Source organism: Pseudomonas koreensis, assembly GCF_025447595.1.
Taxonomy (GTDB): domain Bacteria; phylum Pseudomonadota; class Gammaproteobacteria; order Pseudomonadales; family Pseudomonadaceae; genus Aquipseudomonas; species Aquipseudomonas koreensis_H.
Map to the genome: position 1 here is coordinate 1 of NZ_JAOEJU010000005.1, position 57671 is coordinate 57671.

Below are 57671 nucleotides of genomic sequence, written 5' to 3' on the forward strand. Positions count from 1 at the left end.
AGATGTGTATAAGAGACAGCATTCAACATTTGCGTTGACTGGCAGACCGCCTTCGCGAGCAAGCTCGCTCCCACAGGGTTTATTACTGGGCCGGACACCTGAGTAGGCGTCCGGCTGATCGGGGTTAGCCGATAGTCATCAGGCTGGCGTTACCGCCCGCCGCTGCGGTGTTGACGCTCAACGCGCGCTCGATCACCAGACGCTCCAGCGCAATGTTGGTCTCGCCCTGGGACAGGCCTTGAACCCCAACGATGGCGCCGGCACGCTTGGCGATCTGCTGGCAGACCGCACGCAACTGGTCGGAATGGCCGTGATGCAGAACCGCATCGAACACCACGTCGTCCTTGTTCCAGTCGGAAACCAGTTTGATCCGCGCCTGAATTTCCTTCGGCAGGCGTGCGAACAATGCCTTGCTGGTGTCGGATTCCGGCCAGACCGCCGAACCGCCCACCGCCAGTACCGCAGCGAGTTGAGTCAGCAGATCACCTTCGATGTCCGCCAGGCACAGCACGTGCTCGCGCGGCAGGATCGCGTAGCTGTTCTTCTCGCCGGTCGGGCCGGCCAGTACGCGGGTGATACCGCTTTGCGACTGCGCTGCGTACTGCACGCACAGGGTGCTCAGGTCGGCGAACTTGTTGCTGTCGGCCCAGGCTTTCAGGGCAACCAGCGGTTTGCTCAGGGCATCGCGCAGACGAACGTCCGGTGCCACGGCAGCATCACCGCGAGCGAAGGATTGTTCGATGGCATCGGTAGGACGCGTCGACAGCAGACGGTACAGGTACAGCGGGCCACCGGCTTTTGGACCCGTACCCGACAGGCCTTCACCACCGAACGGCTGAACGCCAACTACGGCACCCACGATGTTGCGGTTGACGTAGACGTTACCGGCGTTGACGTTGTCGATCACCTTGGCGATGGTCTCGTCGATGCGGGTGTGCACGCCGAGGGTCAGGCCGTAACCGGAGGCATTGATCTGGGCGATCAACTGGTCGATCTCTTTACGCTTGTAGCGCACCACGTGCAGCACCGGGCCAAAGATCTCGCGTTGCAGCTCGTCGAAGCTTTCCAGCTCGATCAGGGTCGGCATGACGAAGGTGCCGCGTTTGACTTCCTCGGCATCGGCGATGGCCACCTGGTACACGTTGCGACCTTTGTCGCGCATGCCCTGGATGTGCTTCTCGATACCGGCCTTGGCTTCGGCGTCGATCACCGGGCCAATGTCCACGGACAGGCGCTCCGGGTTGCCGAGACGGCTTTCAGCCATCGCGCCTTTGAGCATTTCGATGACGCGATCAGCGGAATCTTCCTGCAAGCACAGGACACGCAGGGCCGAGCAACGCTGGCCGGCGCTGTCGAAAGCCGACGACACCACGTCGATCACTACCTGTTCGGTCAGGGCCGAAGAGTCGACGATCATCGCGTTCTGGCCGCCGGTTTCGGCGATCAGCGGAATCGGACGGCCCTGGTTGTCGAGGCGACCGGCGATGTTGCGTTGCAACAGGCGCGCGACTTCGGTGGAACCGGTGAACATCACGCCTTTGACGCGCTCATCGCCCACCAGACCGGCGCCGACAGTTTCACCGCGCCCCGGCAGCAGTTGCAGCACGCCTTCCGGAATCCCGGCTTCGAGCAGCAGACGCACGGCTTGTGCGGCGACCAGCGGAGTCTGTTCGGCCGGTTTGGCCAGCACCGGGTTACCGGCGGCCAGTGCGGCGGCGACTTGACCGCTGAAGATCGCCAGCGGGAAGTTCCACGGGCTGATGCAGACCACCGGGCCCAGTGGGCGGTGGGCGTCGTTGCTGAAATCGTTGCGTGCCTGCACCGCGTAATAACGCAGGAAGTCGACGGCTTCGCGGACTTCGGCGATGGCGTTGGCGAAGGTCTTGCCGGCTTCACGGGCCAGCAGGCCCATCAGCGGCTGGATCTCGCCTTCCATCAGGTCAGCGGCACGCTCCAGAATCGCAGCGCGCTCGGCGGGCGGGGTGGCCTGCCAGATCGGTGCGGCGTTCAGGGCGCATTGAATGGCGTTGTCGACGTCTTCGACGGTGGCTTCCTGCACGTGGCCGACCACGTCACGCAGATCGGACGGGTTCAGCACCGGTGCCGGCGCTTCGTTGCTGGAGGCGCAACCGAGCATCGGCGCGGCTTTCCAGTTGTTGTGTGCGGTGGCCAGCAGGGCGCAGGACAGCGAGGCCAGACGATGTTCGTTGGCCATGTCGATGCCGCTGGAGTTGGCGCGCTCGGAACCATACAGATCACGCGGCAGCGGAATGCGCGGGTGCGGCAGGCCGAAACCACCTTCCACGGTTGCCATCTGCTCGATCTGAGCAACCGGATCGGCCACCAGTTCCTGGATCGAAATCGACTGGTCGGCGATGCGGTTGACGAACGAAGTGTTGGCGCCGTTTTCCAGCAGACGACGTACGAGGTACGCCAGCAGGGTTTCGTGGGTGCCGACCGGAGCGTACACACGGCACGGACGGTTCAGCTTGCCTTCGGAAACCTTGCCTACAACCTGCTCGTACAACGGTTCGCCCATGCCGTGCAGGCACTGGAATTCGTACTGGCCCGGGTAATAGTTCTGACCGGCAATGTGATAAATCGCCGACAGAGTGTGGGCGTTGTGCGTGGCGAACTGCGGGTAGATGACTTCCGGCACCGACAGCAGTTTGCGGGCGCAGGCGATGTAGGAAACGTCGGTGTACACCTTGCGGGTGTAGACCGGATAGCCTTCCAGGCCTTCGACCTGGGCGCGCTTGATTTCGCTGTCCCAGTACGCGCCTTTCACCAGACGGATCATCAGGCGATGACGGCTGCGGCGAGCCAGGTCGATCACGTAGTCGATCACGTACGGGCAACGCTTCTGGTAGGCCTGGATCACGAAACCGATGCCGTTCCAGCCAGTCAGTTGCGGCTCGAAGCACAGGCGCTCGAGCAGATCCAGCGACAGCTCCAGGCGGTCGGCTTCTTCGGCGTCGATGTTCAGGCCGATGTCGTATTGCTTGGCCAGCAGGGTCAGCGACAGCAGGCGCGGGTACAGCTCGTCCATCACGCGCTCGTACTGGGCGCGGCTGTAGCGCGGGTGCAGGGCGGACAGTTTGATCGAGATGCCCGGGCCTTCATAAATCCCACGGCCGTGGGACGCTTTGCCGATCGAGTGAATGGCTTGTTCGTACGAGGCCAGGTACTTCTGGGCGTCGTGTTCGGTCAGCGCCGCTTCACCGAGCATGTCGTAGGAATAACGGAAGCCCTTGGCTTCGAACTTGCTCGCGTTGGCCAGGGCTTCGGCGATGGTTTCGCCGGTCACGAACTGCTCGCCCATCAGGCGCATGGCCATGTCGACGCCCTTGCGGATCATCGGCTCGCCGCTCTTGCCGATGATGCGGCTCAGGGATGAAGTCAGGCCGGCTTCGTTGTGGGTGGAGACCAGTTTGCCGGTCAGCAGCAGGCCCCAGGTCGCCGCGTTGACGAACAGCGACGGGCTGTTGCCCAGGTGCGGCTGCCAGTTGCCGGTGCTGATCTTGTCGCGGATCAGTGCATCGCGAGTGCCCTTGTCCGGGATGCGCAGCAGCGCTTCGGCCAGGCACATCAGTGCCACGCCTTCCTGGGACGACAGGGAAAATTCCTGCAGCAGACCCTGAACAATGCCTGCACGACCGCCGGCACTCTTCTGGTTACGCAGTTTTTCCGCGATGGTTGCGGCGAGTTTGTTGGTGGCTTCGGCCATCGGTGCCGGCAGGCGAGCCTGCTCGATCAACATCGGCACGACTTCCGGCTCAGGGCGACGGTAAGCGGCGGTGATCGAGGCACGCAGCACCGATTGCGGCAGGATGCTTTCGGCGAATTCAAGGAAGCATTGGTGAGCGTGATCGGTATGGACTTCGCCCGCGTCGTCGGCGTCCTTGGCGGTCAAACCGTTCAGCTCGGTCAGGGTTGCACCACCCTCGAGTTTTTCCAGGTAATTGAAAATTGCCTGCTTGATCAGCCAGTGCGGCGTGCGATCAATCGAGGTTGCGGCGGCCTTCAGGCGCTCGCGGGTCGGGTCATCGAGTTTGACCCCAAGGGTGGTGGTAGCCATATTTTTATCCTCATAGGTGCCGCAGTTGCGCGACAACAGCTGGCGGCAAGATTAGCCGCGAGCTCAAAGAGGTGCAACCGGGTGCAACCCTTTTTTTGTCGGAATATTCGGCAACTTGTCAGGAATAAATTTCAGCTTTGAAACGAATGCTCTAGATGGGTGCTTTCAGGGCAGATGGCGGGATGTTACTGCGCCGGAACGGTGCAGATTCAGCGGTTTCCAGTAAAAAATCCGACGTAGGTGCAACTAATTCTCAAGAAACTGGTTGCACCTGTTTTGCTTTGTTGCATAGGATTCGCGCCCAAGGTGCAACCGGGACAACCCGGTGTACCGGCCAATGGCTTTCCTGGGGAAACATTGGTCATAAATGCGTGGCTGTGCGAATCGTCTGTCAGACGTCAGTCTGCAAACGGTGCAACCGCCGCCGCTACATAAAAACAAAGCCAGGGCACGTACGTAATGAGCGCAAGCAATCCAACCCTGATCACGTTCGTGATCTACATCGCAGCAATGGTGCTGATCGGCTTCATGGCCTATCGCTCCACCAACAACCTTTCCGACTACATTCTGGGCGGCCGCAGCCTGGGCAGCGTGGTGACCGCATTGTCCGCCGGCGCTTCCGACATGAGCGGCTGGTTGCTGATGGGCCTGCCGGGCGCCATCTACATGTCCGGCCTGTCCGAAAGCTGGATCGCCATCGGCCTGATCGTCGGTGCCTACCTGAACTGGCTGTTCGTCGCCGGCCGTCTGCGTGTTCAAACCGAACACAATGGTGATGCGCTGACGCTGCCGGACTACTTCGCCAGCCGTTTCGAAGACAAAAGCGGTCTGCTGCGCATCATTTCGGCAGTCGTGATTCTGGTGTTCTTCACCATCTACTGCGCTTCCGGCATCGTTGCCGGTGCCCGTCTGTTCGAAAGCACCTTCGGCATGTCCTACGAGACAGCGCTGTGGGCCGGTGCTGCCGCGACAATTGCCTACACCTTCGTCGGTGGTTTCCTCGCGGTCAGCTGGACCGACACCGTACAAGCCACCCTGATGATCTTCGCCCTGCTGCTGACGCCAATCATCGTGCTGCTGGCCACCGGCGGCGTCGACACCACGTTCCTGGCCATCGAAGCGCAAGATCCAAGCAACTTCGACATGCTGAAAAACACCACCTTCATCGGCATCATCTCGCTGATGGGTTGGGGCCTGGGCTACTTCGGCCAGCCGCACATCCTGGCGCGCTTCATGGCCGCTGACTCGGTGAAATCCATCGCCAACGCCCGTCGCATCTCCATGACCTGGATGATTCTGTGCCTGGGTGGCACCGTGGCCGTGGGCTTCTTCGGTATCGCTTACTTCTCGGCGCACCCGGAAGTCGCCGGTCCAGTCACCGAGAACCACGAACGTGTGTTCATCGAACTGGCCAAGCTCCTGTTCAACCCGTGGATTGCCGGTGTGCTGCTGTCGGCCATTCTGGCTGCGGTGATGAGCACCCTGAGCTGCCAGTTGCTGGTGTGCTCGAGCGCCCTGACCGAAGACTTCTACAAGACTTTCCTGCGTAAATCCGCTTCGCAAGTCGAGCTGGTATGGGTCGGTCGCGCCATGGTGTTGCTGGTTGCACTGATCGCCATCGCGATGGCTGCCAACCCGGACAACCGCGTGCTGGGTCTGGTGTCCTACGCCTGGGCCGGTTTCGGTGCAGCCTTCGGTCCAGTCGTGCTGATCTCGGTGATCTGGAAGAAAATGACCCGTGACGGCGCACTGGCCGGCATCCTGGTCGGCGCGATCACCGTGATCGTGTGGAAGCACTTCGAGCTGCTGGGTCTGTACGAAATCATCCCGGGCTTCATCTTCGCCAGCCTGGCCATCTACTTCGTCAGCCTGATGGGCCAGCCGAGCGCCGGCATGGTTCAGCGCTTTGAAGCGGCCGAGAAAGATTTCCATCTGAACAAGTGATGGACATGAGCTGAGGCTCACAAGAAAACGGCCCGTTTCCTATAGGAAGCGGGCCGTTTTTTATTGCCTGCAAGTTCTTTGAAAGTACCCAGAAGCCCTGTGGGAGCGAGCTTGCTCGCGAAAGCGTCCTGTCAGTTCACATTTGTTTTTCTGACACACTGCATTCGCGAGCAGGCTCGCTCCCACAGGAACTGGTGATGTTTCTGAAAGAAGTGTCTGTAGTCGAATGCTCCGATTTTTGAAGGGGAGTTCGAAGTTTCAAGTAGGGGAAATCTGATTTTTCAGTCTCCCAACCTGCCCCCCTTGCCCCTCATGCAGAATCGCCCGCCTTCATACTGCAGAGAGACATCGGATGTTCGCGCCTGCCAATCAACCGCGTTTCACGTTGACCGTCGAAGGCGCCCGGTTTGACCTCAAAGTCCTTGAGTTCACGGGCAAGGAAGCCATCAGCCAACCCTTCCGCTTCGACCTGGAACTGGTCAGTGAACGGCCGGATCTGGATCTGGAGAGCCTGCTGCACTGTCAGGCGTTTCTGGGTTTTGATGAAGACGGTTCCGGTATCCACGGTCAGATCTATCGAGTCGGGCAGGGGGATTCCGGCAAGCGTCTGACCCGCTATCACGTCAGCCTCGTTCCGCGTCTGGCCTATCTGGGTCACCGGATCAACCAGCGAATTTTCCAGCACCAAAGCGTGCCGCAGATCGTGACGCAGATCCTCAAGGATCACGCGATCCTGCGCGATGCCTTCGAATTTCGCCTCGGCAGCGATTACCCGCCGCGTGAATACTGTGTGCAGTACGCCGAGAGCGATCTGGCGTTCATCCAGCGGCTGTGTGCCGAAGTGGGCATTCATTTCCACTTTCAGCACAGCCCGGACGGGCATTTGTTGGTGTTCGGCGACGATCAAACGGTGTTCCCGCGTCTGGCCGGGCCGACGCTGTACCTGCCGGGCAGCGGCATGGCTGCGGCGGCACCGGCGATCAAGCGCTTCACCGTCCGGGTGGAAACCCGCACCAGCGTGGTCACCCCACGTGATTACGACTTCACCAAACCGCGTCTGCCGCTGCAGAGTCGGGTGGAAAGCGAACAGCGTCCGGTGCTGGAGGATTACCATTTCCCCGGCCAGTTCACCGAGCGCGCCACTGGCAAGCAACTGGCCCAGCGCACCCTTGAACGACATGTCGCCGACTACCGGCAGGCCGAGGGGCGCAGCGATCAATCTGCCTTGGTCAGCGGACATTTCCTGCAACTGAGCGAGCATCCGCGTCAGGATTTGAATGACCTCTGGCTGCTGACCGCTATCGAACACCATGGCCGACAGCCGCAAGTGCTGGAGGAATCGGTGACCAGCGATGGCGACGAATTCCAGGGTTACCGTAATACCTTTCTCGCCACGCCGTGGGACGTGTTCTTCCGCCCGCCGATGGGCCCGGAAAAACCTCGGATGCTCGGTTATCAACCGGCCGTGGTCACCGGCCCGCAAGACAGTGAAATCCATTGCGACGAGTACGGTCGGGTCAAGGTGCAACTGGCCTGGGATCGCGACGGCGAACTCAACGAGCATTCCAGTTGCTGGCTGCGGGTTGCCAGCGGCTGGGCCCATGACCGGTATGGCAGCGTGCTGATTCCGCGGGTCGGCATGGAAGTGCTGGTGGGGTTCATCGATTCCGATGCCGACAAACCGCTGGTCATGGGTTGCCTGCCGAACGCCGCCACCCCGGTGCCGCTCGATCTGCCGGCCGACAAGACCCGCAGTATTTTCCGCAGCCAGAGTAGTCCGGGCGGCGGCGGTTACAACGAATTGCGCATCGAGGATCGCAAAGGCGCCGAGGAAATCTACCTGCGGGCCCAGCGAAACTGGATACAGCATGTGTTGAATGATCAACAGGTGCAGGTCGACAACCAGCGCAGTGTCGTCGTCACCGGCCTTGCCAAACATGAGCTGAAAGCTGATGAACAGCGCATCACCCACGGTCAGCGGCAGACCGAGGTGAAGCAGGACGACCACCTCACTGTGACCGGCGACCGACACATCCGTGTGAGCAATCAGGCGATCAACGCCAGTGCGCAATTTCATGTCAGCGCTGGCCAGCAGGTGGTGATCGACGGCGGGGCGAGCGCGACGATCCAGGCGGGCGGGCAGTGGATCAACATCGGCCCCGGCGGGATTTTCAGCAGTGTGCCGATTGTTGTGGGTGGTGCGCCGATGGCGGCGATGAGTGCTGCGCCGACAGTGCCGGGTTTGCCTGAGAAACTGGTGGCCGCACCGGCAGCGATTCTGACTGCCGCGCAAATCATGAGCCTTAAAGGAGACGCACCGTTCTGCGAAGAATGCGAGCGCTGCAAGGAGGGTGTCTGTGCAGCCTGATCAATGGTTGAAGAATGAGCCGCTGAAGCCGTCGGAGCAGTTGTTCGCGATTTTCAGTAGCGCCAGTGCGGCAGAGCCACTGAAGGCCTGGCCGATGAAGGCGCAGATGCCGAAACCGGTCTGGGCGGAAACGATCTATGCCGAGTGGGATGCGGTGATGCCCTACGTGGGAATCGTCGACTCGGGCAGTGAGTTTCTGGATTGGGTCGCGACCACCGAATCCCGCGACTGGGGTTGGCTGGCGGTTTCTTCGGCGGGGCTTGAGGCGGTGGTCGAGCACTTTCGCAGTTTGACCCAGGCGCTGATGCCTGACGGGAAGGCGGTGTTCTTCCGGTTTTGGGATGGGCGGTATTTGTTGCCGATCCTTGAGTCGTCCGACGTGGATACCGGGCAATTGCTGCCGGTCCTCACGCGAGGATTGGTCAACGGTCAGACCGTCGAAATCGGGGGCAGGGCGCGGGTCTCGGGGCGGGAGTTTCCTTGGTGGTCGGTGCCGGAAAAGTTGCTGGAGCAGTTCGACGATGATGCCCGGATCAACAACGCCTTGCAGTGGTTGAGCGAGGAGCAGCCGGCGTTGTTCGAGGCATTTCCCGCCGATGTTTTGCGTTGCAAGGTTGTCAGGTTTTTTGCGGTTTCGACTTCGGATGAATCGTCGGCTTCGGCATTGCTGGACTACTTGCGGGACGAGTCAGAGTGAAATTTCCGGGCAAAGGCTTCGGACGTTTCCTGCGAGTTGCGGCGGTTTGCGTGAACTGGTGGGCGCGGTGGTGCGGGGATAGTCTTTGGTTGTCTCCGCAAGTGTGGAGGCAGGGCGTAGGAGCCCTGATTTCAGAGCAGTGCATAAGCGTCGTTGCCCGATTTGCGGCAGTCTTCGCTCGACCGTAAGATCCTTTGCGGCGGTTATGCGCGGGCACGCTTTGGCGTGGCTGAGTGCTCTGGTCTCAGTCCTCCTACCCCGCGCATGGCTGCCACCCAATCCTGTAGGAGGGAAACGGTGTGCGCCTCTTTCACTACCAGAGGATTAAACAATGAGCACGCTTCATCCAGATCCACCCTACGAACCATTCATCCCTCACCCCAACAACCGCCTCATGGCGCTGACCAGCAACTGCAACGACATGCCCACCCTGTTCATCGACACCCACGCCCCGCTCGACATCCTGATGGACGCCGCCAACTACCGCATCCGCGCCGTCATTCAGGTCCTGGAAAACATGTGCATGCGCGGCTCGGTCGAGTGCGACTCGGTCATCCTCAGCGACTTCGCCCAGCTCTGCGTGATACCGCTGCGTGACGGCTGTGATGTGCTGGATGTGATTGGCAAACGCCTACACGCCATACCGTCCTGACTCGATCGTTCCCAAGCTCCGCGTGGGAATGCAGCCTTTGACGCTCCGCGTCACATGGGGTGTCAGCCACGATTGCGGTGGACGCCTGGAACGCGGAGCGTCCCTGGAGGCATTCCCACGCAGAGCGTGGGAACGATCATCAGTGCAGCGGGACGCCGCTCAGCTGCGAGCCCCTGACTTGCCGCTCGGTAAAAGGTAAACTTCACGGCCCTCGCAGGAGCAGCCATGAATTATCGTCACGCCTTCCATGCCGGCAATCACGCCGATGTGTTCAAACACCTGACCTTGACCCGCCTCATCGCCCTGATGTCGCGCAAGGAGCAGCCGTTTGCCTATCTCGACAGCCACGCCGGTATCGGTCTGTATGACCTGCAGGGTGATCAGGCCAATCGTACCGGCGAGTATCTGGAAGGCATCGCGCGGTTGTGGGATCAGCCGGATCTGCCGGCGCTGACCGCCGATTACATGAAAGTGCTGCACGAGATGAACCCGGATGGCCAGTTGCGCTATTACCCGGGTTCGCCTGAGCTGGCGCGGCGTCTGACCCGTTCCCAGGATCGCGTGCTGCTCAACGAGAAGCACCCGGAAGACGGCGTACTGCTCAAGGACAACATGAAGGGCGACCGCCGTGTGGCCGTGCATCTGGGTGAAGGCTGGCATGTGGCGCGGGCGTTGCTGCCGGTGGCCGAGAAACGTGCGGTGATGCTGATCGATCCGCCGTTCGAGAAACTCGACGAGATGCAACGTTGCGCGGCGTCCTTGAAAGAGGCGATCTCGCGCATGCGCCAGACCGTGGCCGCGATCTGGTACCCGGTGAAAGACCAGCGCGCATTGCGTCGTTTCTATCAGGATCTGGCCGGCACCGGTGCGCCGAAGTTGCTGCGGGTCGAGCTGCTGGTGCATCCGCTGGACACGCCGAACAGCCTGAATGGCTCTGGCCTGGCAATTGCCAATCCGCCGTGGGGGCTGGAGGAAGAATTGCGTGAGCTGCTGCCGTGGCTGTCCAAGAAACTGGGCCAGACCCAGGGTGGGTGGCAGATGGACTGGTTGATCGCCGAGAGCTGATCAACCGTCAATCGCTCCCGCACATAGCGCGGGAGCGATCAGGGCGGGCTCAGTTACCCGCCAGACTCGGTGGCATGCAAACGCCGGTGCCGCCAATCCCGCAGTAGCCTTCCGGATTTTTCGCCAGGTACTGCTGGTGATAGGTCTCGGCGAAGTAAACGGTCGGGGCCTGTTCAATCTCGGTGCTGATTTCACCCAGACCTGCCTTCGACAGCTCAGCCTGATAAACAGCCTTGCTCTTCAGCGCCGCATCCAGTTGCTCCGGGTGGGTCGCGTAGATCACCGAGCGGTACTGGGTGCCGATGTCGTTGCCTTGGCGCATGCCCTGCGTCGGGTTGTGCAATTCCCAGAACATCGCCAGCAGCTCTTCGTAGCTGACCTTGGCCTTGTCATACACCACCAGCACCACTTCAGCGTGGCCGGTCAGGCCCGAACAGACTTCTTCGTAGGTCGGGTTCGGCGTGTAACCGCCGGCGTAACCGACCACGGTGCTGACCACGCCTTCGCGCTGCCAGAAGCGGCGTTCCGCACCCCAGAAGCAGCCCAGGCCGAAGATCGCGAAATCGACGTCTTCGAAAAACGGGCCGAGCAGTGGCGTGTCTTCGAACACAAAGTGCTTTTCAGGCAGGGACATCGCGGTTTCGCGGCCAGGCAGAGCTTGTTCTTTAGTCGGTAGCACGTTTTTGTTCACCAGAATTTCCGAGCGCAGAACCATGATCGTTCCTCTCAGTCAGGATGGGATGTAAAAAGTCAGACCGTCAGTGTGCCCAATGATGCCTGATTTCGCACTATTCAAATGTGGGAGCGAGCTTGCTCGCGAAGGCGGCGATCCATTCAACATTTGCAGTGACTGACCCACCGCTTTCGCGAGCAAGCTCGCTCCCACAGGGTTGGGGGGATTATGGGATTTAGAGGCAGAGCGGGCCGCGCGGGTAGCGCTTGAGCGCCTGGATAAGCTCGCCGCCCGGAATCGGCCGGTCGAACAGGTAGCCCTGGCCGACGTCGCAGCGGTGGCGACGCAGGAACGCCAGCTGCTCGGCGGTCTCGATGCCTTCGGCCACGACCTTGAGTTTCAGGTTGTGGGCCATGGCGATCACGGCGGAGGTGATTTCCATGTCGTCCTGGTTGTCCGGGATTTCATGGATGAAGCTGCGATCGATCTTGATGATGTCGATCGGGAATTTTTTCAGGTAGCTGAGCGACGAGTAACCGGTGCCGAAGTCGTCCATGGCCAGGGTCAGGCCCAGGCGCTTGAGCTGGTCGAGCTGCAAGTGGGTGTCTTCGGTGGCTTCCAGCAGCAGGCCTTCGGTCAACTCCAGCTCCAGCAGATTGGCCGGTAGCGCTTCTTCCTTGAGGATGTTGGCGATCGAGGCCACCAGATCCGGGTCGGAGAACTGTTTGGGCGACAGGTTGATTGCCACCTGCAGATTGCCCATGCCGGCGGCGGTCAGCGCCTTGCTCATGCGGCAGGCCTGGCGGGCGATCCACTTGCCGATCGGAATGATCAGGCCGGTTTCCTCGGCGACGCTGATGAACTGGTCCGGGCGGATCATGCCGCGTTCCGGGTGGTTCCAGCGCAGCAGCGCTTCCATGCCCAGCAATCGACCGCTGCGCAGGCACAGCTTCGGCTGATAGAACACGTCCAGTTCGTTCTGGGTCAGGGCGCGGCGCAGGTTGTTCTCGACGAACAGCTTGTAGCTGGCCTCGGCGTTCAGCGCTTCGGTGAACACCTGCACCTGATGTTTGCCGTTGGCCTTGGCCTTGTGCAGGGCGAGGCCGGCGTTGCGCATCAGGGTCTGCGGGTCGCGGCCGTGCAGCGGTGCGCAGGCCAGGCCCACGGAACCGGTGACACTGATCAACTGGTTGTCGACGAACATCGGTTTGTCGAGGGTCAGCAGCAGCTGGCTGGCGATCTGTTGGCCGGCCTCAAGGTCGGTGTTGTCGAGCAGCACCGCGAATTCGTTACTGGCGAATCGCGCCAGGCTGCCGCTAGGGCTCAGGCTGTTACGCAGGCGCCGCGCCAGGCTGATCAACAGTTTGTCGCCGGTCTGGTGACCGAGGCTGTCGTTGATCCGCTTGAAGTTGTCGATGTCCACCAGCAGCAGGCTGATCGGGGTATCGCTGTCTCGGGCGAAGCGCTCATCCAGGTTGCGGATAAATGCAGGCCGGTTGCCGAGGTTGGTCAGGTTGTCGGTGTAAGCCAGGCGCTCGATGCGCTGCTGCGCCAGTTTGGTCTGGGTGATGTCTTCGTAGATGCCGATGTAATGCGTCAGCTCACGGTTGTCGCCATAGACCTTGGAGATCGACAACTGGCCCCAGTAGGGTTCGAGGTTCTTGCGGCGGCTCTTGAATTCGCCTTGCCAGCTATTGCTCTTGGCCAGCGCGGAGGGCGCGTCGAACAACAGTTCGCTGAGGTTTTCCAGGGCCGGCAGCTCAGACAGGCGCTGGCCGTGGACTTCCTCGGTGGTGTACTGGGTGATGGCGGTAAAGCTCGGGTTGACGTATTCGACCACGCCGTCGCAATTGACCAGCAAAAAGGCGTTGGCACTTTGCTCGACCGCGCGCTGGAACAGGTGCAGGGCGCTAGTGGCGGTGCGGCGGTTGTGATTGTTGATGACCTGGGCGAACTGGTCGGCCAGTTCACCGGCAAAGGCGATTTCGTCGGACTGCCAGGCGCGGGTGACGCCGGTCTGCTCCAGGCACAACACGCCGACCACCTGGCCGTCGACGCGGATGCTGGCGTCGAGCATGGCGTTGACGTCACGCGGGCGCAGGGCTTCGGCCATTTCCCGGGTACGCGGGTCGCGCATCGCGTTGTGCGCGTCGATGGCGCGGCTGCCGTGCAGCGCGTCCATGTAATCGGGGAAGCCGCTGACGTCGATCACCTCCGGCAGGATGTATTCCTGGGTGGCGCGGTGGTACGCCGAGATCGGCACCAGCTTCTGGCCTTCAAGGTTCCACAGGCTGGCGCAGTCGATTTCGTAGATATCGCAGGCGCAGCGAGTAATCAGCTCGGCGGCTTCCTGCAGGGAGTTCTGGCTGCTGTAACGCTGGCGGGCCAGCAACAGGATCAGGTCCTGCTGGGCGCGCACCCGCTCCAGATGTTGCAGCTGTTCCTGCTGGGCCCGCTGGTTGAGCTCCAGGGCAATTTGCAGGCGTGAATTCTGGGTTTCCAGGTCGACGGACGGCAGCGGTGGTGCTTCGTCGAACACGTTGTCGACCGCCAGCAGGTAACCGCGCAGCAAGTGGCGGTTGTGCTGTTTGTAGGCTTCGCCGAGTTCAAGAATGCTCAGCGCGCCGGCGGCGGTGTGCAGGGTGTAGCGCACCAGATAATGCGGGCTGTCGCCGAGTTGTTGCTGGATCGCGTCGTGCAGCTGATAGCGCGCTTCGGGCTCCATCAGGCTGGCGTAGGGCGAGCCGACCAGGGCGCAGAGTTCGACGGCGGGCTGACCGAACTGGCGTTCGCAGTTGGGATCGAGAAACAGCATCGCCCAGCTGGCTTCATTCAGGCGCTCGAAACGCAGCATGCCGAGCCGCGAGGGCACAGGCAACTGCGTCACTACCTCGGCCGCCATACGGCTGGCGGCATCGGGTTGGCTCTTCATGAAGGGAACTCGCTTGGAAATTTGCTGAACGCGCCGGGCTCTCGCCCTCTTTACTGTTGCCTGCGGCAAGGTTGCATCATTGCGGCACCGACTGACAAGAGACATGAAGGCCAAGTGCTATAAGAATATGTCGGCTGCAGTGAACATTTCTCCAGCACTTGCTGGAAACTAATGCTGTCAAGCGCGGAGATGACCGTTCCAGAGCCTTCGGGCATCCGGAACGGTCGTGCCGCTGAATTCATCGCAACGGAATATCGATGGATTGCAGGTGCCTGCCATCGCGGTCGTGATAGTTGACCTGGATCCGTCCGGCCTCGACCACCATGTGCGCAAAGTTGTCCTGGCTGATGACCTGGCTGGTCAGCGCGTGCCGGTATTCGCCTGCCTCGGCCTGCGCTAGCGGCTGGTCGAGCTTGAAGGTCGCGGTGGTGGCGTAGGGCAGCAGTTTGCTGTTGCTCAGCGGCGAGGACACGACGGTATGTACTTCGAAGTCGGGGTCTTCGCTGTGGCTCAGGCGGCTGGTCAGCGAGCCATGGACATCGCCGGAAATGAACACGACGTTCCTGAGCCGATGCCGGCGGATGGTCTCCAGCAGGCGCAGGCGCTGTTCGGGAAAGCCTGCCCAGGCATCATCGCCGTTCATTTTGCGGTCAGGGTAGAACATGACGCTGGTGACCACGAACTTGACCCGCGCCGGGCTCTCGATCAGCCACTTGCACAAGGCCTGTTCCTGTTCTTCATCGAGGATACGGCGGTTGTCGTTCGACAAGTTGCGGCGAGTCCGACTGTCCGTCACAAACCATTCGATATCGCCGTCGCTGAATGGGTACCAGTAGTGCTTAAGTGAACTATGGTCGATTGTTCCGTTAGTTGCTGCTGAATAAGCCGGGCCATGACTGGCTTGATAGAGTTCATAAGCCTTCATCGCATTGCGAAACAGTGTTTCATCGGACTCGTTGGCGTTCATTGGCCAGTTATCTTCTATTTCATGATCATCGAGAATCATGTAAGTCGAAGTCTCCGACATCAGTCGTCGAATATTGGGCAGAGAAAACGCCGCACGGTACTTTGCAATGAATTCGTCATAGTTGCGATCCGGGGCGAACAGGTTCAAATCGTCCGCGTAGATCTGATCGCCACACATCATGATTGCGCTGATCGCTGGCTGCGCGCCTTCGATCAGTTGGCTGATGGACGCGAAGATCCGGTCGCCCAGATGCGGGAGGGCCGGGATGCCGGAGGTCATGCGCAGGTAGCGACAGGAACCAAGGATGTAGGCGCGCGGCTGCAAAGACTGGTCGCTGCGGGTACGCAGGCGATAAGTCTCCTTTGGCCATTGCAGTGGCAACTCCGCCACGCTGTGGATGGTGTGGACGGGACTCATCGGGCTGAACCAGCCGGTCTGGTATTCGTAGTCGGTGTCGGCTTGTAAATGATCGAGCACCAGAACTTCAGTCATGTCGCGGGTTGAATCCAGTTTGACAAACTGGCCCGGTTGCCATTGTTTCGAATCCAATATCCGATAGCGAATGCCGGCAAATACGGCTGTGTTATGTTGCAGTCCGCCGCGAATAAAGATTCGCGCCTGATTAGTTGTCGTGTGGCCAACGATCGGGCCGACAGTAGGTTTAAGCATGTTCGAGTCCATTCGAATAAGTGTTGGTGAGTAATAAAGTTGCCTGGCTCGTTAGCGCAACTTTGATGCGCCAAGGTTAGTTGCCTGTTGCTGAAAAATATCGACAGGAAGTGGACTGAAGTCGTGGCCTATATCAGCGCAAGTTGTGGGAAAAGTACGGGCAACAGTTATTTCAGGCAAAAAAAAGCCCCGCCAGACTGACGGGGTTGAGGTACGAGCGTGTGGCGCTCGAAAACGTGGAACGCGGTCGGCCCTCCGTTGCCGGAGGGCCGAGCGCTTTACAGCAGGATAGTGCGGATGTCCGCCAGCAGGTCGCTCAGACGCTTGGTGAAGCGTGCAGCAGCGGCGCCGTTGATCACACGGTGATCGTAGGACAGCGACAGTGGCAGCATCAGTTTCGGCTGGAACGCTTTGCCGTCCCAGACTGGCTGAATGGTTGCCTTGGAAACACCGAGGATCGCCACTTCCGGCGCGTTGACGATCGGCGTGAAACCGGTGCCGCCAATGTGGCCGAGGCTGGAAATTGTGAAGCAGGCACCTTGCATCTCGTCCGACGAGAGCTTCTTGGTCCGGGCTTTTTCAGCCAGGGAAGCGGCCTCGGCGGCCAGTTGCAGCAGGCTCTTCTGGTCGACGTTCTTGATGACCGGTACCAGCAGGCCATCCGGGGTGTCGACGGCGAAGCCGATGTTCACGTATTTCTTGCGGATGATCGCCTTGCCGCTTGGAGCCAGCGAGCTGTTGAAGTCCGGCAGTTCCTTGAGCAGGTGTGCGCAGGACTTGAGCAGCAGCGGCAGGATGGTCAGCTTGACGCCGGCCTTCTCTGCGACGGCTTTCTGTGCGGTGCGGAACGCTTCCAGCTCGGTGATATCCGCCGAGTCGAATTGCGTTACGTGCGGCACGTTCAGCCAGCTGCGGTGCAGGTTGGCAGCGCCGACCTGCATCAGGCGGGTCATCGGTACTTCTTCGATTTCGCCGAAACGGCTGAAGTCGACGACCGGAATCGGCGGAATGCCCGCGCCACCGGTTGCGCCAGCAGCAGCGGCCGGTGCTTCCTTGGCCTTCTGCATCATGGCTTTGACGTAAACCTGCACGTCTTCTTTCAGGATGCGACCGTGCGGACCGCTGGCGCCGACAGCGCTCAGCTCGACGCCGAACTCGCGAGCCAGTTGACGCACGGCAGGGCCGGCGTGAACTTTCGCACCAGGCTTGGCTGGAGCAGCAACCGGAGCGGCAGCAGCAGGTGCAGCGGCGGCCGGAGCAGCAGCGGCCGGTGCCGGAGCGCTCGGAGCAGCAGCTGGAGCCGGGGCAGCAGCCGGAGCGGCGCCTTTGACTTTCAGCTTGAGGATCAGGTCGCCAGTGCCGACTTCGTCATCCAGCTTGATGGAAATGCTTTCCACCACACCAGCGGCAGGCGACGGGATTTCCATGCTCGCCTTGTCGGATTCCAGAGTGATCAGCGACTGATCGGCTTCAACGCTGTCGCCAGCCTTGACCAGCACTTCGATGATCTTGGCCTTGCCGGCCGAGCCGATGTCCGGAACATGGATGTCCTGAACGCTGTCGGCCACCGGAGCAGCAGGCGCGGCGGCCGGAGCCGGCGCAGCGGCAGCGGCTGGAGCAGCAGCCTGGGCCGGAGCGGCCGCAGCAGGGGCCGCGGCACCCGCCACTTCCAGATCCAGGATCAGGTCGCCAGTGCCGACTTCGTCGTTCAACTTGACGCTGATGGCCTTGACCACGCCAGCGGCAGGCGACGGGATTTCCATGCTCGCCTTGTCGGACTCCAGGGTGATCAGCGACTGATCAGCCTCGACAGTGTCGCCGACCTTGACCTGGATCTCGATGATCTGGGCCTTGCCCGACGAACCGATATCCGGCACGTGCACTTGCTGAACCGAAGCGGCAGCAGGGGCAGCAGCTGGAGCAGCCGGTGCAGGAGCGGCAGCCGGTGCAGCTTCGGCCTTGGCGGCAGGAGCAGCAGCCGGAGCAGGGGCCGCTTGCGCGGCGCCCTCGACTTCCAGTTCCAGCAGTTCGTCGCCTTCTTTCAGGCGATCGCCCAGCTTCACTTTCAGGCTCTTGATGACGCCGGCCTTCGGGGCCGGCACTTCCATGCTGGCCTTGTCCGATTCCAGAGTCAGGATGCTCTGGTCGGCTTCGATACGGTCGCCGACCTTCACAAACAGTTCGATTACTTCACCTTCACCGCTGCCGATGTCAGGTACGCGAATGAGTTCGCTCACAGAGTTTCTCCTCAGCAGTCCAGTGGGTTGCGTTTTTCCGGGTCGATGCCGAACTTGGTAATGGCCTCGGCCACGACTTTAGGTTCGATATCACCACGGTCAGCCAGTGCTTCCAGGGCTGCCAACACCACGAAATGACGGTCGACTTCGAAGAAATGACGCAGTTTCTTGCGGCTGTCGCTGCGGCCGAAACCGTCGGTGCCCAGGACTTTGAATTCCTTGGACGGTACCCACTGACGGATCTGCTCGGCGAACAGTTTCATGTAGTCGGTAGACGCGATGACCGGACCCTTACGGCCGCTCAGGCATTCTTCGACGTAGCTGCGCTGAGGCTTCTGGCCAGGTTTCAGACGGTTGCTGCGCTCTACGGCCAGGCCGTCGCGACGCAGTTCGTTGAAGCTGGTGACGCTCCACACATCGGCGCCGATGTTGAACTCTTCACGCAGGATCTTCGCCGCTTCACGGACTTCACGCAGGATGGTGCCGGAGCCCATCAGCTGTACGTGATGCGCCGCATCGCGGGTGTCTTCTTCCAGCAGGTACATGCCTTTCTTGATGCCTTCTTCGGCACCGGCCGGCATGGCTGGCTGCTGGTAGGACTCGTTCATCACGGTGATGTAATAGAAGATGTCCTGTTGCTCTTCGGTCATCTTCTTCATGCCGTCCTGAATGATCACCGCCAGCTCGTAGCCGTAGGTCGGATCGTAGGTGCGGCAATTCGGGATGGTGGCAGCCAGCAGGTGGCTGTGACCGTCTTCGTGCTGCAGGCCTTCACCGTTCAGGGTGGTACGGCCGGCGGTGCCGCCGATCAGGAAGCCACGGGTGCGGCTGTCGCCAGCGGCCCATGCCAGATCGCCGATACGCTGGAAGCCGAACATCGAGTAGAAGATGTAGAACGGCAGCATTGGCTGGTTGTGGCTGGAGTACGAAGTACCGGCGGCGATGAAGGAGCTCATGGCGCCTGCTTCGTTGATGCCTTCTTCAAGGATCTGACCTTTCTGGTCTTCCTTGTAGAACATCACCTGGTCTTTATCGACTGGCTCGTAGAGCTGGCCGACGGACGAGTAGATGCCCAGCTGGCGGAACATGCCTTCCATACCGAAGGTACGGGCTTCGTCCGGGATGATCGGAACGATGCGCGGACCGATTTCCTTGTCCTTGACCAGTTGCGCGAGGATCCGCACGAAGGCCATGGTGGTGGAAATTTCACGGTCGCCGGAACCGTCGAGGATCGCCTTGAGGGTGTCCAGATCCGGAGTCGGTACGCTGAAGCTTTGTGCGCGACGCTGAGGCACGAAACCGCCCAGTGCAGAGCGACGCTCGGCCAGGTAACGGGCTTCGGCGCTGTTTGGCTCCGGCTTGAAGAACGGCAGGTTTTCCAGCTCTTCGTCTTTCACCGGGATGTCGAAGCGGTCGCGGAACAGCTTCAGGCTGTCGACGTCGACTTTCTTGGTGTTGTGCGCGGTGTTCTTCGCTTCGCCCGCACCGGTACCGTAACCCTTGATGGTCTTGGCCAGGATGACGGTCGGCTGTTCTTTGTGGTTGACCGCTTCGTGGTACGCCGCGTAGACCTTGTACGGGTCGTGGCCGCCACGGTTGAGTTTCCAGATCTCGTCGTCGGACAGATCAGCAACCATCGCCTTGAGTTCAGGCGTGTTGAAGAAGTGTTCACGCACGAACGCGCCGTCTTTGGCTTTGTAGTTCTGGTACTCGCCGTCGATGACTTCGTCCATGCGACGTTGCAGGATGCCGTCGACGTCTTTGGCCAGCAGTGGGTCCCAGAAACGGCCCCAGATGACTTTGGTCACGTTCCACTGAGCACCGCGGAACACGCCTTCGAGTTCCTGGATGATCTTGCCGTTGCCGCGAACCGGGCCGTCGAGGCGCTGCAGGTTGCAGTTGATGACGAAGATCAGGTTGTCCAGCTTCTCGCGGCCGGCCAGGGAGATGGCGCCCAGGGATTCCGGCTCGTCGCACTCGCCGTCGCCCAGGAAGCACCAGACTTTCTGTTTGCCCGGCTGGATGAAACCGCGGTGTTCCAGGTACTTCATGAAGCGAGCCTGGTAGATCGCCTGGATCGGGCCCAGACCCATCGAAACGGTCGGGAACTGCCAGAAGTCAGGCATCAGCCAAGGGTGCGGGTAGGACGACAGGCCCTGACCGTCGACTTCCTGGCGGAAGTTGTTCATCTGGTCTTCGGTGATGCGGCCTTCCATGAATGCACGGGCGTAAACGCCTGGCGAGGTGTGGCCCTGGAAGTAGATCAGGTCGCCGCCGTGTTCGTCGGTCGGGGCCTGGAAGAAGTAGTTGAAGCCGATGTCGTACAGGGTCGCACTGGAAGCGAAGCTGGAGATGTGACCACCCAGGTCAGAATCTTTCAGGTTCGTACGCATTACCATGGCCATCGCGTTCCAGCGTACCAGCGAGCGAATGCGGCGTTCCATGAACAGGTCGCCAGGCATGCGTGCTTCGTGGGTAACGGGGATCGTGTTGCGGTAAGGCGTGGTGATGGCGTAAGGGAGCTGCGAACCGCTGCGGGTCGCCAGTTCACCCATACGGGTCATCAGATAGTGAGCACGGTCTTCGCCTTCTTTGTCGAGAACCGATTCCAGGGCGTCCAGCCATTCCTGGGTTTCGACGGGATCGAGGTCTTGCATGGCTTGCTCCAGGGCGGAAAGGCTTCCAGAATCGGTTGCCTGAGTTTGCGACTGGCCTTGTGGGCAGACGATTTAAAATTCTTGGATTGCCGACAGGTTGTTCCGGCGGCGTGTAGTTTTACTACAAATCATCCGGCATTTCAGCCTTTCGAATGTATAGACGAGTAGTAAAACTACAGATGAAAGGCTTGTGGCCTCCGACTGCGTTGTGAGAATAATCGTTAAGGTTGCTCTTTATCCATCCGAAAAAGGTGAAAGTTTGATGTTGGCTGCCAAAGAAAAAGAAATTTCAGCTATTTCTCACTTTTGTTCGACAGTCCTTCGCGTAGCGGTTTTTCAATCATCACTACAAGCGGCCATTTACACGCCGATCAAGGATAGACCATGACCCTGCCTGCGCTTGCCGAACTGCCTGCCATCCTCCTGCCGTTGGTCAGTCGATCGGAGCAGTCGTTCCGTGCGGCCGTCGCGCAACTGGAAGACGATCACGGCTTCTCCTCCTGGACGCCGGAACGCTGGGCGCAGTTCGCCCGCGTCAGCGCCGCCAGCGATTTCGTCATTGAACAGAGCGTTCGTGACCCTTTGATGTTGTTGTCGCTGGTGCAGTCCGGCGAGCTGGACCGGCCGTTCGCCAAAGGTGAGTTGTGCGCGCAGATCGCCGCCGCCGTCAGCCTCGCCCAGACCGAAGATGAACTGGGCCGGGCCCTGCGCCGTCAGCGCACCCGGCATCAGGTGCGGATCATCTGGCGCGACCTCAACCGCCAGGCCGATCTGGTGCAGACCTGCCGCGATCTCTCTGACATGGCCGACGCCAGCATCGATCAGGCCTATCAATGGTTGTACCGCCGCCATTGCGACCAGTTCGGTACGCCGACCGGCCGACGCAGCGGCGAACCGCAGCAGATGGTCATCCTCGGCATGGGCAAGCTCGGCGCGGTCGAGCTGAACTTGTCCTCGGACATCGACCTGATCTTCGCCTACCCCGAGGGCGGCGAAACCGTCGGCGTGAAGCGCCCGCTGGATAACCAGGAATTCTTCATCCGCCTCGGCCAGCGCCTGATCAAGGCCCTCGACCCGATCACCGTCGACGGTTTCGTGTTCCGCGTCGACATGCGCCTGCGCCCGTACGGTTCGTCCGGCGCGCTGGTGCTGAGCTTCAATGCGCTGGAGCAGTATTACCAGGATCAGGGCCGCGACTGGGAGCGCTACGCGATGATCAAGTCGCGGGTGGTGGCCGGCGATCAGGTGGCAGGCGAGCAGTTGCAGGAAATGCTGCGGCCGTTCGTTTACCGGCGCTATCTGGACTTCTCGGCGATCGAAGCGCTGCGCACCATGAAGCAGCTGATCCAGCAGGAAGTGCGGCGCAAGGGCATGGCTGACAACATTAAGCTCGGCTCCGGTGGTATCCGTGAAGTCGAGTTCATCGCCCAAGCCTTTCAACTGATTCACGGCGGTCGCGACCTGAGTCTGCAACAGCGCCCTCTATTAAATGTGTTGAGCACGCTCGAAGGGCAGGGCTATCTGCCGCCAGCGGTGATCAGCGAACTGCGCGAAGGTTACGAATTCCTGCGTTACACCGAACACGCGATCCAGGCGATTGCCGACCGCCAGACCCAGATGCTGCCGGACAGCGCTCAGGATCAGGCGCGTATCGCGTTCATGCTCGGGTTCGCCGATTGGGAGGCATTCCACGAGAAGCTGATGTTCTGGCGCGGTCGTGTGGCCTGGCACTTTGCGCAAGTGATCGCCGATCCCGATGAGGACGAAGGCGTCGAGAGCGAAGTGGTGGTCGGCGGTGAATGGCTGCCGCTGTGGGAGGAGGCTCAGGACGAAGAAGCCGCCTGTCGCCAGCTGGAAGAGGGTGGTTTCGCTGACGCGACCAAGGCCTTGAAGGCATTGGCGAGTCTGCGTGCCAGCCCACAGTTGCGAGCGATGCAGCGTCTGGGGCGCGAACGTCTCGATGCCTTTATTCCACGCCTGCTCGCTCAGGCGGTGGAGCACGAAAATCCCGATCTGGTGCTGGAGCGGGTGCTGCCGCTGGTCGAAGCGGTGGCCCGGCGCTCGGCTTATCTGGTGCTGCTGACCGAAAATCCTGGCGCGTTGCGGCGTTTGCTGACGTTGTGCGCCGCCAGCCCGTGGATCGCCGAGCAGATCACCCGCTTCCCGCTGCTGCTTGATGAATTGCTCAACGAAGGCCGGTTGTTCAAGCCGCCGCTGGCGCCGGAACTGGCCGCCGAGTTGCGCGAGCGCCTGACCAGGATCCCGGAAGACGACCTCGAACAACAGATGGAAGCCCTGCGCCATTTCAAACTGGCGCACCGCTTGCGCGTCGCCGCCTCGGAAATTGCCGGCAGCCTGCCGTTGATGAAAGTCAGCGATTACCTGACCTGGCTGGCCGAAGCGATTCTTGAGCAAGTGCTGGCCCTGGCCTGGCGCCAGACCGTGGCCAAGTACGGCACGCCGCTGCGCACCGACGGCACGCTGTGCGATCCCGGCTTCATCATTGTCGGTTATGGGAAAGTCGGCGGGATCGAGTTGGGGCATGGTTCGGATCTGGACCTGGTGTTCATCCACGATGGCGACCAGCAAGCCGAAACCGATGGCCCGAAACCGATCGATGGCACGCAGTTTTTCACTCGGCTGGGTCAGCGGATCATTCACTTGCTGACGGCGCAGACCAACTCCGGTCAGCTGTACGAAGTGGATATGCGCCTGCGTCCGTCCGGCGCGTCCGGGCTGTTGGTCAGTTCGCTCGGCGCGTTTGCGCGCTATCAGGAAAATGAAGCCTGGACCTGGGAACATCAGGCCCTAGTGCGGGCGCGGGTGCTGGTGGGCAGCAAGGATGTCGGCCAAGCGTTCGAGGGTGTCCGGGCTCAGGTGCTGGGCAAGGCGCGGGATCTGGCGAAACTGCAACAGGAAGTGAGCGAGATGCGCGCCAAGATGCGCGACAACCTCGGGAGCAAGAGCACCGCCGCCGGCACCGGCGCGAATGCCTTCGAGGCCACGGCGCCGTTCGACCTCAAGCAGGACGCCGGAGGTATCGTCGATATTGAATTTATGGTGCAATACGCGGCTCTGGCGTGGTCGCAAACCCACCCGCCGTTGCTGCGCTGGACGGACAATATCCGCATTCTGGAAGAGCTGGAGCACGAAGGGCTGATGCCTGCCGAAGACGCCAGCCTGTTGCGCGAGGCCTACAAGGCCTATCGTTCCGCCGCCCACCGGCAGGCCTTGCAGAAGGACGCCGGGGTGATACCGGGCGATCAGTTCGCGGACGAACGGCGGCAGGTGATGCGGATCTGGCGTGAGCTGGGGCTAAGCTGATTCTCGAGACGGGGAGGCGTAAAGCCTCCCCGGTTCGTTTATGGAAACCACATGAATATTCTGATCGTTGGGCCCAGTTGGGTCGGTGACATGGTGATGGCGCAGACACTGTTTCAGTGTCTCAAACAGCGCCACCCGCAGTGCGAAATCGACGTGCTGGCCCCCGAGTGGAGCCGGCCGATCCTCGAACGCATGCCCGAAGTGCGCAAGGCCTTGAGCTTCCCGCTCGGCCACGGCGCGCTGGAGCTGGCGACCCGTCGGCGGATCGGTAAATCCCTGGCCGGCCAGTACGACCAGGCGATCCTGCTGCCGAACTCGTTGAAGTCGGCGCTGGTGCCGTTCTTCGCCGGCATCCCGAAACGCACCGGCTGGCGCGGCGAATTCCGCTACGGCCTGCTCAATGACGTGCGCACGCTGGATAAAGAACGTTATCCGCTGATGATCGAGCGTTTCATGGCGCTGGCCTACGAGCCGAACGCCGAGCTGCCGAAACCTTATCCGCGCCCGAGCCTGCAGATCGATCCGGTGACCCGCGAGGCCGCATTGGCCAAGTTCGGTCTGACCCTCGACCGCCCGGTGCTGGTGCTGTGCCCCGGCGCCGAATTCGGTGAAGCCAAACGCTGGCCGTCCGAGCATTACGCCAAGGTTGCCGAGGCGCGGATTCGCGAAGGCTGGCAAGTCTGGCTGTTCGGCTCGAAGAACGATCACGCCGTGGGCGAAGACATTCGTGCGCGGCTGATTCCGGGCCTGCGCGAAGAGTCCGTGAACCTCAGCGGCGGCACTTCGCTGGCCGAGGCCATCGACCTGATGTCCTGCGCCGACTCGGTCGTGTCCAACGATTCCGGCCTGATGCACGTGGCCGCTGCACTGAATCGCCCGTTGGTGGCCGTCTACGGTTCGACCTCGCCGGGTTTCACCCCGCCGCTGGCCGAGCACGTGGAAATCGTCCGTCTGGGTCTCGATTGCAGCCCTTGCTTCGACCGCACCTGCCGTTTCGGCCATTACAACTGCCTGCGCCAGCTGATGCCGGACGCGGTCAACGATGCCTTGCAGCGTTTGCAGGGCTCTGTGGTCGAGGTTCATTAACTTGCGGGTATTGCTGATCAAGACTTCATCGCTGGGCGACGTGATTCACGCGTTGCCGGCGCTGACCGACGCCGCCCGGGCGATTCCCGGGATCAAGTTCGACTGGGTGGTGGAAGAAGGTTTCGCCGAGATTCCGACCTGGCACCCGGCCGTAGGCAAAGTGATTCCGGTGGCGATCCGCCGCTGGCGCAAAAACATCTGGCAAACCATCAAGAGCGGTGAGTGGAAACGCTTCAAGCAGTCCGTTCGGGCGAACAAATATGACTTGGTGATCGACGCTCAGGGCCTGCTGAAAAGCGCCTGGCTGACCCGCTATGTCAAAGCCCCGGTGGCCGGTCTCGACAAGGGCTCGGCCCGCGAGCCGATTGCTTCGCGCTTCTACGACCGCAAACTGGCGGTGGCCCGTGGACAGCACGCCGTCGAGCGCGTGCGTCAGTTGTTCGCCATCGCCCTGGGTTACGACTTGCCCAAAGGCCTGGGCGATTACGGCCTCAACGTCGAGCGTCTGGTCGAGCTGCCGCGCAAGAATGCCTACGTGGTGTTCCTCCACGGCACCACCTGGGACACCAAGCACTGGCCGGAGGCCTACTGGCGCGAGCTGACCGAACGGGTCGGCTACCTCGGCGTCGGGATCAGGCTGCCGTGGGGCAACCCGCTGGAGAAGGCCCGGGCCGAGCGCATCGCCGCCGGTTTCAAACACGCCGAAGTGCTGCCGAAGCTGAACCTGGCCGGAGTTGGCAAGGTGCTGGCCGGCGCCCAGGCCTGCGTCGCGGTGGACACCGGTCTTGGCCATCTGGCCGCGGCGCTGGACGTGCCGACGATTTCCCTGTTCGGCCCGACCAATCCGGGCCTGACAGGCGCCTACGGCAAGCTACAGATTCACCTCGGCAGCGATTTCCCGTGCGCGCCGTGCCTGCAAAAGAAATGTACGTATCAACCGACCGCGCAGGATGCCCGTCAGTTTGACCTGAAACGCGAGTGGCCCCTGTGCTTCACGCGTCTGAATCCCGAGCGTGTTGCCAGCCGACTGAGCACGTTGTTGATGGCTGAGGAGCTGCGCTGATGCAATTGGCTTTTGTCCTGTACAAATATTTCCCGTTCGGCGGTTTGCAGCGCGATTTCATGCGCATCGCCCTCGAATGCCAGAAGCGCGGGCACCAGATCCGCGTCTACACCCTGATCTGGGAAGGCGACGTGCCGCCCGGTTTCGAAGTGCTGGTGGCGCCGGTCAAGGCGTTCTTCAATCACCGCCGCAACGAAAAGCTCAGCGCGTGGATGGAAGCGGACCTGGCCAAGCGCCCGGTGGATCGCCTGATCGGCTTCAACAAGATGCCGGGGCTGGACGTCTACTACGCCGCCGACGGCTGCTTCGAAGACAAGGCGCAGAACCTGCGCAATTCGCTGTATCGCCGCTGGGGTCGCTATCGCCACTTCGCCGAGTACGAGCGCGCAGTGTTCGCCAAAGACGCGAAGACCGAAGTGCTGATGATTTCCGAAGTGCAGCAGCCGCTGTTCATCAAGCATTACGACACGCCGCTGGAACGCTTCCACCTGCTGCCGCCGGGCATCGCCCAGGACCGTCGCCGCCCTGCGGATGCCGACCAGATTCGCGCCGGTTTCCGCGCCGAATTCAACCTCAAGGACGACGAGCTGCTGCTGGTGCAGATCGGTTCCGGGTTCAAGACCAAGGGCGTCGATCGCAGCCTGAAAGCGCTGGCCGCATTGCCTGCCGAGCTGAAGAAACGCACCCGGCTGTTTGTAATCGGCCAGGATGACCCCAAGTTGTTCCAGATGCAGAGTGCGACGCTGGGCCTGGGCGACAACGTGACGTTCCTCAAGGGGCGCAGCGATATCCCGCGTTTCCTGCTTGGCGCCGATCTGTTGATTCACCCGGCGTACAACGAAAACACCGGTACGGTGCTGCTTGAAGCGCTGGTCGCCGGGTTGCCGGTGCTGGTCAGCGCGGTCTGCGGTTATGCCCATTACATCGCCGAGGCCGACGCCGGGCGAGTGCTGGACGAACCGTTCGATCAGGCGCAACTGACGCAATACCTGACTGACATGTTGAACGACGACGCTGCACGGGCGGCCTGGAGCCGCAACGGTCTGGCCTTCGCCGAGACGGCCGACCTCTACAGCATGCCGCAGCACGCGGCCGATGTGATTCTGGCGGAGCACGCTTAAATGAAGTTGATGCTGGCTGAACCGTTCAAGAGCCTGTGGGCTGGCCGCGATGCGTTCGTGGAAGTCGAGGGCTTGCAGGGCGAGGTGTACCGCGAGCTGGAAGCCCGCCGGACGTTGCGCACGGAAGTCGACGGCAATGGCTTTTTCGTCAAGATCCACCGCGGTATCGGCTGGGGCGAGATCTTCAAGAACCTGCTGACCGCCAAGCTGCCGGTGCTCGGCGCAGGTCAGGAATGGAAGGCTATCCAGCGCTTGCAGGAAGTCGGCGTGCCGACCATGACCGCTGTCGCGTACGGCGAGAAGGGCAGCAACCCGGCGGATCAACATTCGTTCATCGTCACCGAAGAGCTGGCGCCGACCATCAGTCTCGAAGACTTCAGCATCGACTGGGTCAAGCAGCCGCCGCAGCCGAAACTCAAGCGGGCGCTGATCGCTGAGGTCGCGCGCATGACCGGCATGATGCACCGCGCCGGGGTCAACCACCGCGACTGCTACATCTGCCACTTTCTGCTGCACACCGACAAACCGGTGACTCCCGAAGATTTCAAACTCTCGGTGATCGATTTGCACCGCGCCCAGACCCGTCCGGCGATCACCCAGCGCTGGCGCAACAAGGATCTGGCGGCGCTGTACTTTTCCGCACTGGATATCGGCCTGACCCGCCGCGACAAGCTGCGTTTCCTCAAAGGTTACTTCCAGCAACCGCTGCGCCAGATCCTGGCTGAAGAAGCGCCGTTGCTGAGCTGGCTCGAAGGCAAGGCCAACAAGCTCTACGCGCGCAAGCAACGTTACGGGGATGCGCTCTGATGGCGGGTTGGAATCTGGAGCCTGAGTACCGTGAACTTGCGCAATATTTCGGTAGCCTCGAAGCGGTATTTGCCCTTCAGGGTGAGCGCCTGACCCGCGATCCATTGTCCGAAGTCATTCGCGTGCAGTTCAATGGCGTCAACTATTACGTCAAACGCTACGTCGGTGCCGGCAAAGGCCTGCGGCGTTATCTGGGCAAGCCCCGGGTGAAGATGGAATGGCAGAACCTCAAGCGCTTCGCCAAGTGGGGCATTCCTACCGCCGAAGTGGTGGCGTGGGGCCTGGAGCGCAACGGCATGGCTTACGATCGCGGAGCGATGATCACCCGTGAACTGCCGCGCACCGAAGACCTGTCGGCGCTGGCCGAGCGCAACGATCCCAAGCTCAAGGATCGCGCCTGGGTCGACGGCGTCAGCCGGCAACTGGCCGGTTATACGCGCGTCATGCACGACCATCGCTTTACCCATAACGATCTGAAGTGGCGCAACCTGCTGATCGACGATCAGGCGCAGTTGTATCTGATCGACTGCCCGAACGGCGATTTCTGGCGCGGCTTCTGGCTCAAGTACCGGATCACCAAGGATCTGGCCTGTCTCGACAAGGTGGCCAAGTATCACTTGTCGAACACCCAGCGCCTGCGCTTCTACCTGCAATATCGTGGGCGTGATCGGCTGAATGCCGCCGACAAGCAACGGATTCGCCACGTGGTGAGATTTTTCGAGGGACGCGAATGACTGATTTTCTGGCCGCTGAAGACCGTGCGTTGCTGGAGCGCCACGGTCTCGGCACGTTCGATGGGCTGTGGTCCAAGCAGCTCGACGCCGTGGATGAGCCCAACACCGACGGCGGCGGCTGGAGCAGCGTGTTTCGTCTGGAGCTGGAAGGGCATGCCTATTACCTCAAGCGCCAATGCAATTACCTGACCCGCACGTTGCACGCACCGTTCGGCGAGCCGACCTTTGCCCGGGAATTTCGCAACATCAGTCGTTACAACAAACTCGGCATTCCGGCGTTGCAGGCGGCGTTCTTCGGTGAGCGCAAGGTCAACGGCGAAGTCCGTGCGATCCTGCTGACCCGGGCACTCGACGGTTGGGACGATCTCGATTCGCTGTTGCAGCGCTGGTCCGACCTCGATGCCACGCAGCAATCGGCGATTCTCAAGTCTTGCGGCCTGTTGGCGCGCCATCTGCACGGCATGCGTCAGGTGCACGGCTGCTTCTATCCAAAACACATTTTCCTGCGTGCCGAGGGCGACGGCTATCAGGCGCAGTTGATCGATCTGGAAAAGACTCGGCCGTTGCTGTTCGGTATGCGTGACCGGGTCAAGGATCTGGAGCCGCTGCTGCGCCGTGCGCCGGAGTGGAGCGAAGCGCAATTGCGTGAGCTGCTGGCGGCGTATCTCGATCAATCGACGGACAGTTCGCTGGTCGACAGCTGGGTCACGCGGCTGACCGCGCGGCGCAGTCGCAAGGAGACCCGCTGATGCAGCTGTCCGACCTGAAAAATGCCGGGCGTACGCCGAGTCTGCCGTTGACGGTTTCGCTGGCCGATGCGGCGGGCGCTGCCGATTTGCAGTTGCTCAGTCTGTTGCGGGTATTGCCGGGGCAGCGTTATGTCGGTGCCGGTGTGTGGCGCGGGCGTCCAGTGCTGGCCAAATTGCTGGTCGGTAGCAAGGCTGCGCGGCACTTTCAGCGTGAACTGGAGGGTGTGAAACTGCTCGCCGCCCAGGGCATGACCACGCCGTTGCTGCTGGCCGATGGCTTGAAGGACGGCGAGGGTGGCTGGCTGCTGTTCGAGTTCCTCGAAGGCGCCGAAAGCCTGGGCGATGCCTGGAACAAGGTCGAATCCTTGCCGGTTCTGGCCGACGAGCAATCGGCGGTGTTGGCGGAAGCGCTCGGCGCCATTGGCCAGTTACACGGCAAAGGCCTGTGGCAGGAAGATCTGCACCTGGACAATCTGTTGCGCCACGGTGGTCAGCTGTATCTGATCGATGGCGCGGGCATCTGTGCGGAAAACGCCGGCCAACCGTTGTCCCGGCAGAAAGTGCTGGAGAATCTCGGGGTGTTCTTCGCCCAGTTGCCCAAGTCGCTCGAGCCGTTCACCGAAGAACTGCTGGTGTATTACCTGCTGAGCAACAGCGAGCACGCGCTGCCGCTGGAAGCTTTGCAAAAGCAGATCGACAAGGTGCGCGCCTGGCGCTTGAAGGACTACCTGATCAAGGTCGGTCGTGAATGCACGCTGTTCAGCGTCAAGCGCGGTGCGTTCGGTCTGCGGTCGATTCGCCGCGAGGAAGAGCCCGCGATGTTGCCGGTGCTGGAGCAGGCGGATGCCTTGCTCGATCAGGGCCATCTGTACAAGACCGGCGGCGCGGCCAGTGTCGGCAAGGTCGAGGTTGCCGGGCGTCCACTGGTGATCAAGCGTTACAACATCAAGAATTTTGCCCATTGGCTCAAGCGCTTCTGGCGTCCAAGCCGCGCCTGGCATTCCTGGCGTGAAGGCAATCGCCTGGCGTTCCTCGGCATCGCCACGCCCAAACCGCTGGCGGTGCTGGAAACCCGTTTTCTCTGGCTGCGCAGCAAGGCCTATCTGATCACCGAACACCTGGCCGGACCGGACATCATCGAGCGCTTTGCGCCCTACGTCGAAAGCGGTGCGGCGCCGGAAAGCGAGTTGCAGGCGCTGGATCAGCTGTTTGCACGGTTGATCGCCGAACGCATCAGCCATGGCGACTTCAAGGGTCATAACCTGTTCTGGCAAGAAGACCGCTGGGCGCTGATCGATCTGGACTCGATGTGCCAGCACGGCTCGGTGGGCAGCTTCGCCCCGGCCTATGCCCGGGATCGCGCGCGGTTCATGCGCAACTGGCCCGAGAGCAGTGCGCTGTATCAGGTGATTGATCAGCGCTTGCCCAAGGATGTAGCGGGCGCTGTGTGATTATTTTCGCCAGCGCGTAAGACGTTTCTGCAGTTGAATCCGGGTGAGGGTTGTGGCGACAAATCCTTGTGACTTGTCCTACGGCCTTCCCGGAACCCATGAACTGCCCCGCGCAAAACCCCGATGCTAGTTTGCCCCGACGTTCCCGGAGGGCAAACCTTGAGCATCAAAAACGCTATCACCATCGGCGCATTTTCCTTGGCACTGTCCGGCTGCGGCACCGCCGTCACGGTGTTGCAGGACGATGAAGACGCCACGCGCGGCCTGCGCAAACAGAAGACCTACTGTCAGTCGATTCCGCGCATCTACAGCGGGCTCGCCCATGATTTCTGCCTGCTGCACGCGCCGCCCGATCCTACCGGCATTCTGGTACCGGTCGTCCTGCTCGACCTGACCCTGTCCGGCGTTTTCGACACGGCGTTCCTGCCGTATACGATCTATCGCCAGGCGGTGGACGGGAATATCAGTGTTTATTGGCGGCCAGGCCGGGGGTGAGGCTTTTAAAACTTTTGCGGCTTCCAGAAAGCGAAAAGCCCCGGTGATCTCACCGAGGCATCAACGCCGACCGGGATCTCCCAGTCCATTTGCAGGGGAGTCTAAGTTGAAGCTTCTGTTGCGTCAACGCACCGGCCGGCCAGTTCCGCTAGAGGTTTGTCGGCGCTTTTAAGCTATAATCCCGCCCTTTAGCTGTCTCTCGCCCGGTGCGAGGGCACATCATTTTTCAAGGCGCATCGCGCCTGAATGCAGACTAAAGAGGCTAGACCCCTGTGGCATTGACGATTCTTGGCCTGTCCGGCGCCCTTAGCCATGATCCTTCAGCAGCCTTGTACATCGACGGCAAGCTGGTCGCGGCGGCTGAGGAAGAGCGCTTCGTACGCGATAAACATGCAAAGAACCGCATGCCCTACGAATCGGCGAAGTTCTGCCTGGAGCAGGCAGGCATCAAGCCGTCCGACGTTGACGTGGTCGCGATTCCGTTCGCCCCGATCAGCATTTTCGGCAAGGCTCGCTGGCAGTACGCCAAGCGTTACTGGTACGCCCCGGACCGCGCACTTGACGCGATCCTGATGGGCAACCGTCGCTACAAGCGCTATCGCAACAAGATCGTCTGGTGCCTGGAACAACTGGGCTTCGATCCGAAGAAAATCAAGATCGAGCCGGTTGAACACCACCTGGCCCACGCTTCCAGCGCCTACCACTGCTCGGGTTTCAAAGAGAAGACCGCGATCCTCGGCATCGACGGCAAGGGCGAGTACGCCACGACCTTCTTCGGTTACGGCGAAAACGGCAAGATCCACAAGATCAAGGAATTCTTCGATCCCGACTCCCTCGGCGGCCTGTACGGCGCGATCACCGAGTTCCTCGGTTTCGACATGCTGGACGGTGAGTTCAAGGTCATGGGCATGGCGCCGTACGGCGACGCCAGCAAATACGATTTCTCGCGCCTGGCCTCGTTCGAAAACGGCGAGCTGGTGATCAACACCGACTACGCTAACGTCATCGGCCTGCGTCGCTATAAAGAGAAGGGCAAGGGTTACTACTTCTCGCCGAAGCTGATCGAGTGGCTGGGTCCGAAGCGCGAAGGCGACATCGCCGACGAGCCGTACATCCACTACGCCGCCAGCATTCAGGCGCTGTTCGAAAAAATCGCGCTGCAGATGATCGACTACTACCTGGGCGACGTGCTCAAGGAAACCGGCAAACTGGCCTACGCCGGTGGCTGTGCGTTGAACGTCAAGCTCAACCAGAAAATCATCGCCCGCGACGACGTCAAGGAACTGTTCGTACAGCCTGCCTCCGGCGATGCCGGCACGGCGGTCGGCGCAGCAGCTTACGTGTCCAACGCCCGTGGCGTGCCGGTCGAGAAGATGGAACATGTCTATCTCGGCCCGTCGTATAGCAACGAAGACGTGATCGCCGCGTGCGCCCGTCATGAGAACAAGCCGACCTGGCGCAAACTCGACAACATGCCGGAGCAGATCGCCAAAATCATGGTCGATGGCAACCCGGTGGCCTGGTTCCAGGGCCGTATGGAATTCGGTCCGCGTGCACTGGGTGGTCGTTCGATCATCGGTTGCCCGAGCGTGGCTGGCGTGGCTGACCGGATCAACCACCAGATCAAGTTCCGCGAGCGCTGGAGGCCTTTCTGCCCGTCGATGCTCGACACCGTTGCGCCACAGATGATCAAGATCGATCACCCGGCGCCGTTCATGACCTTCACCTTCGAAGTGGCGGAAGAGTGGAAGACCCGCGTGCCGGAAGTCGTCCACGAAGACGGTACTTCCCGGGCCCAGGTGCTCAAGCGCGAATACAACCCGCGCTACTACGACATGATGAAGGCGCTGGAAGTGCTGACCGGCAACGGCGTGTCCCTGAACACCTCGCTGAACCGCCGTGGTGAACCGATGATCTGCTCGCCGACCGACGCCCTGAACATGTTCTTCGGCTCGGATCTGCAGTACCTGATCATGGAAGACATCCTGGTGGTCAAAGAAGGCGCAAACGCTTATGACACGCTCGGCTGAAAGCCATGTGCTGCAGTTCTGTCACGGCTATGACGGGCCGTTCCTCGACTGCGCGCGGCAGTACGCCAGCCTGTTCGCGGGCACCGGTTATCGGGTCACCACGGTCTTTCTGACCGGGGCCGCCGATAGCGAGGTGGCCGCAGCCTGCGCCTCCGATGAAGTGTTGTTCATGGAATACAGCTCCAAGGCCATTCGTGGCCTGAAGCTGGGTGCCATCGGCGATCTGCGCAAGATCGCCGCTTCACGCAATTTCAGTTTCTGTATCGCCCATCGCTTCAAGCCGATCTACATCGCCTTGCTCGGCACTTCGCTGCCGGTGATTGGCGTGCACCACGCGTTTGGCGATTACCAACGTGGTTCGCGCAAACTCTTTGCGCAGATTTTCCGCAAGCGTCTGAGCCTGCTCGGCGTGTCCGATGCGGTGCGCGACGACATGCGTCGTTGCCTGCCGAAATGGCCGGCGGCGCGCATCCAGACCCTCTACAACCGCATCGATGTCTCGGCGTTGCAGATGAGTCAGGTGTCCGCCCGTGAAGCCCGCGAGACCCTCGGTCTGTCGGCGGATGCGTTCATTGTCGGCAATGTCGGTCGCCTGCACCCGGACAAGGATCAGGCCACGCTGCTGCACGGTTTTGCTGCGGCGCTGCCCGGTCTGCCGGCCAACAGCCAACTGGTGATTCTCGGCAAGGGTCGTCTTGAGGATGAACTCAAGGCGCTGGCCCGAGAACTGGGCGTCGGTGATCGCGTGCTGTTTCTCGGTCAGGTGCCGGACGCACGCAATTACTTCCGCGCATTCGATGTGTTTGCCTTGAGCTCCGACCACGAACCGTTCGGCATGGTGCTGCTGGAGGCCATGGCCGCCGGCGTTCCGTTGCTGGCCACGGCGTGCGGCGGGGCGAAGGAAGTGGTCGAGGGCGTGGGCATTTTGTTCCCGCTGGGCGATGCCGAACATCTGGCCCAGGGCCTGAAACATCTGGCCGGCATGGACGAACAGCAGCGTCGTCAATGCGCCGAGATGATGTTCGATCGCCTGCGCGAGCGCTTCTCCGACCGCGCCGTACGCGACACCTTCTGGCATTTGCCGCAAGTTACCGATCTGGCACCGAGGGGCTGATGCTCAACCGATTTCAAGGCTGGCGCGAACGTGGCTGGTCGCCCGTTGACGCCTCAACTTATGCACAGGCCTGGCAGCGATTTGGCGGCAGCGTCGCTACTCATCCGATGGTGGTCGAACGTCTGGCGGATCTGGCCGGCATCCCGGTGCGTTATCTCGCGTGGGAGCAACAGGGTGAGGTCAAAGCCGCGATCCCGACCTGGGGCCGCGACCTGGCCTTGTCCAAGGACGTGCTCAAGCGCAACGGCAAGAAAGGTCTGTTCGACCTTGGTAACGCCGAGTTGATCCTGCCGGCCGCCGTCGATGCTCAGGCGCCGCTGCGTCATCGAGGACGCTACCTGTCGGCGCTCAACGAAAACCGCTTCAGCGGCCTCAAGTTGCAGACCGAGCAACTGGCCATGGCCCGTACCCCCGAAGAACTGTCGAAGAAGTTTCGCTACAACCAGCGCCGTGAATTGCGCCTGCTGGAAGAGGCGGGCGGCGTCGTGCGGCCGGTCAGCGATTTTTCCAGTGCCGAACTGGCAGCCATTTATTGCGACCTGTTCCAGCGTCGCTGGGGTTTCCCGGCCACTGGCGCGGCACGTATGGCCGAAGTCATCGAACTGCTGCGCGAGTTGTTGATCGGCTCGGTGATTTTCCTCAACGATGCGCCGATTGCCATTCAACTGGTGTATCGCGTCGAAGCCCCGGAGTGGATCAGCGTCGAATACATCAACGGCGCCGTCGACCCTGAAACCCGCGAATTCAGCCCTGGCAGCGTTCTGAGTTTCCTCAATACGCAAAGTGCCTGGGAACATGCGCGGGCACTGGACAAGCCGTTGCGCTTTTCCTTCGGTCGCGCCGACCGTGAATACAAGGATCGCTGGTGCAATCCTGTGCCGGTCTTCACCGTATGAGTCAGCCCATGAGCCGCAAACAGCAATTGCTCAAGCGTCACCGGCGTAACAAACGAATCGGCCTGTTGATCGCACTGATCGTGTTGATCGCCCTCGGCGTACTGGTGGCCTGGTGGTTGCCGCTGGTGCTGGCGTTGATTGGCTGGGTCGCTCACGAAGCGTGGTTCGCCGATCATTTGTTCTATTCGCCGAAAGACGATTACCAATACAGCTTTCCACCGTTCACACCGCAGCCAAAAGTGCATTTGAACGGCGAGCAATTGCGCCTCGATGAGGGCGTGATGCTGGTGGACGACGCCACGCTGATCCTCGCCGTGAAGGTCAAAAGCAGCTTTCTGGGACGCGTCTTCGACCCTCGGGTCGAGTTGGCCGGTGGCACCCATCCCGATGTGCAGACGTTCGAACGTGGCGTCAACGGCCTGCGTTATCTGAACCTCAGCGGTCAGGCGCAGGCCCTGTCACAAGGCCAGTTGCGCCTGCGCGGGCGCTTTTGCCGGGTGTCCGGCGAGCCGGTGCTGTGGGCGCTGGAGCAACCGGACTACCGCCAGCAGCGGGTGATGGTCATTGCGCCGCACGCCGACGATGCCGAACTGGCCGCCTACGGTCTGTACAGCCAGGCCAAAGAAGCCTGGATCGTGACCCTGACCGCTGGCGAGATCGAAGCCGAACATTATCAACAGATGGGCCTGAACAAGGTCGAGGCGGCGCGGCTCAAGGGCCGCTTGCGTGCCTGGGACAGTCTTGCCGTGCCGCGCTGGGCCGGCGTGCCGCAGGAACACTGCGTGCAGCTCGGTTATTTCTGCCTGCAACTGGCGGCGATGCAGGCTGCGCCCAATCAACCGATTGGCTCGCGGGAAGCCGATCTGAGTGACACACGCCTGTTCCGTCAGTTGAATCCGTTTGCCCTGCCCGGCGATGCCGATGGCGCGCCGACCTGGAACAACCTGCTGGCCGACCTGCGTGACGTGCTGGCCCGCGCGCGCCCGGATGTAATCGTGTTGCCGCATCCGACGCTGGATCCGCATCCCGACCATATCTGCGCCCAAGAGGCAGTGCTGGAAGCCTTGCGCGGTCTCGATTACCAACCGACCCTGCTCGGTTACGCCAATCACTTGCACGACAATGACCGCTGGCCGATGGGCGACAGTGGGCAGGGCATTGCCTTGCCGCCGACGTTCGACGCAGGCGTGGCGATGCAGCCGCTGTGCCTGCCGCTGTCGATCGAATTGCAACGGGACAAGGCCATGGCGCTGGGCATGATGCATGACCTGCAACCACCGGCCCCGTTCAAGCGTCGCCTGCGCCGGTTGTTCCAGCGACTGCTGGCCGGTCGGATGCCGTCGGTCTATGGCGAGAACGAATTTTTCCGCAAAGCGGTCAGACGCCAGGAGTTGTTCTGGGTACTGAAGCAGAGCGAAGCAGGTGCGACGGGATCGCACCGGGGAGAGGTATGAGTCAACGCGCAAAGGTGCTGCAGCTGCAGCCCGATTACAACGTCAAATCCCACGATTTCGCTGACCTCGCCGAACAGATCGTCAAGGCGCTGCCGACCGATCGTTACGAAGTGACCGCCGCCTTCCTGCGCGGCAAACCGGGGCCGGGCGAAGCGGTCAGCCGGGCCGACCGTTCGGTGTATTTCGAGTTTTCCGACAAGTCCCTCAAGGGCATGCGCTTGCGGGCGATGTGGCAGCTGTACAAGTTCTGCCGCCGGGAAAAGTTCGACGTGGTGATCTGCAACCGTTTCAAACCGGTGAACATGATGCTGACGCTCAACCGCTGGTTGAAAGTGCCGTTGTGCATCGGCATTTCCCACGGATTCGGTGAGTACGACCGCTTCTACCGTCGTCGCCAGACTCAGCGCCTGATCGACCGGCATTGGCGCTTCGTCGGCGTGTCGCCGGCGGTCAAACAGTATCTGCTGGACTGCGATTGCGGTTTCACTGACCAGAACACGTATGCGATCACCAACGCCATCGATATCGAACAGGCCGAGGGTTTGCAGCACAGCCGCGAACGCGCGCGCGAATTGCTGGGCATCGGCCCGAATGTGCGTCTGATCGGTGCGTTGGGGCGGCTGGTGTCGGTCAAGGGCCACACTTATCTGTTGCAGGCTTTCGCCCAACTCAAAGACAAATACCCGAACACTCAACTGGCCATCATCGGTGCCGGACGCCTGCAGGCGCCGCTGGCCGCCGAGATCGAACAGCTTGGACTGGCAGGTCGGGCGCACCTGCTGGGCTTCAAGGAAAACGCCCTGCAATACGTGCGCGCGTTCGATATCTGGACCATGCCGTCGCTGGCCGAAGGCCTGGGCTTGGCCTTGCTGGAAGGCATGAGCGGGCATCTGCCGGTGATTGCCTCGAACGTGCCGGCCATGCTGCCGCTGATCGAAGGTGCCGGTGGCTTGTCGATCACGCCCAAGGACGTACCGAGCCTGGTTGCGGCGCTGGACACCTACCTCGCGCTGTCGGATGACGAGCTCAAGGCCAAGGGCGAGCAGGCTTACCGTTATTTGCAGGAACAGCACGATATCGAGGTCTTCCGCCAGCAATACCTGAACCTGATCGACTCCGGCCTTGAACAGGCCCGCAAGGAACAGCCATGAGCGATACAAGTGCCATGAGCGATGCCCAGCCCCTCGTCACTGTCATTATCGCGTCCTATAACCACGGGCCGTACATCGAGGAAAGCATCCTCAGTGTCATCAACCAGAGCTACCAGAACATCGAGCTGCTGGTGGTCGACGACGGTTCGAAGGATGACAGTGTCGAACGCATCAAGGCCTTGCAGGCAAAGCACAGCTTCGACTTTCGTGTGCAGCAGAATCAGGGCCTGACCAATACGCTCAACGGCGCGATCGCGCGGGCCAAAGGCAGCCTGATCGTGCCGTTCGGTTCCGACGACATCATGTACCCGGACCGGATCGCCACCCAGGTCGCCTACATGGACGGCAAGCCGGAAGTGGGCATTTGCGCCGGTAACATCGAGTTGATGGACGCCGACGGCAATCTCTACCCGGAAAAGCGTCAGCGCCGGGACGTGCCGTTCCGCCGCCTGGATTTCGATGACATGTTTCTGGAGCGCAAGCCGTATCCGCCGGCACCGACCCTGATGATCCGTCGAGAGGCGCTGGACAAGGTGGGTGGCTTCGATCCGACGATTCGTCTCGAGGACCTGTACATCGAGCTGAAAGTGACCCGCGCCGGGTACTTCATCGACGGTCTGAACGTGGTGATGGCGCGCTATCGCAAGCACGCCACCAACTCCTACAAGAACCACCGTTTCATGATCGAAAACATCCTGCGCACTTACGCGTTGTTCAGCGATCATCCGCTGTACGACGAAGTGCGCTACAAGTCGCTCAATTCGATGTTCCTGAAAACCGCCAACCGCGACCGTAAACTGGCGCGTGAACTGCTGGCGCAAATTCCATTCAAGGCGTGGAACAAGAAGACCTGGCGCGGGTTGGGGCGGTTGCTGTTTTCGCCGCTGGAAAAAGACTGAGGCGGTCGTCGCTCGTACTCAGCGAGCGACTTTTTCCGCCAGGCGCTTGTTGCCTTTCTGGCGTTGGCGAATCCACTGCACGACTTTTCTGCCGGCACTCATGCCAGGCTGTTCGATATAGAGGAATGTCGCGCTGCTGATAAGAATCAACAGACAAGTGCATGCCGCCAGCAATGGCAGATAGACCCCGCTCTCCCGGGCATCGAGGTGCAGCAGCAGTGGCAACCGCTGAACCATCAGCCACAGCACGAACCCGTGGAGCAGGTAGGTGCTGTAGCTGATTTCCCCCAGCCAGCGGATGCTGCGGGGTTTCAGGGCGCCGAACAGGTTGTTGCCCGAGGCCACGATCACGAAAAACAGCGACAACAGAAACAGCGGCGCGGTCTTGAAGGCCCGGTTGAAGGCAGTGAAGGCGATAACCAGAGCCACTAGCGCGATCACACTGGCCAGCGTCGTTCGGCTCCATGCCACCAGTTGCGGGCGACGAATCCAGTACGCTGCCGCGATCCCCCCGAGGAAACTGGCCAGGAAGTGTTTCTTGAGCGAGTGCTCCCAGCCAACCAGTTGATAAAGCGTGTAGATCCCGATCAGGCACAGCACCACTTGTCGCCAGTTGCCGCGATAGACAAACACCAGCGCCGCCAGAGGCAGTGCCAGATAGAAAAATACTTCGTAGGCCAGCGTCCAGGTGACGTTGGAGATCAGCATGCCGGTTTGCGGGTACTGGTTGACGTCGGGGCGATCGAACGACAGCCACAGCAGGCCCTGTTTGAGCAGTTGTGATACAGGGTCTTTTAGTTGCCAGTCCTGCATATGGAACACGGTGAGGAACACCGCCAGCATCAGCGGCAGATACAGTGGATACAGCCGGAATACCCGCGAAATGCCGAAGGCCAGCCAGTCATGCTGACGGCCCTGGGCCAACAGACGGCTCCAGAACAGAAAACCGGTAATCATGAAAAACAGCGCCACGCTGCCCTGGCCGAGCATCGAGTAGAAATTGCTTGGGGGGAACTCGATGACCCCGGTGCGCAAATAGATCCAGGTGATGACCGAGTGATGCACAAACACACCGAATGCCAGATAGCCACGCAGGCCGTCGATGCTGGCATAACGGCTTTCACCCGAATGCTGCAAATGGCGCGCGATTTTAGGTACGGCGCGCAACAATAACGCGGCGGTCACTATGGCCAGCAAATAGGCTGCCGGCGCAATGAGCGGACTGGTTTCAATCATCAATGAACCCGGGCCGGTGTACTACCGGCCAGCACTTGCCTGTGCAGATTGTCTACGGCGGATTTCGACGCCGTCACGGCGTATCCCTGGAGCAACGCCTCGAGGTGATCCTCGAACAACCAGCGTTTGTCGACAGTGTAGCGTTGCATGTGACGCAGATTGCGCTGACGCAACGACAGACTGAGGGGCGAAGGGTAGACCCGCAGGTCTGCCAGATCAATCAGTCCGAACTCGCCATCTTCCAGCACCAGAACGTTGCCCAGATGCAGCGAGCGGAAATACACGCCTTGCTCGTGCAGGCTCGCCATGAATTTGCCGAACCGTTCCACCAGCGCATGACGCACGGCCGGGGCCGTGATGCCTTGCAGGACCTGACGCAAGGTATGGCCCGGCAACGGCGAGTAATGCACGGCGCTGCTGCCATCGTCGAGGCGATAAAGGTTCAGCACCTGCGGTGTGGGAATGCCCATCCGGCGCAATTGTTCGCTGTTGACGGCAAACCGCTCGGAATAAGGATTGAAGCTGCCGGAGGTATACCAGCGGCGGCGGCGAAACAGCTTGAGAAAGCTGCCGTTGGCCAGACGCAGGACCTTGGGCCCCAGACCGTCTTCTTCAATGACCTGCGCGTCGGCACTCAGCCGTTGCAGACCGGATGTCGTCAGTTTCTGTACAGGCATCGTCAAAAGGCGTCGGGCACGCTGATTGATGCTCAGGGCCGCAATCAGCGCCAAAGGTATCCACAGCAGGAACCAGTGCTCCTTGGGCCGCGAAATAATGCCGCCTCCCTCGGTCAGGCCGGCACCGATACCGAACACCAGCAAGGTCGAGGCAATGATCAGCAGCGGTTGCACACGCTGGCGCCAGCTGCTCAAAAGCCCCCAGACCTGGAAAAACAGCCAAGGCAGCATGCCCAGGATGCCCACGTAATAAAGCACGCCCAGTGCAAAGCTGTGCGGTTCCTGGAAGTTGTAACCGACGCCCGGATCAATCGCCAGAGCGGCGTTGTAGCCATGGCCGATCCATGGGTGTTCGGCGATTTTCTGCAAGGCCTGTTGCCAGATTTCGAAACGATAGGAGTCACCCCGTTCGACGATCATTTTCGAGAACAGAGTGATCACCGACACACCGCTCAGCGCCAGTGCGCCCAACAGCACCAGCGAACGACGGTTCCAGCAGATGAAGGCCAGCCACAGTGCAGCCATGGTCAGCGCGACCAATGGGGTGCGGGAACCGGTTCCGATCACCGCCATGAACATGATCAGCATCGCCGGCAGGCTGAGCCAGTACATCCGGCCATCCTTGCAGGTCATGCTCAGGCTCAGCCAGTAGGCGCAGAAGAATCCGAACAGGTGCGAGCTCAGCAGCGGGTTGTCGAACGCCCCGCCACCGATCAGGCGCGCGCCCGGCTCGAAGTGGAGGATGAACGGAATCAGGAAACAGAGGGTGGTGACCAGTGCCACCAGCGCGGCAGCGAACAGCAGAGGTGAAAGAATGTCGCTGCGGTAGCGAACCAGAAGGAAACAGCCGGCGAACAGCATCAGGGTATGGAGAGGAGGCTTGAACATGCCACTTATCGGCTCGTCTTGCGGGCCCCAGCAAAGGCTGAGCAGGGCCCAGGCGGCAAACAGCAGCAACGCGACAAAAATCGGTTCGCGCAGCATTTCCTTGAGCTCTCGCGGGCGCAGGCACAGGGCAATCAGCGTCGGAATGCTGAAAAGTCCGTAAAACAGCTTGTGATGGAGACTGCGGCCCGGCAGAAAGAACAGCGCGCACAAGAGCAGGAAGTAGCCGACGGGAAGTATCCACAGGCTAATGAAATCGAAGACTCGATTGGACGTACTGCTGAAGCCGCGAAGTTGCATGCTGTGAAATTCAATCCTGAGGTTGATCGGCCAATACGATGATGGCTATTTGACGCTGAAAAAGGTGCCTAACAATAACAGCCTTTGCCCGATTGCCAGAACCCTGAAGAAGCTGTGCTAAAGTCAGCGTCCTTTTTATCGACTTTCGCGTGATATGACCGACTCCAGTCCCGCCGCAAGCCCTTCGAGCTTGAAAATCTACTTCCGCCTGCTCGGCTATGTCCGGCCGTACATCAGTCTGTTCCTGATCAGCATCGTCGGTTTTCTGATTTTTGCCTCGACCCAGCCGATGCTCGGCTACATCCTCAAGTATTTTGTCGATGGTCTGTCCAATCCCGAGGCGGTGCTGTTTCCCACCGTGCCTTACCTGCGCGACCTGCAGCTGCTGCAGGCCGTACCGCTGCTGATCATCCTGATCGCCGCGTGGCAAGGGTTGGGATCTTATCTGGGCAACTATTTCCTGGCCAAGGTTTCCCTGGGCCTGGTGCATGACTTGCGGGTACAGCTCTTCAATAACCTGCTCGTCCTGCCCAACCGTTACTTCGACAAGCATAACTCCGGACATCTGATTTCGCGTATCACCTTTAACGTCACCATGGTCACGGGGGCGGCAACAGATGCGATCAAGGTCGTAATCCGTGAAGGCATGACGGTTATCTTCCTGTTCGCCTCCCTGTTGTTCATGAACTGGAAGCTGACGCTGGTGATGGTTGCGATCCTGCCGCTCATCGCGGTGATGGTGCGCACGGCGAGCAAGAAATTCCGCAAACAGAGCAAGAAAATCCAGCTGGCCATGGGCGACGTGACGCACGTCGCCTCGGAAACCATCCAGGGTTATCGCGTGGTGCGCAGCTTCGGCGGCGAGGCGTACGAGGAAAAACGCTTCCTCGATGCCAGTCAGAGCAACACCGACAAACAACTGCGCATGACCCGTACTGGCGCGATCTACACGCCGATGCTGCAACTGGTGATCTACAGCGCCATGGCGGTGCTGATGTTCCTGGTGCTGTTCCTGCGCGGTGACGCCTCGGCCGGTGACATGGTCGCCTACATCACTCTTGCCGGTTTGCTGCCCAAGCCGATCCGTCAACTGTCCGAAGTCAGTTCGACCATCCAGAAGGGCGTGGCCGGTGCCGAAAGCATTTTCGAGCAACTGGATGTCGATCCGGAAGTCGATACCGGCACGGTCGAGCGCGATTCAGTCACCGGTCGGCTCGATGTACGCAACCTGAGCTTTACCTACCCGGGTACCGACCGTCAGGTGCTCGACGACATCAGCTTCTCGGTCGAGCCGGGGCAGATGGTCGCACTGGTGGGACGTTCGGGCAGCGGCAAGTCGACCCTGGCCAACCTGATTCCGCGCTTCTATCACCACGACAAGGGCGAGATCCTGATCGACGGTGTGGAAGTCGAGCAGTACAAATTGCTGAACCTGCGCCGGCACATTGCCCAGGTGACCCAGCACGTCACACTGTTCAGTGACACAGTGGCCAACAACATCGCCTACGGCGACCTGGCCGGGGCGCCACGCGAAGACATCGAGAAAGCCGCGCGTGATGCCTACGCCATGGACTTCATTTCTCAACTGCCCCAAGGCCTGGACACTCAGGTCGGCGAAAACGGCGTGCTGCTTTCCGGTGGTCAGCGCCAGCGTCTGGCGATTGCCCGTGCGCTGCTCAAGAACGCACCGTTGCTGATTCTCGACGAGGCCACTTCGGCCCTCGACACCGAATCCGAGCGGCACATTCAGGCCGCCCTGGATCAAGTGATGAAGGGTCGCACTACCTTGGTGATTGCCCACCGTCTCTCGACCATCGAGAAGGCCGACCTGATTCTGGTCATGGATCAGGGCCGGATCGTTGAACGGGGGACCCACGACAGTCTGCTGGCGCAGAACGGCTACTACGCTCGCCTGAATGCCATGGGCCTAGACGCCCCGGCCGAAGATATCGCCTGATCAAGAAGTAAACCCTGTGGGAGCGAGCCTGCTCGCGATAGCCGTGCAACAGTCAACATCAATGTTGAAGGTGCATGCGTCATCGCAAGCAAGCTCGCTCCCACATTCATTTGTATCCAGACTTTTACCCTTCTTGACCAAACCGGCATAAAACCCGGCATCGCACTTGTTAAGGTTCCTGAACGAACTCTGACTTCAATCGAAGAGGCCATCCTCTTCGCGCGGGTGCTGGCATGCTGCAACGTTATCTATGGAAACTGCTTCCCAAGCCGCAACGGGCTTTTCTGCTCGGGCGTCTGTCGGTGGTCGACCGGCAAGTGGTGAACAAGTCGATGTCGGCCAACCTGTGTTTTCCCAAGGCGTTCGAGCAGCGCTCTTGCCTTTTCATACATGTTCCAAAGTGTGCCGGCAGCAGCGTGTGTGCGGCCATGTTCGATGGCTGGCGTCCCGGCCATTTGCCGCTGTACTGGTATGAAGAGCAATTTCCTGCTCAGTTCGCCGAAGCGTACAAATTCGCTTTTGTGCGCGATCCGCTGGAGCGTGCCTATTCGGCTTACGCCTTTCTGCGGGGCAACGAGCTCAGCGGACGGGATCACGCCGCCCAGCAGTTGGTCAGGCATTACCGTGACTTTGACGATTTCGTCGCACGCTGGTTGCATCCCGACAATATCGCGCGACAACTGCATTTCGCTGCTCAAACCGACTTTCTCACCGATTCGCTGGGCCGTCTGGCGTTGGACTTCATCGGATATCAGGAGCACCTGGAGCGGGATTTTCGCCTGGTGTGCGAGCACCTGGGGCTGACGAGCCCGTTGCCGCGCGTCAACACCTCGCGGCAACGACGCCCCCAGCCGGCGCGGGAGTTTTGCACGCTGCGCACGCAACGTCTGGTGCGACGGGTCTATGAACGTGACTACGAGATGCTGGCCTATGAGTAAAGCGTTGTTGATTTCGTCGGTAGCGCCGACCATTGAATGGGTCGGTGCCTGTCATCGATTGAACGCTCTGCTGTTCAAAAAATGAGCAAAAAAGCCAGCTGTTTCATCCTGTTGCAGCCGCCGCACAAGCCTTCGCCAACCCTGTGTTAATATCGCGCCCCTGTTCATTTTGTATGTGGGTTGCTCCATGAAGTTGTCCATGCCGCGATTCGATCAAGCCCCTGTCTTGGTGGTCGGCGATGTCATGCTCGACCGTTACTGGCATGGTGGTACCTCACGGATTTCCCCTGAGGCGCCGGTTCCTGTCGTTAAAGTCGAGCAAATCGAAGACCGCCCGGGCGGTGCCGCCAACGTTGCCTTGAACATTGCCGCGCTGGGTGCGCCGGCGTCGCTGGTCGGTGTGACCGGTGACGACGAAGCCGCCGACAGCCTGAGCAACAGCCTCAAGGGCGCGGGCGTGCGCGCCTTGTTCCAGCGCATCGCGCATCAGCCGACCATCGTCAAGCTGCGGGTCATGAGCCGGCACCAGCAACTGCTGCGTATCGACTTTGAAGAACCGTTCGCCACTGACGCCCTGGCCCTTGCTTCCCAGGTCGACGACCTGCTGGAAGGCATCAAGGTGCTGGTGCTGTCGGACTACGGCAAAGGCGCCCTGAAAAACCATCAGGCGTTGATTCAGGCCGCACGGGCCAAAGGCATTCCGGTGCTGGCCGACCCGAAGGGCAAGGATTTTTCGATCTACCGTGGGGCGAGCCTGATCACCCCGAACCTCAGCGAGTTCGAAGCCATCGTCGGCGGTTGCGCCGATGAGCACGAACTGGTGACCAAGGGCGCGACGCTGATGCACGACCTCGAGCTCGGCGCGTTGCTGGTGACTCGCGGCGAACACGGCATGACCCTGCTGCGCCCGGATCATCCGGCGCTGCACCTGCCGGCCCGGGCCCGTGAAGTGTTCGACGTGACCGGTGCCGGCGATACAGTGATTTCCACCCTGGCGGCCGCGATTGCCGCAGGCGAAGAACTGCCGCACGCGGTGGCGCTGGCCAACCTGGCGGCAGGCATCGTTGTCGGCAAACTCGGTACGGCGGCGATCAGCGCCCCGGAACTGCGTCGCGCGATTCAGCGCGAGGAAGGTTCGGAACGCGGAGTATTGGGTCTGGAGCAGCTGATTCTGGCGGTTGCCGATGCCCGGGCGCACAACGAGCGGATCGTGTTCACCAACGGCTGCTTCGACATCCTGCATGCTGGCCACGTGACCTACCTCGAACAGGCGCGAGCGCAAGGCGATCGTCTGATCGTTGCGATCAACGACGATGCCTCGGTCAGCCGCCTGAAAGGGCCGGGTCGGCCGATCAACAGTGTCGACCGGCGCATGGCGGTTCTCGCCGGTCTCGGTGCGGTGGATTGGGTAATCAGTTTCGCCGAAGGCACTCCGGAAAACCTGCTGCGCGAGGTCAAGCCGGACGTGTTGGTAAAAGGCGGCGACTATGGCATCGACCAGGTTGTCGGCGCCGATATCGTCAAGGCCTACGGTGGCACCGTGAAGGTGCTGGGGCTGGTGGAAAACAGCTCGACTACGGCGATTGTGGAAAAGATCCGCAAGTCCGAGTGATGCAAACATAAAGACCGCGCCTGCGATGACTCTTCGGAGTCACTCGCAGGCGCGGTCTTTTGCCGTTCAGGAATTCACTTTCTTGCGCGGCACGATCTTCTTCAGCAGTTGCTTCGCCTTGCCGCGCAACCGTGCCAGCCCCGTATCCTTGGGCGGCGGCGTCAAACCCTGCTGGCGCAGCCAGTCCTTCCAGCGAATCCGCTCATCGCGCACCAGCCAGCCGTCCTGTCTGGCGAAACTTTCCGCCAGGTACAGACCGCGAGTGCCTGCCGGGTACAACTGACCTTTCTTCAGCGTATACAGCTCGGGCAGCGGTTCGCCGTCCTGCAACGGCATCAAATACAGGTCGGGGCGTTTGCGGTCGAGCCGGGCGACCAGTTGATCGCCTTCCAGTCGTTCATCGACATGGAACAGGCTGAGGTTCTTGGCTTCCTTGGGTACGTCCAGCCGCAAGTCGTAGATCAATTGCAGGGACGCGGTCGGCAAGTGCACGTAAGCCCGTGGCCGTTCGAGCAATTGCAGATTGGCGCAGCGCACGGGCCGCGCCGAACCGGACAGCGGCGTCAGGCGAAAGGGCAGGGCCTCGCGATAATGCAATGCCGCCGCGTAGGGCGCCGGTAGCCAGGTGTCATTGAAGCGCCCGCCGAGCCAACCTTCCGGGGTTTCCAGCAGGCATTCCTCGGCGATTTCCTGAATCGCTGTGTGCAGCGGGATATTCAGTTCGTGCGCCGGCACGTAGCCGGAAATCAGCTTGAGCACCACATCGCCGCGATCCTGCCGACGCTGACGCACCAGCACCCAATAATCACGATTCTGCCAGTGCAAGGTCAGACGTACCGAGACGCCGAGGTTGGCCAGCTCCAGCGCAAAGCGCTCGGCGTCGGCCACGCTGACCGGTTTGCGCCGCTGCAAAGTCTGGGTGAAATTCAGCGGCATGCCGACGCTCTGATACGTCAGACCTTCGGGCGTCGCTTCGACGAACAGTGGCAGAGTCTTGAAGTTGCTCGGGTTCTTTCTGATGAGCGTACGCGGCATGTCGGCTCCTGCTTAAGGCCGCGAGGCGGCGTCAGTGACCACGAAGGACCTGGGCAACGGTCGCAACGTTATGGGCGAGGTGCAGCGGATTGATTGTCCCGACGATGGCACTGGCCACGCCGGGCTGGGCGAACAGCAACTCGAAGCTGGCGCGCACCGGATCCACGCCGGGACTCAGGCACACGTGACCGCTGGCCAGGGCCTTCTTCACCAGAATGGCTTTGCCGTGGGCAGCAGCATAGTCAATGACCGCCTTCTCGTTTTGTTCGTTCAGATTGTAGGTGACCATCGCGCAGTCGCCTTGCTCAAGCGCTTGGAGGCCACCGTCGACGGTTTTGCCGGAAAAGCCGAAGCCGCGAATCTTGCCCTCGGCCTTCAGCGCCGCGAGGGTTGCGTAGACTTCGCTGTCGTTGAGAATCGCCAGATCGTTGCCGTCGGAGTGCACCAGCACCAGGTCGATAAAATCGGTTTCAAGACGTTGCAGGCTGCGCTCCACCGACATCCGGGTGTGGGCGGCGCTGAAGTCGTGGGTCGATTGGCCATCGACAAATTCTTCGCCGACCTTGCTGACGATCACCCAGTCCTGACGCTCGCCGCGCAGCAGCGGGCCGAGACGTTCTTCGCTGCGGCCATAGGCCGGGGCGGTGTCGATCAGGTTGATGCCCAGCTCCCGCGCCTGCTTGAGGAGCATGCGCGCGGTATCGTCGTCGGGAATCTGGAAGCCGTTGGGGTATTTCACGCCCTGGTCGCGGCCGAGTTTGACGGTGCCCAGGCCCAGCGGTGAAACCAGCAGGCCGGTGCTGCCCAGCGGGCGATGCAGATCGTGCAGGGTCGGCAGGCTCATGGCAGCAGTTGCTCCCAGGCGGGAACGCCCATCGGTGGTTTTGGTAGCTCGGGCAGCGGAGCAGCGTGGCTTGGCTGGATGCCATCGCGTTCGAGGGATGCGATCACGCGGTCAGCGAAGTCCGGAGCCAGGGCCAGTTTGGTTGGCCAGCCGACCAGCAGGCGACCTTCTTCTGCGAGGAAGGCGTTGTCCGGGCGGGTCAGGCCGGTTTGCAGCGGTTCGGCGCGATCGACGCGCAGGGTGGCCCATTGCGTGGTGCTGAGATCGATCCACGGCAACAACTGTGCGATTTCCTTTTGCGCAGTGGCGATCTGCTCGGCCGGCTCACGGGCCACGCCTTCGGATTCGGCAATGTCGCCGCCCAGATACCAGACCCACTGGCCGTCAGCGGCTGGGTGAGTGGTTACGGTGATGCGCGGCTTGGTGCCGCCACCCAGGCAGTGCGCGTACAACGGTTTCAGGCCCGGGCCCTTGGCGATGATCATGTGCAGCGGCCGGCGTTGCATGGCCGGATGAGTCAGGCCCAAAGCAGTCAGCAGGTCGGCAGTACCGGCACCGGCACTGAGCACGATGCGCTGGGCACGAATCTCGCGGCCATCGACTTTCAGGCCCACCAGCACACCGCTTTCCAGCAACGGCTCGATGTTCTGGCCGGCGAGCAGGCCGTCGCCCGACAGGTCGGCCAGACGCTGGATCAGGCTCGGCACGTCGATCACCAGTTCGGCGAGGCGGTAGACCTTGCCTTTGAAACGTTTGTCTTGCAGGGCCGGTGGCAGTTGATCGCCCTTGACCTGATCGACCCGGCCACGCACCGCTTTACTGGCGAAGAAACTGGTGAGGTTGCCGGCCAGGGTGCCCGGCGACCACAGGTAATGGGCTTCGGACAGCAGGCGTACGCCGCTCAGGTCCAGTTCGCCGTTGCCGGCCAGGGCTTCACGCCAGCGGCGCGGCATGTCGGCGATGGCTTCCGAGGCACCAGTCAGCGCACCGTGCAGCGCGTACTTGGCGCCGCCGTGGATGATGCCCTGGGACTTCACACTCTGCCCGCCGCCGAGGCTGGCGCTTTCCACCAACACGGTCGAGAAACCCTGGCGACGCAGGCGCGCGTTCAGCCAGAGACCGGCGACGCCAGCGCCGACAATCAGCACGTCGGTGGAAATGGGAGATGGCATGCAACGACCTCAGTGTTCAAGACGAGGGCGCAGTATACAGACTCGGGGAAAAGGGGATTTGTCGATGATCAACAAGGCTGACGCAAATCCAAATGTGGGAGCGAGCCTGCTCGCGAAGAGGGCGTGTCAGTTGCCGATGACATGTCTGACAACACTTTCGCGAGCAGGCTCGCTCCCACCGGGATCTGTGTAATTCAGGTCAATGGCCTGCGGTTTTCGAGAACAGCTGAATCACCACAACACCGAGCACGATCAGCGCCATCCCGAGCATCGCCGGGATATCCAGCTTCTGCCCGTAAATGAACAGCGCTGCGACACTGACCATCACGATGCCCATGCCTGCCCACACCGCGTAGGCTACGCCCACCGGCACGCTGCGCACCACCAGGGTCAGCATCCAGAACGCGATGCCATAACCGACGATGACCAGCAGCAGCGGCAACGGCGTGCTGAAGCCTTTGACGGCTTTCATCGAGACGGTTGCGATCACTTCGGCGCAGATGGCAATGGCCAAGTAGGCGTAGGCGGTCATGGTTCAATCCTCATGTGAAACGTGGCTTTCTGGGTCGGCATTCTAGTGACTCCCCAGATGGGGTAAAGTCATTACCTATCTGTTTAAAAGATGGGTTGGCCCGATGAGCATGCAGTGGAATCTGGAGCAATTGCGGGTGTTTGTCGGCGTCGCCGAACAGCGCTCGTTTTCTGCCGTGGCGCGTCAGCAGCGCAAGGCGCAGTCGGCGATCAGCAGCGCGATCGCCATGTTCGAGGATGATCTCGGTGTCATCCTGTTCGAGCGTAGCAGTGGTCGTCAGCCGATTCTCACCGAGGCGGGGGAGGCGTTGCTGGAGGAGGCGCGGGAAGTGTTGCGCCAGTGCGAGCGCCTGAACGGACGGGCCGTGGCCATGATGCGCGGGCAGGAGGCGCAATTGCGGGTCGCCCAGGATGAGGCGATGCCCTATCAGGCGCTGGTGGAAAGTTTCGGCGCACTGGCCGAGCAGTTTCCGAGTCTGGAGGTGCAACTGACCAGCGCTGCCCAAGGCGAGGTTTCGCGCAAACTGGTGGAGCGCCGGGCCGATCTCGGGCTGCTGTTCTATCACGATGAAATCCCCGAAGCGCTGGAACGCCGGGTGCTGGGCAGCGTGGAAATGGTCACGGTCTGCGGCGTCAATCATCCGCTGGCGGCGCAGTCCCGGGTCAACTGCCAGCAGCTTGCGCAACATCGGCAACTGCTGATGTCGACCCAGACCAGCGTCTACCCCGGCAGTGAACCGGCCAGCCCTCAGGTGTGGCGCGCCGACAGTTTCTACGTGATGGCTGAATGGCTGGTGCGCGACCTCGGCTGGGCCTGGCTGCCGCGCCACGTGGTGCAGTACTCGGCGTATCAGGGCCTGATGGTGGAACTCGACAGCGAATGGACACCGCCGGCGCTGGTGGTGGAGCTGGTCTGGCGCCGCGACGAACCGCTGGGGCCGGCAGCGCGTTGGCTGGCGGAGCGATTTGCCATACACCTGCGGGCGATCGGCGGCAAAAGCCGATAAACTCCGCCGCCATGAATAGAACTCTCTACACCGCGTTGTTTTACCTGGGGCTGCCATTGGTGGCGATTCGGCTGTGGCTGCGCTCGCGCAAGGCACCGGCGTATGCCAAGCGGATTGGCGAACGTTTTTCCTACGGCATGCCGACCCTGCAACCGGGTGGCATCTGGGTTCACGCCGTGTCGGTGGGCGAAAGCATTGCCGCCGCGCCGATGATTCGTGCGCTGCTGCAACGTTATCCACAGCTGCCGATCACCGTGACCTGCATGACGCCGACCGGTTCGGAGCGCATTCACGCGATGTTCGCAGACGAGCCGCGCATCCAGCATTGCTATTTGCCGTATGACTTGCCCTGCGCAGCCGCGCGTTTTCTGGATCGCGTGCAGCCGAAACTGGCAGTGATCATGGAAACCGAACTGTGGCCCAACCACATTCACCAATGCGCCAAACGCGGGATTCCGGTGGCGTTGGCCAACGGGCGCCTGTCCGAGCGTTCGGCCAAGGGCTATGGCCGGTTCAGCAAACTGACCGCGCCGATGCTCGCCGAAATGAGCCTGTTCGCCGTGCAAACCGAAGCCGAAGCGCAGCGTTTCCGCGATCTCGGTGCGCGCCCGGAAGCAGTCGAAGTCACCGGCTCGATCAAGTTCGACCTGACCATCGACCCGCAACTGTTGCAACGTGCCGCTGAACTGCGCGGCCAGTGGCAGGCGCAGGAGCGGCCGGTGTGGATCGCTGCCAGCACCCATGAAGGTGAAGACGAAGTGGTGCTGAACGCCCATCGTCGCCTGCTGGCCAACCATCCCGATGCGCTGCTGATTCTGGTGCCGCGCCATCCGGAGCGTTTCAACTCGGTATTCGAACTGTGCCAGCGTGAAGGCTTTGCCACGGTGCGCCGTTCCACCGGCGCGAATGTCGATGCACAAACCTCGGTGCTGCTCGGTGACACCATGGGCGAGTTGCTGTTTCTCTATGCGTTAGCCGACAGCGCGTTCGTCGGCGGCAGTCTGGTGCCCAATGGCGGGCACAACTTGCTGGAGCCGGCAGCGCTGGCGAAACCGGTGATCAGCGGCCCGCACTTGTTCAACTTCCTCGACATCGCCGCGCAACTGCGCAGTGCCGGGGCCTTGGCCGAGGTGGATGACGCCGAAGGTCTGGCGACAGAAGTGCAGCGCCTTTTCGAACTGCCGCGCGATGCACAGCGCATGGCCGATGCCGGGCTGAGCGTGATGCGCCGCAATCAGGGCGCGTTGCAGCGTTTGCTCGATGGCCTGGGAAGGCTGATCGACCGCGCATAAAAAAACGCAGCCTCAGGGCTGCGTTTTTTGTTTAAGGCCGGGCCTTGAGTTGGGCTTCGGCAGCCTTGGCCAGATCCGGTGGCAGGAAGTCCTTGTCCGGGTTGTAGTCGGCCTTCAGATAGCGGGTCAGATCCTGCAAGTCACCCGGGTTCAACGTCCCCGCCGCCTGCTTCAGGCGCAGGTTGTCGAGGATGTAGTCGTAGCGGGTGTTGTTGTAGTTGCGCACCGAGGTGTACAGCTGACGTTGGGCATCGAGTACGTCGACGATGTTGCGCGTTCCCACCTGATAACCGATTTCCGTGGCTTCCACGGCGCTTTGGTTGGAGATGATCGACTGTCGGCGCGCCTGTACCTGCTCGACATCCGTGTTCACTGCGCGGTGCAGGTTGCGGGTGTTCTCCACGATCTGCCGGCGCAGGCTTTCACGTTGCTGTTCGCTTTGATCCAGTTGCGCATACGACTGGCGTACTTGCGAGCTGGTCAGTCCGCCACTGTAGATCGGGATATTAAGTTGCAAGCCTACTGTGCTCTGTTCGACGTTGCCACGATACGGCGTGCCGAAGGCATTCGGGTTGGCAAAGCCGAGGGCGTCGTTATCGCCCTTTTCGTATTTGGCGACGGCGTCGAGGGTCGGCAAGTGACCGGCCTTGCGCTGCTTCAGCGTTTCTTCGGCGGAGCTGACCGCGTAGTTGCTGGCCAGCAGATTCAGGTTCTGTTTCGCAGCGGTATCGACCCAGGCCTTGGCGTCATTGGGCGCCGGCGGCAGGATCGGCAACGTGTGGACGATGCCCTGAATCGAGTTGTATTGGCGGTTGGTCAGGGTGATCAGCGCTTCGAACGCATCATCGACCTGGCGCTGAGCGACGATCCGGTTGGCTCGCGCGGTGTCGTAGCTGGCTTGCGATTGCAGCACGTCGGTCTTGTCCGACAGGCCCACGTCAAAACGCTCGTTGGACTGGTCGAGCTGGCGCTTGAATGCCGCTTCTTCGGCCTTGGTCGAGGCCAGGTTGTCCTGGCTGCGCAACACGTTGAAGTAGCTTTCGGCCGATTGCAGGATCAGGTTCTGTTCGGTGGCCGAAAGCTGCAGCGCGGCTTGCTCGTTGACGTCCTTGGCGGCCTGGTACTGGAACCAGCGATCAGCGCGAAACAGCGGCTGTGCCAGCGTCGCCTGATAGGAATGGGCGCTGCGGTTGGCGATGGCCGATGGCTGGTCGATCGAGGTACGCACGTTGGCGGTTTCGGCGCCGCCGGACAGGTTCGGCAGCAACCCGGCGCGGGCCTGGGGCACCACTTCTTTCTGAGCACCGTACTGGGCGCGGGCGGCGGCCAGGTCGGCGTTGTTGTCGACCGCTTCCTGATAGACGCTGACCAGATCGGTTTTGGTCGACAAGGGCGCTTCAGCTGCCCAGGCCATTGCGGTGGACGCACAAGACACGGCGACAGCCAGTGAGAGTTTGCGCAGCATGAGGCGATCCCTAGCATGAATATTATGAGAATAATCCGGGCGCCAAAGGTAAGGCGCGGCCCATGCAGCGTCAAGGCGCAGCATGGCGTAGCGAGTGTAGTTGTGCTTGCGTGCGGCAACAATCTGCCAATTGCGCCATTCATCATGGTGTTTGCAGCGGTGTTGGCGTTCTCTGCCGGTTGTGTCTAGACTGGCCGGGTTCTTGTCGGGGTGCCTTGCTATGAGGCTGAGATCGAATAATTTCGGATCCCGTTGAACCTGATCAGGTTAGCGCCTGCGTAGGGAACAAGATTTCTCGTCACCCGGCGAGTCCTCTTGTGCTTCGTCCGGGAAATTGTTCGACAATCGAACGCTCGACGACGATGCACAGCACCAGTCCTGGTGCGTCCGTGCCTTTCAGGTTCTGCTCCGACAATCCACTGCCTGGATGCTGTCTGGAGAGCCCGTGATGACTACAAAATCTAAAAACGCGATCAACCTGAGTGACTCGGCCAAGGTCGATGAACAGTCGGTTCAACCGTTCACCCGTTCGCAAAAAGTCTACGTTCAGGGCTCCCGCCCGGACATCCGCGTGCCGATGCGCGAAATCACCCTCGATGTGACCCCGACCGACTTCGGCGGCGAAATCAACGCGCCGGTCACCGTCTACGACACCTCGGGCCCGTACACCGATCCGAACGTGGTGATCGACGTGCGCAAAGGTCTGGGCGATGTGCGTTCGGCGTGGATCGACGACCGTGGCGACACCGAGCGCCTGCCAGGCCTGAGCTCGAATTTCGGCCAGCAACGTCTTGCCGACGCCGAACTGACCAAGCTGCGCTTCGCCCACGTCAACAACCCGCGTCGCGCCAAGGCCGGGGCCAACGTCAGCCAGATGCACTACGCGCGCAAAGGCATCATCACCGCGGAGATGGAATACGTCGCCATCCGCGAAAACATGAAGCTGCAAGAAGCCCGCGCTGCCGGTCTGCTGAACCAGCAACACGCCGGTCACAGCTTCGGCGCGAGCATCCCGAAAGAAATCACTCCTGAGTTCGTGCGCGAAGAAATCGCCCGTGGCCGCGCGATCATTCCGGCCAACATCAACCACGTCGAACTGGAACCGATGATCATCGGCCGCAACTTCCTGGTGAAGATCAACGGCAACATCGGCAACAGCGCGCTGGGTTCGTCCATCGAAGAAGAAGTGGCGAAACTGACCTGGGGCATTCGCTGGGGTTCGGACACCGTGATGGACTTGTCCACCGGCAAGCACATCCACGAAACCCGCGAGTGGATCATCCGTAACTCGCCGGTGCCGATCGGCACCGTGCCGATCTATCAGGCGCTGGAAAAGGTCAACGGCGTGGCCGAAGACCTGACCTGGGAGCTGTTCCGCGACACACTGATCGAGCAGGCGGAGCAGGGCGTCGATTACTTCACCATTCACGCTGGCGTCTTGCTGCGCTACGTGCCGCTGACAGCCAAGCGCGTGACCGGCATCGTCTCCCGTGGCGGTTCGATCATGGCCAAGTGGTGCCTGGCGCACCACAAAGAGAACTTCCTCTACACCCACTTCGACGAAATCTGCGAAATCATGAAGGCCTATGACGTCAGCTTCTCGCTGGGCGACGGCCTGCGTCCGGGTTCGATTGCCGACGCCAACGACGAAGCGCAATTCGGCGAACTGGAAACCCTCGGCGAGCTGACCAAGATCGCCTGGAAGCACGACGTGCAATGCATGATCGAAGGCCCGGGCCACGTGCCGATGCAGTTGATCAAAGAGAACATGGACAAGCAGCTGGAGTGCTGCGACGAGGCGCCGTTCTACACCCTCGGCCCGCTGACCACCGACATTGCGCCGGGTTACGACCACATCACCTCCGGCATCGGTGCGGCGATGATCGGCTGGTTCGGTTGCGCGATGCTCTGCTACGTGACGCCGAAGGAACACCTGGGTCTGCCGAACAAGGATGACGTGAAGACCGGGATCATCACCTACAAGATCGCGGCACACGCAGCGGACCTGGCCAAAGGGCATCCGGGCGCGCAGATCCGCGACAACGCCTTGAGCAAGGCGCGTTTCGAATTCCGTTGGGAAGACCAGTTCAACCTCGGTCTGGACCCGGACACCGCCCGTTCGTATCACGATGAAACCTTGCCGAAGGACTCGGCGAAGGTCGCGCATTTCTGTTCGATGTGCGGGCCGAAATTCTGCTCGATGAAGATCACTCAGGAAGTCCGCGAATACGCGGCCAACCAGCGGATCGACGCGGTCGACGTGGACGTCGCCCAGGGCCTGGCGGAACAGGCCGAGCGGTTCAAGAAGGAAGGCAGTCAGCTGTACAAGAAAGTTTGATCTGACCTGAAAGGGTGGGGCCTGTAATGGCCCCTTCGCGAGCAAGCTCGCTCCCACATTTGAATGCATTCCAAAGTGGGAGCGAGCTTGCTCGCGAATACGGTCGACACAACAACAAATGTCCCTCTGAGATAACACCCTTGAGCATTCAACCCGGTACTTATTCCCCCGACCTCGCCGTGCCCGCCAACCAGCGTGTATTCGGCGGTCGGGATCTGTTTTCCCTGTGGTTTTCCCTTGGCATCGGCCTGATGGTCTTGCAGACCGGTGCATTGCTGGCGCCGGGGCTGGGCCTGTCGGGATCGTTGCTGGCGATTTTCCTCGGCACCCTGGTCGGTGTCCTGTTGCTGGCCGCCGTTGGTGTGATCGGAAGCGACACCGGTCTGTCGTCGATGGCCGCGCTGAAACTCAGCCTCGGCAGTAAAGGCGCGAGCCTGCCGGCGCTGCTCAACCTGCTGCAACTGATCGGTTGGGGCTCTTTCGAAATCATCGTCATGCGCGATGCGGCCAGCCTGCTCGGCACCCGTGCGTTCAGCGAAGGCTCGCTGTGGGCCAGTCCGATGCTGTGGACGTTGTGCTTCGGTGCGCTGGCGACTTTGCTCGCCGTCAGCGGGCCGTTGACGTTCGTGCGCAAGATCCTGCGCAAGTGGGGCATCTGGCTGATTCTGGCCGCGTGCATCTGGCTGACCTGGAACCTGTTCGCCAAGGCTGACCTCGCCGCCTTGTGGGCACAGGCCGGCGATGGTTCGATGCCGCTCGCCGTGGGCTTCGACATTGCGATTGCGATGCCGCTGTCGTGGCTGCCGCTGATCGCCGACTACTCGCGTTTCGGAAAGCGAGCGAAGAACGTATTCGGCGGCACGGCGATCGGTTTCTTCATCGGCAACTTCTGGCTGATGAGCCTCGGCGTGGCCTACACCCTTGCATTCGCGCCGAGCGGTGAAGTCAACGCGCTGCTGCTGGCGCTGGCCGGCGCCGGTCTGGGCATTCCGCTGTTGCTGATTCTGCTGGATGAGTCGGAAAACGCTTTCGCCGACATTCACTCGGCAGCGGTTTCCAGCGGGATTCT

The 57671-nt window shown here is 61.1% G+C and carries 40 protein-coding genes and 1 riboswitch (1 of these 41 running past the window's edge); of the genes, 27 read left to right on the top strand and 13 right to left on the bottom strand.

What is annotated here, in order from left to right; genetic code table 11:
* Positions 1-124 precede the first annotated feature (124 nt).
* Entirely contained in the window at positions 125-4078 is a 3954-nt protein-coding gene (gene putA / locus N8H71_RS08835) for a trifunctional transcriptional regulator/proline dehydrogenase/L-glutamate gamma-semialdehyde dehydrogenase (RefSeq protein ID WP_262193678.1), read from the bottom strand.
* Positions 4079-4537: 459 nt separating this feature from the next.
* Here putA and putP point away from each other — a divergent pair, with 459 nt between their 5' ends.
* From putP to N8H71_RS08860, 5 genes are all read left to right on the top strand, one after another.
* On the top strand, positions 4538-6022 hold the full coding sequence (gene putP, locus N8H71_RS08840) for a sodium/proline symporter PutP (protein WP_007952308.1): 1485 nt from the start codon (positions 4538-4540) through the stop codon (positions 6020-6022).
* A gap of 352 nt (positions 6023-6374) precedes the next feature.
* Positions 6375-8390 (top strand): type VI secretion system tip protein VgrG, encoded by a 2016-nt coding sequence (locus N8H71_RS08845; protein WP_262193679.1) that lies wholly within the window; start codon positions 6375-6377, stop codon positions 8388-8390.
* Positions 8380-9087, top strand: a complete 708-nt coding sequence (locus N8H71_RS08850; RefSeq protein ID WP_262193680.1) for a DUF4123 domain-containing protein — start codon at positions 8380-8382, stop codon at positions 9085-9087. The genes N8H71_RS08845 and N8H71_RS08850 overlap by 11 nt, the downstream gene beginning before the upstream one ends.
* 331 nt (positions 9088-9418) lie before the next feature.
* A complete protein-coding gene (locus tag N8H71_RS08855) occupies positions 9419-9739 on the top strand; it encodes a hypothetical protein (protein ID WP_085608455.1) in 321 nt (106 codons plus the stop codon).
* 225 nt (positions 9740-9964) lie between these two features.
* Positions 9965-10804 (top strand): 23S rRNA (adenine(2030)-N(6))-methyltransferase RlmJ, encoded by an 840-nt coding sequence (locus N8H71_RS08860; protein WP_064382876.1) that lies wholly within the window; start codon positions 9965-9967, stop codon positions 10802-10804.
* A 49-nt stretch (positions 10805-10853) separates the two neighbouring features.
* On the opposite strand, the gene msrA is transcribed toward N8H71_RS08860, so the two are convergent.
* From msrA to aceE, 5 genes are all read right to left on the bottom strand, one after another.
* Positions 10854-11519: a peptide-methionine (S)-S-oxide reductase MsrA gene (msrA, locus tag N8H71_RS08865; RefSeq protein ID WP_262193682.1), complete on the bottom strand. Its 666-nt coding sequence runs from the start codon at positions 11517-11519 to the stop codon at positions 10854-10856.
* A gap of 193 nt (positions 11520-11712) precedes the next feature.
* Positions 11713-14409, bottom strand: a complete 2697-nt coding sequence (locus N8H71_RS08870; protein WP_262193683.1) for a putative bifunctional diguanylate cyclase/phosphodiesterase — start codon at positions 14407-14409, stop codon at positions 11713-11715.
* Positions 14410-14647: 238 nt separating this feature from the next.
* Positions 14648-16045 (bottom strand): alkaline phosphatase D family protein, encoded by a 1398-nt coding sequence (locus tag N8H71_RS08875; RefSeq protein WP_262193684.1) that lies wholly within the window; start codon positions 16043-16045, stop codon positions 14648-14650.
* A gap of 278 nt (positions 16046-16323) precedes the next feature.
* Positions 16324-18282 (bottom strand): dihydrolipoyllysine-residue acetyltransferase, encoded by a 1959-nt coding sequence (gene aceF, locus N8H71_RS08880; protein WP_262193685.1) that lies wholly within the window; start codon positions 18280-18282, stop codon positions 16324-16326.
* An 11-nt stretch (positions 18283-18293) separates the two neighbouring features.
* The gene (aceE, locus tag N8H71_RS08885; protein ID WP_007952295.1) at positions 18294-20939 is read right to left on the bottom strand and encodes a pyruvate dehydrogenase (acetyl-transferring), homodimeric type; all 2646 of its coding nucleotides are present in this window, start codon (positions 20937-20939) and stop codon (positions 18294-18296) included.
* A gap of 384 nt (positions 20940-21323) precedes the next feature.
* Between aceE and glnE the strand changes: the two genes are divergently transcribed.
* From glnE to N8H71_RS08960, 15 genes are all read left to right on the top strand, one after another.
* Positions 21324-24263, top strand: a complete 2940-nt coding sequence (gene glnE, locus N8H71_RS08890) for a bifunctional [glutamate--ammonia ligase]-adenylyl-L-tyrosine phosphorylase/[glutamate--ammonia-ligase] adenylyltransferase (RefSeq protein ID WP_262193686.1) — start codon at positions 21324-21326, stop codon at positions 24261-24263.
* 51 nt (positions 24264-24314) lie between these two features.
* Positions 24315-25349, top strand: coding sequence for a lipopolysaccharide heptosyltransferase II (waaF, locus tag N8H71_RS08895; RefSeq protein WP_039766536.1), 1035 nt, complete (start codon positions 24315-24317; stop codon positions 25347-25349).
* A gap of 1 nt (position 25350) precedes the next feature.
* Positions 25351-26412, top strand: coding sequence for a lipopolysaccharide heptosyltransferase I (gene waaC, locus N8H71_RS08900; RefSeq protein ID WP_262193687.1), 1062 nt, complete (start codon positions 25351-25353; stop codon positions 26410-26412).
* A complete protein-coding gene (locus N8H71_RS08905) occupies positions 26412-27533 on the top strand; it encodes a glycosyltransferase family 4 protein (protein WP_085685321.1) in 1122 nt (373 codons plus the stop codon). Before waaC ends, N8H71_RS08905 begins: the two co-directional genes overlap by 1 nt.
* Positions 27534-28340, top strand: a complete 807-nt coding sequence (rfaP, locus tag N8H71_RS08910; protein ID WP_085608461.1) for a lipopolysaccharide core heptose(I) kinase RfaP — start codon at positions 27534-27536, stop codon at positions 28338-28340.
* Positions 28340-29074, top strand: coding sequence for a lipopolysaccharide kinase InaA family protein (locus tag N8H71_RS08915; protein ID WP_262193688.1), 735 nt, complete (start codon positions 28340-28342; stop codon positions 29072-29074). The genes rfaP and N8H71_RS08915 overlap by 1 nt, the downstream gene beginning before the upstream one ends.
* The gene (locus tag N8H71_RS08920) at positions 29071-29823 is read left to right on the top strand and encodes a lipopolysaccharide kinase InaA family protein (RefSeq protein WP_262193689.1); all 753 of its coding nucleotides are present in this window, start codon (positions 29071-29073) and stop codon (positions 29821-29823) included. Before N8H71_RS08915 ends, N8H71_RS08920 begins: the two co-directional genes overlap by 4 nt.
* A complete protein-coding gene (locus N8H71_RS08925) occupies positions 29823-31274 on the top strand; it encodes a lipopolysaccharide kinase InaA family protein (RefSeq protein WP_262193690.1) in 1452 nt (483 codons plus the stop codon). Before N8H71_RS08920 ends, N8H71_RS08925 begins: the two co-directional genes overlap by 1 nt.
* Before the next feature lie 159 nt (positions 31275-31433).
* Positions 31434-31769: a YceK/YidQ family lipoprotein gene (locus tag N8H71_RS08930; protein ID WP_262193691.1), complete on the top strand. Its 336-nt coding sequence runs from the start codon at positions 31434-31436 to the stop codon at positions 31767-31769.
* Positions 31770-32041: 272 nt separating this feature from the next.
* Positions 32042-33799, top strand: a complete 1758-nt coding sequence (locus N8H71_RS08935) for a carbamoyltransferase family protein (RefSeq protein ID WP_007952261.1) — start codon at positions 32042-32044, stop codon at positions 33797-33799.
* On the top strand, positions 33783-34913 hold the full coding sequence (locus tag N8H71_RS08940; RefSeq protein WP_262193692.1) for a glycosyltransferase: 1131 nt from the start codon (positions 33783-33785) through the stop codon (positions 34911-34913). Before N8H71_RS08935 ends, N8H71_RS08940 begins: the two co-directional genes overlap by 17 nt.
* Entirely contained in the window at positions 34913-35809 is an 897-nt protein-coding gene (locus N8H71_RS08945; RefSeq protein ID WP_262193693.1) for an antimicrobial resistance protein Mig-14, read from the top strand. The genes N8H71_RS08940 and N8H71_RS08945 overlap by 1 nt, the downstream gene beginning before the upstream one ends.
* Positions 35810-35817: 8 nt before the next feature.
* Positions 35818-37263 (top strand): PIG-L deacetylase family protein, encoded by a 1446-nt coding sequence (locus tag N8H71_RS08950; RefSeq protein WP_262193694.1) that lies wholly within the window; start codon positions 35818-35820, stop codon positions 37261-37263.
* Positions 37260-38414, top strand: a complete 1155-nt coding sequence (locus N8H71_RS08955) for a glycosyltransferase family 4 protein (RefSeq protein ID WP_262193695.1) — start codon at positions 37260-37262, stop codon at positions 38412-38414. The genes N8H71_RS08950 and N8H71_RS08955 overlap by 4 nt, the downstream gene beginning before the upstream one ends.
* 14 nt (positions 38415-38428) lie before the next feature.
* Positions 38429-39313, top strand: a complete 885-nt coding sequence (locus N8H71_RS08960; RefSeq protein WP_262193868.1) for a glycosyltransferase — start codon at positions 38429-38431, stop codon at positions 39311-39313.
* A gap of 18 nt (positions 39314-39331) precedes the next feature.
* On the opposite strand, the gene N8H71_RS08965 is transcribed toward N8H71_RS08960, so the two are convergent.
* Both N8H71_RS08965 and N8H71_RS08970 read right to left on the bottom strand, forming a co-directional pair.
* Positions 39332-40549, bottom strand: coding sequence for an acyltransferase family protein (locus tag N8H71_RS08965; RefSeq protein WP_262193696.1), 1218 nt, complete (start codon positions 40547-40549; stop codon positions 39332-39334).
* Positions 40549-42411 carry a bifunctional O-antigen ligase/aminoglycoside phosphotransferase family protein gene (locus tag N8H71_RS08970; RefSeq protein ID WP_262193697.1) on the bottom strand — a complete coding sequence of 621 codons (1863 nt, stop codon included), beginning with the start codon at positions 42409-42411 and terminating at the stop codon, positions 40549-40551. The genes N8H71_RS08965 and N8H71_RS08970 overlap by 1 nt, the downstream gene beginning before the upstream one ends.
* Positions 42412-42565: 154 nt before the next feature.
* Between N8H71_RS08970 and msbA the strand changes: the two genes are divergently transcribed.
* The 3 genes from msbA to hldE all read left to right on the top strand — a co-directional run bounded on the left by msbA (position 42566) and on the right by hldE (position 46918).
* The gene (gene msbA / locus N8H71_RS08975) at positions 42566-44368 is read left to right on the top strand and encodes a lipid A export permease/ATP-binding protein MsbA (RefSeq protein ID WP_085685287.1); all 1803 of its coding nucleotides are present in this window, start codon (positions 42566-42568) and stop codon (positions 44366-44368) included.
* Positions 44369-44601: 233 nt separating this feature from the next.
* Positions 44602-45306: a sulfotransferase family protein gene (locus N8H71_RS08980; protein ID WP_262193698.1), complete on the top strand. Its 705-nt coding sequence runs from the start codon at positions 44602-44604 to the stop codon at positions 45304-45306.
* A gap of 187 nt (positions 45307-45493) precedes the next feature.
* Positions 45494-46918: a bifunctional D-glycero-beta-D-manno-heptose-7-phosphate kinase/D-glycero-beta-D-manno-heptose 1-phosphate adenylyltransferase HldE gene (gene hldE / locus N8H71_RS08985; RefSeq protein WP_262193699.1), complete on the top strand. Its 1425-nt coding sequence runs from the start codon at positions 45494-45496 to the stop codon at positions 46916-46918.
* A gap of 66 nt (positions 46919-46984) precedes the next feature.
* On the opposite strand, the gene N8H71_RS08990 is transcribed toward hldE, so the two are convergent.
* The 4 genes from N8H71_RS08990 to N8H71_RS09005 form a co-directional block, all read right to left on the bottom strand.
* On the bottom strand, positions 46985-47953 hold the full coding sequence (locus N8H71_RS08990) for a metal ABC transporter ATPase (RefSeq protein ID WP_085685278.1): 969 nt from the start codon (positions 47951-47953) through the stop codon (positions 46985-46987).
* Between the two features lie 31 nt (positions 47954-47984).
* On the bottom strand, positions 47985-48797 hold the full coding sequence (locus tag N8H71_RS08995) for an aldo/keto reductase (protein WP_262193701.1): 813 nt from the start codon (positions 48795-48797) through the stop codon (positions 47985-47987).
* Positions 48794-49969: an NAD(P)/FAD-dependent oxidoreductase gene (locus N8H71_RS09000; RefSeq protein WP_262193702.1), complete on the bottom strand. Its 1176-nt coding sequence runs from the start codon at positions 49967-49969 to the stop codon at positions 48794-48796. The genes N8H71_RS08995 and N8H71_RS09000 overlap by 4 nt, the downstream gene beginning before the upstream one ends.
* Before the next feature lie 199 nt (positions 49970-50168).
* The gene (locus N8H71_RS09005) at positions 50169-50501 is read right to left on the bottom strand and encodes a DMT family transporter (RefSeq protein WP_085585270.1); all 333 of its coding nucleotides are present in this window, start codon (positions 50499-50501) and stop codon (positions 50169-50171) included.
* 103 nt (positions 50502-50604) lie between these two features.
* Here N8H71_RS09005 and N8H71_RS09010 point away from each other — a divergent pair, with 103 nt between their 5' ends.
* Entirely contained in the window at positions 50605-51507 is a 903-nt protein-coding gene (locus N8H71_RS09010) for a LysR family transcriptional regulator (RefSeq protein WP_262193704.1), read from the top strand.
* An 11-nt stretch (positions 51508-51518) separates the two neighbouring features.
* Positions 51519-52799, top strand: a complete 1281-nt coding sequence (waaA, locus tag N8H71_RS09015; RefSeq protein ID WP_262193705.1) for a lipid IV(A) 3-deoxy-D-manno-octulosonic acid transferase — start codon at positions 51519-51521, stop codon at positions 52797-52799.
* Between the two features lie 31 nt (positions 52800-52830).
* On the opposite strand, the gene N8H71_RS09020 is transcribed toward waaA, so the two are convergent.
* A complete protein-coding gene (locus N8H71_RS09020; RefSeq protein WP_262193706.1) occupies positions 52831-54264 on the bottom strand; it encodes a TolC family outer membrane protein in 1434 nt (477 codons plus the stop codon).
* Positions 54265-54460: 196 nt separating this feature from the next.
* A riboswitch (TPP riboswitch) is annotated at positions 54461-54566 on the top strand.
* Between the two features lie 146 nt (positions 54567-54712).
* Here N8H71_RS09020 and thiC point away from each other — a divergent pair.
* Positions 54713-56602: a phosphomethylpyrimidine synthase ThiC gene (gene thiC, locus N8H71_RS09025; protein WP_085685256.1), complete on the top strand. Its 1890-nt coding sequence runs from the start codon at positions 54713-54715 to the stop codon at positions 56600-56602.
* 140 nt (positions 56603-56742) lie between these two features.
* Positions 56743-57671: the 5' portion of a putative hydroxymethylpyrimidine transporter CytX gene (gene cytX, locus N8H71_RS09030; RefSeq protein WP_262193707.1), read on the top strand. The gene runs 364 nt beyond the window's last position; the window shows 929 of its 1293 coding nt (coding positions 1-929); the start codon lies at positions 56743-56745; its stop codon lies beyond the right edge, outside the window.

What these genes read in the sequence shown, in the direction of transcription:
- N8H71_RS08970 (WP_262193697.1), bottom strand. Translation starts at nt 42,411, where the DNA reads ATGCAACTTCGCGGCTTCAGCAGTACGTCCAATCGAGTCTTCGATTTC.
- N8H71_RS09010 (WP_262193704.1), top strand. Translation starts at nt 50,605, where the DNA reads ATGAGCATGCAGTGGAATCTGGAGCAATTGCGGGTGTTTGTCGGCGTC.
- thiC (WP_085685256.1), top strand. Translation starts at nt 54,713, where the DNA reads ATGACTACAAAATCTAAAAACGCGATCAACCTGAGTGACTCGGCCAAG.
- N8H71_RS08920 (WP_262193689.1), top strand. Translation starts at nt 29,071, where the DNA reads ATGACTGATTTTCTGGCCGCTGAAGACCGTGCGTTGCTGGAGCGCCAC.
- N8H71_RS08905 (WP_085685321.1), top strand. Translation starts at nt 26,412, where the DNA reads ATGCAATTGGCTTTTGTCCTGTACAAATATTTCCCGTTCGGCGGTTTG.
- N8H71_RS09000 (WP_262193702.1), bottom strand. Translation starts at nt 49,969, where the DNA reads ATGCCATCTCCCATTTCCACCGACGTGCTGATTGTCGGCGCTGGCGTC.
- N8H71_RS08955 (WP_262193695.1), top strand. Translation starts at nt 37,260, where the DNA reads ATGAGTCAACGCGCAAAGGTGCTGCAGCTGCAGCCCGATTACAACGTC.
- N8H71_RS08845 (WP_262193679.1), top strand. Translation starts at nt 6,375, where the DNA reads ATGTTCGCGCCTGCCAATCAACCGCGTTTCACGTTGACCGTCGAAGGC.
- msbA (WP_085685287.1), top strand. Translation starts at nt 42,566, where the DNA reads ATGACCGACTCCAGTCCCGCCGCAAGCCCTTCGAGCTTGAAAATCTAC.
- N8H71_RS09020 (WP_262193706.1), bottom strand. Translation starts at nt 54,264, where the DNA reads ATGCTGCGCAAACTCTCACTGGCTGTCGCCGTGTCTTGTGCGTCCACC.
- hldE (WP_262193699.1), top strand. Translation starts at nt 45,494, where the DNA reads ATGAAGTTGTCCATGCCGCGATTCGATCAAGCCCCTGTCTTGGTGGTC.
- N8H71_RS08860 (WP_064382876.1), top strand. Translation starts at nt 9,965, where the DNA reads ATGAATTATCGTCACGCCTTCCATGCCGGCAATCACGCCGATGTGTTC.
- N8H71_RS08950 (WP_262193694.1), top strand. Translation starts at nt 35,818, where the DNA reads ATGAGCCGCAAACAGCAATTGCTCAAGCGTCACCGGCGTAACAAACGA.
- aceE (WP_007952295.1), bottom strand. Translation starts at nt 20,939, where the DNA reads ATGCAAGACCTCGATCCCGTCGAAACCCAGGAATGGCTGGACGCCCTG.
- glnE (WP_262193686.1), top strand. Translation starts at nt 21,324, where the DNA reads ATGACCCTGCCTGCGCTTGCCGAACTGCCTGCCATCCTCCTGCCGTTG.
- putP (WP_007952308.1), top strand. Translation starts at nt 4,538, where the DNA reads ATGAGCGCAAGCAATCCAACCCTGATCACGTTCGTGATCTACATCGCA.
- waaF (WP_039766536.1), top strand. Translation starts at nt 24,315, where the DNA reads ATGAATATTCTGATCGTTGGGCCCAGTTGGGTCGGTGACATGGTGATG.
- N8H71_RS08940 (WP_262193692.1), top strand. Translation starts at nt 33,783, where the DNA reads ATGACACGCTCGGCTGAAAGCCATGTGCTGCAGTTCTGTCACGGCTAT.
- N8H71_RS08965 (WP_262193696.1), bottom strand. Translation starts at nt 40,549, where the DNA reads ATGATTGAAACCAGTCCGCTCATTGCGCCGGCAGCCTATTTGCTGGCC.
- N8H71_RS08995 (WP_262193701.1), bottom strand. Translation starts at nt 48,797, where the DNA reads ATGAGCCTGCCGACCCTGCACGATCTGCATCGCCCGCTGGGCAGCACC.
- msrA (WP_262193682.1), bottom strand. Translation starts at nt 11,519, where the DNA reads ATGGTTCTGCGCTCGGAAATTCTGGTGAACAAAAACGTGCTACCGACT.
- waaA (WP_262193705.1), top strand. Translation starts at nt 51,519, where the DNA reads ATGAATAGAACTCTCTACACCGCGTTGTTTTACCTGGGGCTGCCATTG.
- N8H71_RS08960 (WP_262193868.1), top strand. Translation starts at nt 38,429, where the DNA reads ATGAGCGATGCCCAGCCCCTCGTCACTGTCATTATCGCGTCCTATAAC.
- N8H71_RS08980 (WP_262193698.1), top strand. Translation starts at nt 44,602, where the DNA reads ATGCTGCAACGTTATCTATGGAAACTGCTTCCCAAGCCGCAACGGGCT.
- N8H71_RS09005 (WP_085585270.1), bottom strand. Translation starts at nt 50,501, where the DNA reads ATGACCGCCTACGCCTACTTGGCCATTGCCATCTGCGCCGAAGTGATC.
- N8H71_RS08870 (WP_262193683.1), bottom strand. Translation starts at nt 14,409, where the DNA reads ATGAAGAGCCAACCCGATGCCGCCAGCCGTATGGCGGCCGAGGTAGTG.
- N8H71_RS08925 (WP_262193690.1), top strand. Translation starts at nt 29,823, where the DNA reads ATGCAGCTGTCCGACCTGAAAAATGCCGGGCGTACGCCGAGTCTGCCG.
- N8H71_RS08915 (WP_262193688.1), top strand. Translation starts at nt 28,340, where the DNA reads ATGGCGGGTTGGAATCTGGAGCCTGAGTACCGTGAACTTGCGCAATAT.
- rfaP (WP_085608461.1), top strand. Translation starts at nt 27,534, where the DNA reads ATGAAGTTGATGCTGGCTGAACCGTTCAAGAGCCTGTGGGCTGGCCGC.
- N8H71_RS08855 (WP_085608455.1), top strand. Translation starts at nt 9,419, where the DNA reads ATGAGCACGCTTCATCCAGATCCACCCTACGAACCATTCATCCCTCAC.
- N8H71_RS08875 (WP_262193684.1), bottom strand. Translation starts at nt 16,045, where the DNA reads ATGCTTAAACCTACTGTCGGCCCGATCGTTGGCCACACGACAACTAAT.
- putA (WP_262193678.1), bottom strand. Translation starts at nt 4,078, where the DNA reads ATGGCTACCACCACCCTTGGGGTCAAACTCGATGACCCGACCCGCGAG.
- N8H71_RS08945 (WP_262193693.1), top strand. Translation starts at nt 34,913, where the DNA reads ATGCTCAACCGATTTCAAGGCTGGCGCGAACGTGGCTGGTCGCCCGTT.
- N8H71_RS08990 (WP_085685278.1), bottom strand. Translation starts at nt 47,953, where the DNA reads ATGCCGCGTACGCTCATCAGAAAGAACCCGAGCAACTTCAAGACTCTG.